Source organism: Streptomyces sp. DSM 120436 (genome assembly GCF_055778765.1).
Genome location: NZ_JBSKBS010000002.1, coordinates 1,362,501 through 1,417,222 on the forward strand (window position 1 = coordinate 1,362,501; position 54,722 = coordinate 1,417,222).

General features: G+C 72.8%; 53 protein-coding genes, 1 rRNA gene and 2 pseudogenes (2 of these 56 cut by a window edge). 25 read left to right on the forward strand and 31 right to left on the reverse strand.

Features of this window, described 5'->3' with window-relative positions:
• A 16S ribosomal RNA gene (locus ACWH4W_RS28240) occupies window positions 1–278 on the reverse strand (it extends 1,252 nt beyond the left edge of the window).
• 919 nt (window positions 279–1,197) lie between these two features.
• A pseudogene (locus tag ACWH4W_RS28245) lies at window positions 1,198–1,889 on the reverse strand (DNA-3-methyladenine glycosylase).
• 188 nt (window positions 1,890–2,077) lie between these two features.
• On the opposite strand from ACWH4W_RS28245, the gene ACWH4W_RS28250 reads away from it, so the two are divergent.
• The 3 genes from ACWH4W_RS28250 (at window position 2,078) to ACWH4W_RS28260 (ending at window position 4,156) form a co-directional block, all read left to right on the forward strand.
• The gene (locus ACWH4W_RS28250; RefSeq protein ID WP_403549258.1) at window positions 2,078–2,860 is read left to right on the forward strand and encodes a sporulation protein; all 783 of its coding nucleotides are present in this window, start codon (window positions 2,078–2,080) and stop codon (window positions 2,858–2,860) included.
• 41 nt (window positions 2,861–2,901) lie between these two features.
• Window positions 2,902–3,441, forward strand: a complete 540-nt coding sequence (locus tag ACWH4W_RS28255; RefSeq protein WP_473078637.1) for a YbhB/YbcL family Raf kinase inhibitor-like protein — start codon at window positions 2,902–2,904, stop codon at window positions 3,439–3,441.
• A gap of 208 nt (window positions 3,442–3,649) precedes the next feature.
• Complete coding sequence (locus ACWH4W_RS28260) at window positions 3,650–4,156, forward strand: HNH endonuclease (protein ID WP_473078638.1); 507 nt, start codon at window positions 3,650–3,652, stop codon at window positions 4,154–4,156.
• A gap of 68 nt (window positions 4,157–4,224) precedes the next feature.
• On the opposite strand, the gene ACWH4W_RS28265 is transcribed toward ACWH4W_RS28260, so the two are convergent.
• From ACWH4W_RS28265 to ACWH4W_RS28275, 3 genes are all read right to left on the reverse strand, one after another.
• Entirely contained in the window at window positions 4,225–5,181 is a 957-nt protein-coding gene (locus ACWH4W_RS28265) for an SPFH domain-containing protein (protein WP_473078639.1), read from the reverse strand.
• Window positions 5,182–5,339: 158 nt separating this feature from the next.
• On the reverse strand, window positions 5,340–5,774 hold the full coding sequence (locus ACWH4W_RS28270; protein WP_473079282.1) for an NfeD family protein: 435 nt from the start codon (window positions 5,772–5,774) through the stop codon (window positions 5,340–5,342).
• Between the two features lie 93 nt (window positions 5,775–5,867).
• Window positions 5,868–6,665, reverse strand: coding sequence for an ABC transporter ATP-binding protein (locus ACWH4W_RS28275; RefSeq protein WP_473078640.1), 798 nt, complete (start codon window positions 6,663–6,665; stop codon window positions 5,868–5,870).
• Between the two features lie 164 nt (window positions 6,666–6,829).
• Between ACWH4W_RS28275 and ACWH4W_RS28280 the strand changes: the two genes are divergently transcribed.
• Window positions 6,830–7,618: a hypothetical protein gene (locus tag ACWH4W_RS28280; RefSeq protein ID WP_473078641.1), complete on the forward strand. Its 789-nt coding sequence runs from the start codon at window positions 6,830–6,832 to the stop codon at window positions 7,616–7,618.
• 104 nt (window positions 7,619–7,722) lie between these two features.
• Here ACWH4W_RS28280 and ACWH4W_RS28285 read toward each other — a convergent pair whose 3' ends face one another.
• From ACWH4W_RS28285 to ACWH4W_RS28295, 3 genes are all read right to left on the reverse strand, one after another.
• Window positions 7,723–7,968 carry a chaplin gene (locus tag ACWH4W_RS28285; protein ID WP_473078642.1) on the reverse strand — a complete coding sequence of 82 codons (246 nt, stop codon included), beginning with the start codon at window positions 7,966–7,968 and terminating at the stop codon, window positions 7,723–7,725.
• A 158-nt stretch (window positions 7,969–8,126) separates the two neighbouring features.
• On the reverse strand, window positions 8,127–8,768 hold the full coding sequence (locus ACWH4W_RS28290) for a response regulator (RefSeq protein WP_473078643.1): 642 nt from the start codon (window positions 8,766–8,768) through the stop codon (window positions 8,127–8,129).
• Window positions 8,761–9,906 (reverse strand): GAF domain-containing sensor histidine kinase, encoded by a 1,146-nt coding sequence (locus ACWH4W_RS28295; RefSeq protein WP_473078644.1) that lies wholly within the window; start codon window positions 9,904–9,906, stop codon window positions 8,761–8,763. The genes ACWH4W_RS28290 and ACWH4W_RS28295 overlap by 8 nt, the downstream gene beginning before the upstream one ends.
• Window positions 9,907–10,190: 284 nt before the next feature.
• Between ACWH4W_RS28295 and ACWH4W_RS28300 the strand changes: the two are divergent.
• Together ACWH4W_RS28300 and ACWH4W_RS28305 are read left to right on the forward strand one after the other, a co-directional pair.
• A pseudogene (locus tag ACWH4W_RS28300) lies at window positions 10,191–10,401 on the forward strand (SDR family NAD(P)-dependent oxidoreductase); the annotation flags it as partial.
• Window positions 10,402–10,992: 591 nt separating this feature from the next.
• Window positions 10,993–11,715, forward strand: coding sequence for a transglycosylase SLT domain-containing protein (locus ACWH4W_RS28305; protein WP_473078645.1), 723 nt, complete (start codon window positions 10,993–10,995; stop codon window positions 11,713–11,715).
• A gap of 91 nt (window positions 11,716–11,806) precedes the next feature.
• On the opposite strand, the gene ACWH4W_RS28310 is transcribed toward ACWH4W_RS28305, so the two are convergent.
• Window positions 11,807–14,380 carry an ABC transporter ATP-binding protein/permease gene (locus ACWH4W_RS28310; RefSeq protein WP_473078646.1) on the reverse strand — a complete coding sequence of 858 codons (2,574 nt, stop codon included), beginning with the start codon at window positions 14,378–14,380 and terminating at the stop codon, window positions 11,807–11,809.
• A gap of 306 nt (window positions 14,381–14,686) precedes the next feature.
• Here ACWH4W_RS28310 and serB point away from each other — a divergent pair, with 306 nt between their 5' ends.
• Window positions 14,687–15,895, forward strand: a complete 1,209-nt coding sequence (serB, locus tag ACWH4W_RS28315) for a phosphoserine phosphatase SerB (protein WP_473078647.1) — start codon at window positions 14,687–14,689, stop codon at window positions 15,893–15,895.
• Between the two features lie 89 nt (window positions 15,896–15,984).
• Here the strand turns inward: serB and ACWH4W_RS28320 are convergent, their stop codons facing one another.
• From ACWH4W_RS28320 to ACWH4W_RS28335, 4 genes are all read right to left on the reverse strand, one after another.
• Entirely contained in the window at window positions 15,985–16,503 is a 519-nt protein-coding gene (locus ACWH4W_RS28320; protein WP_473078648.1) for a SixA phosphatase family protein, read from the reverse strand.
• A gap of 55 nt (window positions 16,504–16,558) precedes the next feature.
• On the reverse strand, window positions 16,559–16,765 hold the full coding sequence (locus ACWH4W_RS28325; RefSeq protein ID WP_473078649.1) for a hypothetical protein: 207 nt from the start codon (window positions 16,763–16,765) through the stop codon (window positions 16,559–16,561).
• 224 nt (window positions 16,766–16,989) lie between these two features.
• On the reverse strand, window positions 16,990–17,106 hold the full coding sequence (locus tag ACWH4W_RS28330; protein ID WP_290007734.1) for an SGM_5486 family transporter-associated protein: 117 nt from the start codon (window positions 17,104–17,106) through the stop codon (window positions 16,990–16,992).
• 152 nt (window positions 17,107–17,258) lie between these two features.
• Entirely contained in the window at window positions 17,259–18,563 is a 1,305-nt protein-coding gene (locus ACWH4W_RS28335; protein ID WP_473079283.1) for a CynX/NimT family MFS transporter, read from the reverse strand.
• A gap of 91 nt (window positions 18,564–18,654) precedes the next feature.
• Here ACWH4W_RS28335 and ACWH4W_RS28340 point away from each other — a divergent pair, with 91 nt between their 5' ends.
• Window positions 18,655–19,347 (forward strand): FadR/GntR family transcriptional regulator, encoded by a 693-nt coding sequence (locus ACWH4W_RS28340; protein WP_473078650.1) that lies wholly within the window; start codon window positions 18,655–18,657, stop codon window positions 19,345–19,347.
• Window positions 19,348–19,471: 124 nt separating this feature from the next.
• Here ACWH4W_RS28340 and fabI read toward each other — a convergent pair whose 3' ends face one another.
• The 3 genes from fabI to ACWH4W_RS28355 form a co-directional block, all read right to left on the reverse strand.
• Window positions 19,472–20,239, reverse strand: coding sequence for an enoyl-ACP reductase FabI (fabI, locus tag ACWH4W_RS28345; protein ID WP_391664054.1), 768 nt, complete (start codon window positions 20,237–20,239; stop codon window positions 19,472–19,474).
• A 5-nt stretch (window positions 20,240–20,244) separates the two neighbouring features.
• Entirely contained in the window at window positions 20,245–20,949 is a 705-nt protein-coding gene (fabG, locus tag ACWH4W_RS28350; protein ID WP_473078651.1) for a 3-oxoacyl-[acyl-carrier-protein] reductase, read from the reverse strand.
• Window positions 20,950–21,119: 170 nt separating this feature from the next.
• Window positions 21,120–21,596 carry an ATP-binding protein gene (locus ACWH4W_RS28355; protein ID WP_473078652.1) on the reverse strand — a complete coding sequence of 159 codons (477 nt, stop codon included), beginning with the start codon at window positions 21,594–21,596 and terminating at the stop codon, window positions 21,120–21,122.
• Between the two features lie 167 nt (window positions 21,597–21,763).
• Between ACWH4W_RS28355 and ACWH4W_RS28360 the strand changes: the two genes are divergently transcribed.
• From ACWH4W_RS28360 to tyrS, 5 genes are all read left to right on the forward strand, one after another.
• Window positions 21,764–22,630, forward strand: a complete 867-nt coding sequence (locus ACWH4W_RS28360; protein WP_473078653.1) for a helix-turn-helix domain-containing protein — start codon at window positions 21,764–21,766, stop codon at window positions 22,628–22,630.
• Window positions 22,627–22,821, forward strand: coding sequence for a DUF397 domain-containing protein (locus ACWH4W_RS28365; RefSeq protein WP_473078654.1), 195 nt, complete (start codon window positions 22,627–22,629; stop codon window positions 22,819–22,821). Before ACWH4W_RS28360 ends, ACWH4W_RS28365 begins: the two co-directional genes overlap by 4 nt.
• Window positions 22,822–23,073: 252 nt before the next feature.
• A complete protein-coding gene (locus ACWH4W_RS28370) occupies window positions 23,074–24,597 on the forward strand; it encodes a TldD/PmbA family protein (protein WP_473078655.1) in 1,524 nt (507 codons plus the stop codon).
• A complete protein-coding gene (locus ACWH4W_RS28375; RefSeq protein ID WP_473078656.1) occupies window positions 24,594–25,988 on the forward strand; it encodes a metallopeptidase TldD-related protein in 1,395 nt (464 codons plus the stop codon). Before ACWH4W_RS28370 ends, ACWH4W_RS28375 begins: the two co-directional genes overlap by 4 nt.
• 66 nt (window positions 25,989–26,054) lie before the next feature.
• Window positions 26,055–27,323: a tyrosine--tRNA ligase gene (gene tyrS, locus ACWH4W_RS28380; RefSeq protein WP_473078657.1), complete on the forward strand. Its 1,269-nt coding sequence runs from the start codon at window positions 26,055–26,057 to the stop codon at window positions 27,321–27,323.
• A gap of 66 nt (window positions 27,324–27,389) precedes the next feature.
• On the opposite strand, the gene ACWH4W_RS28385 is transcribed toward tyrS, so the two are convergent.
• Window positions 27,390–27,674 (reverse strand): GlsB/YeaQ/YmgE family stress response membrane protein, encoded by a 285-nt coding sequence (locus ACWH4W_RS28385; protein WP_106414865.1) that lies wholly within the window; start codon window positions 27,672–27,674, stop codon window positions 27,390–27,392.
• A gap of 246 nt (window positions 27,675–27,920) precedes the next feature.
• On the opposite strand from ACWH4W_RS28385, the gene ACWH4W_RS28390 reads away from it, so the two are divergent.
• Both ACWH4W_RS28390 and ACWH4W_RS28395 read left to right on the forward strand, forming a co-directional pair.
• On the forward strand, window positions 27,921–28,316 hold the full coding sequence (locus ACWH4W_RS28390) for a DUF3099 domain-containing protein (RefSeq protein WP_473078658.1): 396 nt from the start codon (window positions 27,921–27,923) through the stop codon (window positions 28,314–28,316).
• Window positions 28,317–28,557: 241 nt separating this feature from the next.
• A complete protein-coding gene (locus ACWH4W_RS28395; protein WP_473078659.1) occupies window positions 28,558–28,788 on the forward strand; it encodes a hypothetical protein in 231 nt (76 codons plus the stop codon).
• 21 nt (window positions 28,789–28,809) lie between these two features.
• Here ACWH4W_RS28395 and moaA read toward each other — a convergent pair whose 3' ends face one another.
• From moaA to ACWH4W_RS28410, 3 genes are all read right to left on the reverse strand, one after another.
• The gene (gene moaA, locus ACWH4W_RS28400; RefSeq protein ID WP_473078660.1) at window positions 28,810–29,799 is read right to left on the reverse strand and encodes a GTP 3',8-cyclase MoaA; all 990 of its coding nucleotides are present in this window, start codon (window positions 29,797–29,799) and stop codon (window positions 28,810–28,812) included.
• A 161-nt stretch (window positions 29,800–29,960) separates the two neighbouring features.
• Window positions 29,961–31,589, reverse strand: coding sequence for a solute symporter family protein (locus tag ACWH4W_RS28405; protein WP_106414861.1), 1,629 nt, complete (start codon window positions 31,587–31,589; stop codon window positions 29,961–29,963).
• On the reverse strand, window positions 31,586–31,942 hold the full coding sequence (locus tag ACWH4W_RS28410; RefSeq protein WP_106414860.1) for a DUF485 domain-containing protein: 357 nt from the start codon (window positions 31,940–31,942) through the stop codon (window positions 31,586–31,588). The genes ACWH4W_RS28405 and ACWH4W_RS28410 overlap by 4 nt, the downstream gene beginning before the upstream one ends.
• Window positions 31,943–32,208: 266 nt before the next feature.
• Here ACWH4W_RS28410 and ACWH4W_RS28415 point away from each other — a divergent pair, with 266 nt between their 5' ends.
• The 8 genes from ACWH4W_RS28415 to ACWH4W_RS28450 all read left to right on the forward strand — a co-directional run bounded on the left by ACWH4W_RS28415 (window position 32,209) and on the right by ACWH4W_RS28450 (window position 42,864).
• Complete coding sequence (locus tag ACWH4W_RS28415) at window positions 32,209–33,738, forward strand: S8 family peptidase (RefSeq protein ID WP_473078661.1); 1,530 nt, start codon at window positions 32,209–32,211, stop codon at window positions 33,736–33,738.
• A gap of 62 nt (window positions 33,739–33,800) precedes the next feature.
• Complete coding sequence (locus ACWH4W_RS28420) at window positions 33,801–35,327, forward strand: S8 family peptidase (protein WP_473078662.1); 1,527 nt, start codon at window positions 33,801–33,803, stop codon at window positions 35,325–35,327.
• 102 nt (window positions 35,328–35,429) lie between these two features.
• The gene (locus ACWH4W_RS28425) at window positions 35,430–36,794 is read left to right on the forward strand and encodes a CoA transferase (protein ID WP_473078663.1); all 1,365 of its coding nucleotides are present in this window, start codon (window positions 35,430–35,432) and stop codon (window positions 36,792–36,794) included.
• A 466-nt stretch (window positions 36,795–37,260) separates the two neighbouring features.
• A complete protein-coding gene (locus tag ACWH4W_RS28430; RefSeq protein ID WP_473078664.1) occupies window positions 37,261–38,193 on the forward strand; it encodes a CopD family protein in 933 nt (310 codons plus the stop codon).
• Window positions 38,194–38,268: 75 nt separating this feature from the next.
• Window positions 38,269–39,252, forward strand: coding sequence for a DEDDh family exonuclease (locus ACWH4W_RS28435; RefSeq protein WP_473078665.1), 984 nt, complete (start codon window positions 38,269–38,271; stop codon window positions 39,250–39,252).
• A gap of 77 nt (window positions 39,253–39,329) precedes the next feature.
• Window positions 39,330–40,142, forward strand: a complete 813-nt coding sequence (locus ACWH4W_RS28440) for an SURF1 family cytochrome oxidase biogenesis protein (RefSeq protein WP_473078666.1) — start codon at window positions 39,330–39,332, stop codon at window positions 40,140–40,142.
• A 180-nt stretch (window positions 40,143–40,322) separates the two neighbouring features.
• Complete coding sequence (locus tag ACWH4W_RS28445) at window positions 40,323–42,104, forward strand: glycoside hydrolase family 15 protein (protein WP_473078667.1); 1,782 nt, start codon at window positions 40,323–40,325, stop codon at window positions 42,102–42,104.
• Between the two features lie 4 nt (window positions 42,105–42,108).
• Complete coding sequence (locus ACWH4W_RS28450) at window positions 42,109–42,864, forward strand: SDR family oxidoreductase (RefSeq protein WP_473078668.1); 756 nt, start codon at window positions 42,109–42,111, stop codon at window positions 42,862–42,864.
• Window positions 42,865–43,500: 636 nt separating this feature from the next.
• On the opposite strand, the gene amaP is transcribed toward ACWH4W_RS28450, so the two are convergent.
• Genes amaP through ACWH4W_RS28475 form a run of 5 tightly spaced genes read right to left on the reverse strand, consistent with a single transcriptional unit; the run spans window position 43,501 to window position 45,787 of the window.
• Window positions 43,501–44,079, reverse strand: coding sequence for an alkaline shock response membrane anchor protein AmaP (gene amaP, locus ACWH4W_RS28455; RefSeq protein ID WP_473078669.1), 579 nt, complete (start codon window positions 44,077–44,079; stop codon window positions 43,501–43,503).
• Window positions 44,080–44,081: 2 nt separating this feature from the next.
• On the reverse strand, window positions 44,082–44,708 hold the full coding sequence (locus ACWH4W_RS28460) for a DUF6286 domain-containing protein (protein ID WP_473078670.1): 627 nt from the start codon (window positions 44,706–44,708) through the stop codon (window positions 44,082–44,084).
• Window positions 44,705–45,085: a hypothetical protein gene (locus tag ACWH4W_RS28465; RefSeq protein WP_473078671.1), complete on the reverse strand. Its 381-nt coding sequence runs from the start codon at window positions 45,083–45,085 to the stop codon at window positions 44,705–44,707. Before ACWH4W_RS28465 ends, ACWH4W_RS28460 begins: the two co-directional genes overlap by 4 nt.
• A complete protein-coding gene (locus tag ACWH4W_RS28470) occupies window positions 45,082–45,267 on the reverse strand; it encodes a hypothetical protein (protein ID WP_024887172.1) in 186 nt (61 codons plus the stop codon). The genes ACWH4W_RS28465 and ACWH4W_RS28470 overlap by 4 nt, the downstream gene beginning before the upstream one ends.
• Window positions 45,268–45,292: 25 nt before the next feature.
• Window positions 45,293–45,787, reverse strand: a complete 495-nt coding sequence (locus ACWH4W_RS28475) for an Asp23/Gls24 family envelope stress response protein (RefSeq protein ID WP_473078672.1) — start codon at window positions 45,785–45,787, stop codon at window positions 45,293–45,295.
• 85 nt (window positions 45,788–45,872) lie between these two features.
• Here ACWH4W_RS28475 and ACWH4W_RS28480 point away from each other — a divergent pair, with 85 nt between their 5' ends.
• A complete protein-coding gene (locus ACWH4W_RS28480; protein ID WP_473078673.1) occupies window positions 45,873–46,802 on the forward strand; it encodes a hypothetical protein in 930 nt (309 codons plus the stop codon).
• A gap of 47 nt (window positions 46,803–46,849) precedes the next feature.
• On the opposite strand, the gene ACWH4W_RS28485 is transcribed toward ACWH4W_RS28480, so the two are convergent.
• The 3 genes from ACWH4W_RS28485 to ACWH4W_RS28495 form a co-directional block, all read right to left on the reverse strand.
• Window positions 46,850–47,653, reverse strand: a complete 804-nt coding sequence (locus tag ACWH4W_RS28485; RefSeq protein ID WP_473078674.1) for an enoyl-CoA hydratase/isomerase family protein — start codon at window positions 47,651–47,653, stop codon at window positions 46,850–46,852.
• Between the two features lie 103 nt (window positions 47,654–47,756).
• The gene (locus tag ACWH4W_RS28490) at window positions 47,757–47,978 is read right to left on the reverse strand and encodes a helix-turn-helix domain-containing protein (protein WP_198602589.1); all 222 of its coding nucleotides are present in this window, start codon (window positions 47,976–47,978) and stop codon (window positions 47,757–47,759) included.
• Window positions 47,979–48,359: 381 nt separating this feature from the next.
• The gene (locus ACWH4W_RS28495; protein ID WP_106414844.1) at window positions 48,360–49,958 is read right to left on the reverse strand and encodes an ABC-F family ATP-binding cassette domain-containing protein; all 1,599 of its coding nucleotides are present in this window, start codon (window positions 49,956–49,958) and stop codon (window positions 48,360–48,362) included.
• 249 nt (window positions 49,959–50,207) lie between these two features.
• Between ACWH4W_RS28495 and ACWH4W_RS28500 the strand changes: the two genes are divergently transcribed.
• Window positions 50,208–50,621, forward strand: coding sequence for a VOC family protein (locus ACWH4W_RS28500; protein ID WP_473078675.1), 414 nt, complete (start codon window positions 50,208–50,210; stop codon window positions 50,619–50,621).
• A 533-nt stretch (window positions 50,622–51,154) separates the two neighbouring features.
• Here the strand turns inward: ACWH4W_RS28500 and ACWH4W_RS28505 are convergent.
• From ACWH4W_RS28505 to ACWH4W_RS28515, 3 genes are all read right to left on the reverse strand, one after another.
• Window positions 51,155–52,582 carry a hypothetical protein gene (locus ACWH4W_RS28505; RefSeq protein ID WP_473078676.1) on the reverse strand — a complete coding sequence of 476 codons (1,428 nt, stop codon included), beginning with the start codon at window positions 52,580–52,582 and terminating at the stop codon, window positions 51,155–51,157.
• Between the two features lie 201 nt (window positions 52,583–52,783).
• Complete coding sequence (locus ACWH4W_RS28510) at window positions 52,784–53,911, reverse strand: alpha/beta hydrolase (RefSeq protein WP_473078677.1); 1,128 nt, start codon at window positions 53,909–53,911, stop codon at window positions 52,784–52,786.
• 350 nt (window positions 53,912–54,261) lie between these two features.
• Window positions 54,262–54,722: the 3' portion of a class II aldolase/adducin family protein gene (locus tag ACWH4W_RS28515; protein ID WP_473078678.1), read on the reverse strand. It continues 325 nt past the right edge of the window; only the last 461 of its 786 coding nucleotides appear in the window; its start codon lies off the right edge, out of view; its stop codon occupies window positions 54,262–54,264.

Here is a 54,722-nt window from a genome sequence, read left to right on the forward strand (position 1 = left end):
GTCGTCGCCTTGGTGAGCCATTACCTCACCAACAAGCTGATAGGCCGCGGGCTCATCCTGCACCGCCGGAGCTTTCGATCACCAAGGATGCCCAAGATGATCAGTATCCGGTATTAGACCCCGTTTCCAGGGCTTGTCCCAGAGTGCAGGGCAGATTGCCCACGTGTTACTCACCCGTTCGCCACTAATCCCCTCCCGAAGGAGGTTCATCGTTCGACTTGCATGTGTTAAGCACGCCGCCAGCGTTCGTCCTGAGCCAGGATCAAACTCTCCGTGAATGCTTACCCGTGATCGGGTGCACACATCACGAGAGCGGAACATCGGGAGGAATAGTCCCGACATTCACAGCGTCCTCGCTGTGTTTTCTTCAAAGGAACCTCGACCATCCGGCAGGACCGGACGGACGGGGTATCAACATATCTGGCGTTGACTTTTGGCACGCTGTTGAGTTCTCAAGGAACGGACGCTTCCTTCGTACTCACCCTCTCGGGCTTTCCTCCGGGCGCTTCCCTTCGGTGTCTCCGACTCTACCAGACCCTTTCGGTTCCGATTCCCGGTCGGCGGGATGCCGTTGGGCTTTGGGCTTTCACCCTGTCGGCCTTTCGACATTCACTACGTTAACCGATCTCCCCGCCCGATTCATAATCGGGGCCGACGGCTTCGAATTCGGACATGCGGACATGTCGAATCCGACCCCGCTGAAGGGGTGATCGTAGGTAGTGGATTGGCCGCTTCCGGTGCGGACGACTGCCCTGCCCGGCTCAAGCGGCTCGGACTACAGTACGCACCTTCAGCGCGCGAGTCAACTTCGACGTCGGCGCGGCGCGTGGGCCCGGTGCGGGCTGACCGTGTCGGGTCGTCCGCCACCCAGCACCGCCGGGGGTGCACGGCACCCTCCCCGAGACGCCGGTGCGCGGCCCGTTGCGCATCCGGTCCGGGAGGGGACGGGCGTGCCGTGGAGTACCCGCAGCGGCCACCCCGTCCGGCCGTCTCGCTGCTCGCATCGGCGCTGTGGTGGCTCGCAACGAGACCGAGACGCGAGTGGAGCGTCAGGTGGCAGGCGCAAGTCGACGCGCGTCGGCAGCCACCCGACCAGGCAGGAACGCGTCATGCGCCGTGCTCGCGAACGATCAGGCATCCTTTGGTCCCAGCTCGCACCGGCTCATCAGCGGTCCGCGAGCGAGGCATAACAGCGGCTCAGGCTCCGGCCGACGGCTTGGCGCGCGGGCTCAGGCGGTACGCCGAGACCGTCGGATCACCGGCGAGGTAGAACCTGTGGTGCCAGTCGTGGGCCTTACTCACACCTACCCGAGGACCGGCCTGAACGAGTGCGGTAGGTACCGACTCGCCCTCGGACAGCATGACCGAGACACCTGCCAGGAGGTTCGCGCCGTTGTGTTCCGCCGTGATGCCGAGCGCCTGACAGAAGTTCCCCGGGCCTCGGGCCAGGCGTGGACTCTCGACCTTCTCCCCTCGCCGCTTGCGTGCCAGGTCCTCCCCCTCGATGACCCTGCCTGCCCGGATAAGGACGGCCGAGGCCAGGCCGTCCGTCCCCGTGACGACGTTGGCGCACCAATGGAGACCGTGGGACCGGTAGACGTACAGGTGTCCCGCGGGTCCGAACATGACGGCGTTACGGGGTGTCCGGCCTCGGTAGGCATGGGAAGCCGGGTCAGCCGCGCCGGAGTACGCCTCGGTCTCCGTGATGGTGATGCTCACGGTTCCCTCGGGCGTCTCGTGGGTGAGGACAGCACCGAGCAGCTTGGGAGCGACTTCTTCAGCGGGGTGAGCAAGGTCGGCGATGTTCATGCTGGCTGCCTTGTGACCTCGAGGACGGGGCGGTCGAAGAACTCCCTGGGCAGGGGCGTACGGTCGGGGCTCGCGATCATGCCGTCCGAGGGTACTGGAGGCGCGGCGGGCCACGGGCCTGCCAAGCGGCCGCCGGAGTCGCCGGGGCAGGGGCACACGGAACCGGCCGCGGCCGGATCGCGTTGTTAGGGATCGGAGGCCGGCGCGAGGTGCTGCGGTCCGGTGGATCAGGTGTGGCCCGGCTGGGGTCGCCTGGAGAGGGAGAGACATGGCGTTCAAGAAGCTGCTGGCGAGTCTGGGGGCCGGCGGGGCCTCGGTCGAGACGGTGCTGCACGAGGTCAACGTCGTTCCTGGGGGTGTGGTCCAGGGCGAGGTGCGGATCCAGGGCGGGTCCGTGAACCAGCAGATCGAGGGGTTGTCGGTCGGCCTTCAGGCCAAGGTCGAGGTGGAGAGCGGCGACCAGGAGTACAAGCAGGACATCGAGTTCACGAAGCAGCAGCTCGGCGGCGCCTTCGAACTGCAGGCGGGCGCGGTGCACGCCGTGCAGTTCGGGCTGGAGATCCCGTGGGAGACGCCGGTCACGATGATCGACGGGCAGCCGCTGCGCGGGATGGACGTCGGTGTGACCACCGAGCTGGCGATCGCGCGGGCCGTCGACTCCGGTGACCTGGACCCGGTCAACGTGCACCCGCTGCCGGCGCAGAAGGCGATCCTGGACGCGTTCATCCAGCTCGGTTTCCGGTTCAAGAGCGCGGACCTGGAGCGCGGCCACATCCGGGGCACGCGGCAGAAGCTGCCGTTCTACCAGGAGATCGAGTTCTTCCCGCCGTCGCAGTACCGCGGCCTGCACCAGGTGGAGCTGAGCTTCGTCGCCGACGAGCAGGCGATGGACGTCGTGCTGGAGATGGACAAGAAGCCGGGCCTGTTCAGCGAGGGCAGCGACACCTTCCGCTCCTTCCAGGTGGGGCTGAACGACTACCAGGGGACCGACTGGGCGGCGTACCTGAACCAGTGGCTGTCGGAGGTCGGTTCCAAGCGCAACTGGTTCTAGGCTCGTTCGCGACTGAACGTCATCGATCAGGAGGTACCGAGGTGACCGAGCTCAAGCGGCGGCCGCTCCCCCATGACTTCCATCCGCCCGTGCCGTCGTTCACGGTGACGAGCGACGATGTGACGGAGGGGGCGGCGCTCAAGGACGCTCAGGTCCACGCGGCGGGCAACACGTCGCCGCACCTGCGGTGGGAGGGCTTTCCGCCGGAGACCAAGAGCTTCGCCGTGACCTGCTACGACCCGGACGCCCCGACGGGCAGCGGGTTCTGGCACTGGGTGGTGTTCGACATCCCGGCCTCGGTGACCGAGCTGCCGGCCGGTGCCGGCAGCGGCTCGTTCGAGGGTCTTCCGGAGGGGTCCGTCCACGCGCGGAACGACTACGGCGCCAAGGAGTTCGGCGGTGCCGCGCCGCCGCCCGGGGACGGTCCGCACCGGTACGTGTTCACGGTGTACGCCGTGGACCAGGAGAAGCTGGGTCCGGACGCGGACGCCTCTCCTGCCGTGGTCGGTTTCAACCTGCGGTTCCACACGATCGCGCGGGCGCAGCTGATCGGTGAGTACGAGGTGCCCGCGGAGTCCTGAGCCTCCGCGCGACACCGGACGCGTCCGGAACGTTTGCCCGCCCCTGGTCTTGGAATTGATCAGGGGCGGGCATTTTTTTCCGCCGGGGTTCCCGGGGGGTCGTCTCCCGTGGGAGCAGCGGATATTGCGTTGTCCATCTCGGCGTGCCCGGCCAGAGTTGTTCCGGCTCGCCGAGGGGCGGGCCGGTGCGCACGGGAGGTGGGCTGGTATGCGGGACACGCTGGTGCTGAACGCGAGCTTCGAGCCGTTGTCGACGGTGACGCTGAACCGAGCCGTCGTTCTGGTGCTCCAGGACAAGGCCGTCGTCGAGCAGGCCCACCCCGAACTGCGGATGCGGGGAGCCGCGGTCGACATACCGGCGCCCCGGGTGATCAGGCTCTGCCAGTACGTGCGGGTGCCGTTCCGAAGACGTGCGCCGTGGTCGAGGCGGGGTGTGCTGGTGAGGGACCGTCACCGGTGCGCGTACTGCGGGCGCAGGGCGACGACCGTGGACCACGTGGTGCCGCGGTCGCTGGGCGGGCAGGACACCTGGCTGAACACGGTGGCGTCGTGCGCGGAGGACAATCACCGCAAGGCCGACCGGACGCCGGAGCAGGCGGGGATGCCGCTGCTGCGTGAGCCGTACGAGCCGACGCCGGCGGACGCGATGCTGCTGGCGCTCGCCAAGGACGACTTCGAGGCGCTGCCGGACTGGCTGGTGCTGGAGGCTGCCTGAGGGCGGCCGACGTGAGCGGTCCCCGCGCCCCTGAGGGGTGCGGGGACCGTGTGCGTCCGGGGCGGGTCTCAGTCGATGGTGGGCTTCTCGCGGCGCTCCTGGGCGGGGACGTTGGCGGTGGTGCCGTTGCCGCCGCCGGGGGTGCCGCCCATGGCGCCGAAGTTGCCGACCGCGCCGGAGAGGCCCTTGAGGGCGTCGCCGATCTCGCTGGGGACGATCCAGAGCTTGTTGGCGTCGCCCTCGGCGATCTTCGGGAGCATCTGGAGGTACTGGTAGGAGAGCAGTTTCTGGTCCGGGTCGCCGGCGTGGATGGCCTCGAAGACCGTGCGGACGGCCTGGGCCTCGCCCTCGGCGCGCAGCGCGGCGGCCTTGGCCTCGCCTTCGGCGCGCAGGATCTGGGACTGCTTCTCGCCCTCGGCGCGCAGGATCTCGGACTGCCGGACGCCTTCGGCCTGGAGGATGGCGGCGCGCTTGTCGCGGTCGGCGCGCATCTGCTTCTCCATCGAGTCCTGGATGGAGGTGGGCGGTTCGATGGCCTTGAGCTCGACGCGGTTGACGCGGATGCCCCACTTGCCGGTGGCCTCGTCGAGGACGCCGCGCAGGGCCGCGTTGATCTCCTCGCGGGAGGTGAGGGTCCGTTCCAGGTCCATGCCGCCGATGATGTTGCGCAGGGTGGTGACGGTGAGCTGCTCGATGGCCTGGATGTAGCTGGCGACCTCGTAGGTGGCGGCCCGGGCGTCGGTCACCTGGTAGTAGATGACGGTGTCGATGTTGACGACCAGGTTGTCCTGGGTGATCACCGGCTGCGGCGGGAAGGGCACGACCTGCTCGCGGAGGTCGATGCGGTTGCGGATGGTGTCGATGAACGGGACGACGATGTTGAGGCCCGCGTTGAGCGTCCGCGTGTAGCGGCCGAAGCGCTCGACGATGGCGGCGCTGGCCTGTGGGATGACTTGGATCGTCTTGATCAGGGCGATGAAGACCAACACCACCAGGATGATCAGGACGATGATGACCGGTTCCATCGTCGGTTCCCCGAACCCTTCTTAGCCTCGGCGCCTACGGCAGGTCGTTGTGCCTGTGCACGCTCGTGCGGTTGTAGATCTTGCTGGTCGAGTCTGTCAGACCGCGGGACCAACCGGGGGCGTGTTCGCCTCAGTTGTGTCGCACGGGAGGTGCGGGATCAGATGATGACCGCGGTGGCCCCCTCGATGTCCACGACGTCGACCTCCTGGCCGGCCTCGTAGGAGCGGCCCGCGTCGAGCGCGCGGGCGGACCAGACCTCGCCCGCCAGTTTGATGCGGCCGCCGCTGCCGTCGACGCGTTCGAGGACGACGGCCTGTCTCCCCTTCAGGGCATCGACACCGGTGGCGAGTTCGGGCCGTTGGGAGCGGTGTCTGCGGGCGATGGGGCGGACGACGGCGATCAGCGCGGTCGAGACGACGGCGAAGACCGCGACCTGGACGACGGCGCCGCCGCCGAAGATGCCGGAGACCAGTGCCGCGGCGACGGCGCCCACCGCGAGCATGCCGAGTTCGGGCATCGCGGTGATCACGAGCCCGATGCCGAGTGCCGCCGCGCCGATCAGCCACCACAGCCATGCGTCGATGTCCACGATGTCATGGTAGAACCGCGCACCCGGTCACGGACAGGGCGCCGGTCGGCCGAACGGGCCGTGCCGTGCCGGGTGTTGTGCGCGGGGTGGTGCGGTTCAGCCCATCGGGAGGCCCTGGGCGGTCCAGCGGTCGCCGACCTGCTCGACGACGAGCGGGAGACCGAAGCACAGGGACAGGTTGCGGCTGGTGAGTTCGAGCTCGAGCGGGCCGGCGGCGAGGACCTTGCCCTGACGGATCATCAGGACGTGGGTGAAGCCGGGGGCGATCTCCTCCACGTGGTGGGTGACCATGATCATGGAGGGGGCGATCGGGTCGCGTGCGAGGCGGCCGAGACGGCGCACCAGGTCCTCGCGGCCGCCGAGGTCGAGGCCGGCGGCGGGCTCGTCGAGGAGCAGGAGCTCGGGGTCGGTCATCAGGGCGCGCGCGATGAGGGTGCGCTTGCGCTCACCCTCGGAGAGGGTGCCGAACCTGCGGTCCAGGTACTCGGACATGCCGAGGCGGTCGAGGAAGGCGCGGGCGCGCTGCTCGTCGATGTCCTCGTACTCCTCCTGCCAGCCGGCGGTCATGCCGTAGGCGGCGGTGAGCACGGTCTGCAGGACGGTCTGCCTCTTGGGCAGCTTGTCCGCGAGGGCGATGCCCGCCACGCCGATGCGCGGGCGCAGCTCGAAGACGTCGGTGCCGGGGCGGCCGAGCGTCTCGCCGAGGATGGTGGCGGTGCCCTTGCTCGGGTAGAGGTAGCTGGACGCGATGTTCAGCAGGGTGGTCTTGCCGGCGCCGTTGGGGCCGAGGATGACCCAGCGCTCGCCCTCCTTGACCGACCAGGAGACCTGCTCCACCAGAGCCCGGCCCTCGCGGACCACGGATACGTCCTGAAGTTCCAGAACATCGCTCATGAGCGCCTTGTCTCCCCTTGCAGTGTTGCCGGTCTCGGCTGTCGCGTACGCCTTGTGGGTCGGTCCGCCGCACCCGTGGGCGGGAGCCCCTCATGAAATCTACGCCACCGGCCGGCCCGGACATCCCATCGGTCCGGTTTCCGGGTGCTGTCTAGGGTGTACGCATGCTTTCGGAACCACGCTCCGGTCGTCTCGCCGCTTGGGGCAACGCCCTGCTCGCCGGTCTCGTCTCCCCGGACGAGGCGGTGCTCGCCGCCGTCGGGGAGGACGCGGCGCACCGGGTGGAGGGGGTGCCCGGGGAGTCGGCGCCGGTGGGGCTGACGCTGGCCCTGGGGCGGTTGCGGGGGCTCGGGGTGTCGGGGCTGCTGGTGGCGTTGCCGGCGCCGGGGCATCCGCTGGGGCTGAGCGGCCCGCCGGAGTTCAACGCGCGGGCGCTGGAGGCCGGGGAGGCCGTGGTGTGCCGGGGGGCGGCGCTGGGGCTGGTTCCGGAGGTGGCGCAGGCCGGGCCCGAGGGCGATGTGCATGTGGAGGTCCTGTGGCGCTGTCTGCCGGTGCGGGAGGCCCCGCCCGCCGACGTGCCGTCGCTGGGTGAGGCGGAGCGGGAGCTGGCGGAGGCGCTGCGGGAGGCGACGGAGGTGCTGACGCGGCTGGACGTGGCCGGGTCGGGTCCGGTCGCGGAGGCGGCGATCGACGCGTACCGGGCGCGGGCCATGGCGTCACGGGGGCGGGACGTGCTGGCGCCGGGGTATCCGCCGCGCGCGGTGCGGGTGCTGGAGCTGGCGCAGCGGGTGGGCGCGCTGGTGTCGCTGGCGACGGAGCACGGGCACGGCGGCGCGGTGAGCGCGTCGGAGATGTCGGCGCGGGCGCTGGCGCTGCGGCCGGTGGAGCGGACGGCCCGGCGGGCGCTGGTGGCCGCGTACAACGCGTTCGTGGAGGAGCGCGGGGGGCACTGAGCCTGGACGCGGGTCCTGGAGGCCGGTCCTCGGTGCGGTCCCTGGACAGGGACGAGCCCCGGCGCCGGGTGGGGGCGGGCTGCCGGGGCTGTCGGCGGGAGGCGTCAGCCGTTGACGGCGACGTTGCCGAAGGCCGGGTTCAGGACGCCGATGACGTTGATGCTGTTGCCCGACACGTTGACCGGGACGTCGACCGGCACCTGGACGAGGTTGCCGGAGACGACGCCCGGGGAGCCCACGGCCTTGCCGTCCGCGTGGCTGCCCTCGGTGGCGGAGGCCATGCCCGTGCCGGCGGCGAGCAGACCGCCGGCCACCATCGTCACGGCCGCTGCCTTCTTCAGGTTCTTCACTTTCCGAGCCCTCCTTGCGACGACCGCGGCAGGCGCCGCGGTCCGCACTGGGCAACGCGCGGCGCCGGCAGGAGATACGGGCCCCCGCGAGGCATTCCCCCTACGGTATGAATCTCGCACCGGAGGGGAACCTTCCGGGTGATGGCGGACGTCGGCGATCACCCGCTGAGGCCGTGCCGTACGGCCCACAGCGCGGCCTGGGTGCGGTCCGCCAGGTCGAGCTTCATCAGGATGTTCGACACATGCGTCTTCACCGTCTTCTCGGAGAGCACGAGGGCGCGGGCGATCTCCCGGTTGGAGCGGCCGTCCGCGATCAGCCCGAGCACCTCGCGCTCCCGCTCGGTGAGCGAGCCCGCGCGTCCCGTGCCGGGACCGCCCTCCTCCTGGGACAGCAGGGCGCCCGCCACCTCCGGCTGGAGCAGCACGTGCCCGGCGTGCACGGAGCGGATGGCGCCGGCCAGCGCGTCGGGGTCGATGTCCTTGTACACGTAGCCGGCGGCGCCCGCGCGCAGGGCGGGGATCACCGTGCGCTGCTCGGTGAAGCTGGTGACGACCAGCACCCGGGCCCGGTGGTCGAGCTCGCGCAGCCGGCGCAGCGCCTCCACGCCGTCCATGCCGGGCATCTTCACGTCCATGAGGATGACGTCGGGCTGGAGCTCCCCCGCCAGGGCGACCCCCTCCGCGCCGTTCGCGGCCTCGCCGACGACCTCGATGTCGTCCTGCACCTCGAGGAAGGTGCGCAGACCGCGCCGGACCACCTGGTGGTCGTCGACCAGCAGCACCTTGATCGCGTCAGCCACCGGGGACCTCCATCTCGATGGTGGTGCCCTTGCCGGGCGCCGATTCCACGGTCAGCCTGCCGCCGACCCCGCTCGCCCGGTCCCGCATGGAGACCAGGCCCAGATGGCGGCCCGCGCGGCGGACGGCGTGCGGGTCGAAGCCGCTGCCGTCGTCACCGACCCGCAGGACCGCCCCGTTGCCGCGCCGCTCCAGGGTCACGTCGACGTGCTTCCCGCCGGAGTGGCGCAGGGCGTTGTGCAAGGCCTCCTGGGCCACCCGCAGCACCGCCTCCTCCTGGGCCGCGGGCAGGGCGCGCACGCCGTGGCCGGTGAAGGTGACGCGCGCGCTCTGGGCCCGGTCGAGCACCTGCACCTGGGTGCGCAGGGTGGCGACCAGCCCGTCCTCGTCGAGGGCGGCGGGGCGCAGTTCGACGACCGCCGCGCGCAGCTCGTCGGCGGCCTCCGCGGCCAGCTCCGCCACCTGCTGCAGCTCGCCCTTGGCGCGGGCCGGGTCACGGTCCACGAGACGGGCGGCGGCCTGGGCGGTGAGCCTCAGGGAGAACAGCTTCTGGCTCACGGCGTCGTGCAGCTCGTGGGCGAGCCGGGAGCGCTCCTCGGCGATGGTCAGCTCGCGGCTGCGCTCGTAGAGGCGGGCGTTGGTGAGGGCGATGGCGGCGTGCTGGGCGAGGATGCCGAGGAGTTCCTCGTCGTCCTCGGTGAAACCACAGCCGCCGTCCGGCCTGGGGCACCTCTTGTTGGCGAGGAACAGGGCGCCGAGCACCTCGTCGCCGTCGCGCACGGGCAGGCCGAGGAAGTCGACCAGGTCGGGGTGGGCGCTGGGCCAGCCCCCGAAGCGGGGATCGCGGCGCACGTCGGCGAGGCGCTGCGGGGCCGCGTCGTCGAGCATCGCGGCGAGGATGCCGTGCCGGCGCGGGAGGGGGCCGATGGCCTTCCACTGCTCGTCGCTGACACCGTCCACCACGAACTGGGCGAAGCCGCCGTGGTCGTCGGGCACGCCGAGCGCGGCGTACCGGGCGTCGAGGAGCTCGCGCGCCGAGGCGACGATCGTCTTGAGGACGTCGCGCACCTCGAGGTGCCTGCTCATGGCCAGCAACGCGGAGCTCACCGCGGCGAGGCCGGACCGGGGGCCGTGGCTCATGCCCTCACGGTACCGGCGGCGCCCGGCCCGGCGGATCGGACCGGTGTCCGCCCCTCTCCCCGTCGCCGGTCCTAGGTCCCGGGTCCGGGGCCGCCGTCGCGCCCTGGGGTGCGGGACCGGGGCACGCCGTCGCGCCCTGGGGCGCGGGACCGGGGCACGCCGTCATAGGGCGGAGGGACCCGGGCGGCTGCGTCCCTCGGCCGAGGCGGCCGTACGGCTCCGCTTCCTCCGTTGATCGCACACCGACAGGGCGGAACGGCACGACGGACGAGGGGACGCTCGTCATGCCGGTTGCGGTCATCACGGGGGCCTCGAAGGGGCTCGGACGGGCGCCGGCCATGGGGCCGGCGGAGCGGGACCGGGACCTGGCGCCCGACGCGCGGGGCGAGGACCGCCTGGCGGGAGACGACGGTGCCGGCCTCGGCGCACGGCACGCGGGTGACGGCGGTGCCGGGGGACGTCACGGATCCCGCGCACCGGGTGGAGCTGGTGGCGACCGGTCCCGGCGGGGAGCGGCCCGCGCGGGGTGGACGGATCCGGTGGTCATCCCGGAGCGGGGGGTGCGGGTGGCGGACGGGCTGCTGACGGGGGTGCGCGAGCCGGAGGCGCCGCACCTGCTGATGCTGGAGGCGGTGGCGGGGCAGGGGCGGTCGGACGGGGCTACGAGGAGGCGCTGCGCGGGCGCCGCCCGTGGCACGAGTCCGGGGACGCGCACCTGTTGCTTCCGCCCTGGACGGAGGCCACGGAGCGCCTTACACAGTGCATTGCGGCAGCAACACGCGGTAAGGGGCGAGGGGGGCGGGTGTGAGGCCGCGCATAGGGCGCACATCACGTACGAAGTGGATTAGGAGAGACATAACGCCCACATGAACGGGGCGAACAGTCCGTTCTGCACCGTTTCACACCCCCCCGATCTACTATCCGGCTTCGTAGGTCACATCTTTGCCGAGCGATTTTGCCACCGCTAAGAATGGCTGCGTCGCTCAGCGCCGTGGGTTCTTCGCCCGCGGCGTTCGTGTGCCGAAGAAGCACCGTCCGCACCGGACATCGAGCGACCTCCGCGCTATTCGAAGAGGTCCGTTCCGCATGCCCAAGCACATCCTCACCCGCGGTCACAGTCGTGCCCTGACCCGCCACCACAAGATCGCCGCCGCGGGCGTCGCCGCCTTCGGCGCCGCCGCCATCGGCTTCTCCGCGGTCCCGAGCAGCGCGTCCACGACGACCACGGCCGAGGCCCCCGCCCACACGGCGACGGTGACCTACAGCACCGAGCGGATCCAGGGCGTCAAGGCCGGCGTCACCGACCAGCTCGCCGGCGCCAGCGTGAAGACCGAGCAGATCGCGGCGAAGAAGCAGGCCGCCGCCGAGGCCGTCGCGAAGAAGAAGGCCGCCGCCGAGGCCAAGGCCGCGAAGGCCCGCCAGGCGACGGAGGCGGCGAGCCGTTCGGCCGAGCGCGCCGAGGTGAAGAAGGCCGCTCCGAAGAAGTACGGGAACAACCTCGACGGCTGGATCCGCGAGGCCATGTCCATCATGAAGAAGAACGGCATCCCCGGCTCCTACGAGGGCATCCACCGCAACGTCATGCGGGAGTCCTCGGGCAACCCGCAGGCGATCAACCTCTGGGACATCAACGCCCGGAACGGCATCCCCTCCAAGGGACTGCTGCAGGTGATCCCGCCGACCTTCGAGGCGTACCACGTCAAGGGCACCCCGAAGGACATCTACGACCCGGTCGCCAACATCGTCGCCGCCTGCAACTACGCGGCGGACAGGTACGGCACCATGGACAACGTCGACAGCGCGTACTGAGAGGTCGGCGCGGGCCTCTCCTTGCGCACCCGGACGCCGAAGGGCGGCACCCTCCTGACGGGGTGCCGCCCTTCGGGGCCGTACGGCGGGACTACTTGCGCATGACCTCGGGCTCGTGGCGGCGCAGGAAGCGCGCCACGAAGAAGCCGCAGATCACGCCGAGGGCGAGCAGCGCGCCCATGTCCATCGCCCAGGCGGCGGCCGTGTGCTCCCACAGCGGGTCGGTGTCGCCCGCGCTCTCCGGCGGGCTGATCCGGTTGAAGTCCAGCGTGGCGCCCGCCGCGGCCACCGCCCAGCGCGACGGCATCAGGAACGAGAACTGGTTGACGCCGATCGAGCCGTGCAGGGCGAACAGACAGCCGGTGAAGACGACCTGGATGATCGCGAACATCACCAGCAGCGGCATGGTCTTCTCGGCGGTCTTCACCAGCGAGGAGATGATCAGGCCGAACATCATCGAGGTGAAGCCGAGCGCCATGATCGGCAGCGACAGCTCCAGCAGCGTGAAGCCCCCGAGGATCAGCCCCTCCTCCGGGATCTCCCGGTTGGCGAAGCCGATCACGCCGACCAGCAGCCCCTGGAGCACGGTGATCAGGCCGAGCACGAACACCTTGGACATCAGGTACGCCGAGCGGGACAGGCCCGTGGCGCGCTCCCGCTCGTAGATGACCCGTTCCTTGATCAGCTCGCGCACGGAGTTCGCGGCGCCCGCGAAACAGGCGCCGACCGCGAGGATCAGCAGCACCGTGGTGGCCGTGCCGTTCGGGGCGATCCTGCCGGTCTGCGGGTGGGCCGGGTTGGGCAGCAGGCCCTTGTCCGGGTTGATGAGCAGGCTGACCGCGCCGAGGACGGCCGGCAGGATCACCATCAGGGCGAGGAAGCCCTTGTCGGAGACGATCACCGACACGTACCGGCGCACCAGGGTGGAGAACTGCGACAGCCAGCCCTGCGGCTTCGGCGGCTTCATCGCCTGCATCGGGGGGACCTGTACGGACTGCGGGGCGACCGCGTCGATGTCCGCCGCGTACATCTGGTAGTGCTGCGAGCCCTTCCAGCGGCCCGCCCAGTCGTAGTCGCGGTAGTTCTCGAAGGCGGAGAACACGTCGGCCCAGGTGTCGTAGCCGAAGAAGTTCAGCGCCTCCTCGGGCGGGCCGAAGTAGGCGACGGAACCGCCCGGCGCCATCACCAGAAGCTTGTCGCAGATGGCGAGCTCGGCCACCGAGTGGGTCACCACCAGGACCGTGCGGCCGTCGTCGGCCAGTCCGCGCAGCAGCTGCATGACGTCACGGTCCATGCCCGGGTCGAGGCCGGAGGTCGGCTCGTCCAGGAAGATCAGCGACGGCTTGGTGAGCAGCTCCAGTGCCACGGACACGCGCTTGCGCTGGCCGCCGGACAGGGACGTGACCTTCTTGTCCTTGTGGATGTCCAGCTTCAGCTCGCGCAGCACCTCGTCGATGCGGGCCTCGCGTTCGGCCGCCGTGGTGTCGGCGGGGAAGCGCAGCTTGGCCGCGTACTTCAGGGCGCGCTTGACGGTCAGCTCCTTGTGCAGGATGTCGTCCTGCGGGACCAGACCGATGCGCTGCCGCAGCTCGGCGAACTGCTTGTAGAGGTTGCGGTTGTCGTACAGCACCTCGCCCTCGTTGGCGGGCCGGTAGCCGGTGAGCGCCTTGAGCAGCGTCGACTTGCCGGAGCCGGACGGGCCGATGACCGCGATCAGCGACTTCTCCGGGACGCCGAAGGAGACGTCCTTCAGGATCTGCTTGCCGCCGTCGACCGTGACGGTCAGGTGGCGGGCGGAGAAGGACACCTCACCGGTGTCGACGAACTCCTCGAGCCGGTCGCCGACGATCCGGAACGTCGAGTGACCGACGCCCACGACGTCGGTGGGGCCGAGCAGCTGCGAGCCGCCCTTGGGGATCGGCTGGCCGTTGACGTACGTGCCGTTGTGCGAGCCCAGGTCGCGGATCTCCATGCGCCCGTCGGGCGTGGAGTGGAACTCCGCGTGGTTGCGGGACACCTGAAGGTCGGAGACGACCAGGTCGTTCTCCAGGGCACGGCCGATGCGCATCACGCGGCCGAGCGAGAACTGGTGGAACGTCGTGGGACTGCGGTCGCCGTAGACCGGCGGCGCCCCCGCGCCACCACCGGGGCCCTGCTGCTGCGGGATGTGCGGCGCGGCCTGCTGCGGCACGCCCTGCTGCGGCTGCCTCCAGCCCTGCTGGGCGGGCGGCTGCTGCTGGGCGGGCGGCTGCTGCTGGGCGGACGGCTGCTGCTGGGCGGACGGCTGCTGTGCCTGCTGCGCCCAGCCGGCGCCCGCGCCCTGGGCGGCGTACGGCTGCTGCGGCTGGGCCTGCGGCACGGCGGCACCGGCACCGGCACCGGACAGCGTCACGCACGGCCCGTCGGTCGCGTTGCCCAGGTGCAGCACCGTGTCGGCGCTGAACTCCAGGTGCTGGACCCGCTGACCCTGCACGAACGTGCCGTTGGTGCTGCCGTGGTCCTCGATCACCCAACTGCGGCCGTTGAAGCTGATCGTGGCGTGACGCCAGGACACCCTGGCGTCGTCCAGCACGACGTCGCCCTGCGGGTCACGTCCCAGGGTGTAGGACCTGGACGGATCGAGCGTCCAGGTGCGTCCGTTTGATTCCAGTACGAGTTCCGGCACTCCACGCCCCACTGAGTTGTCCCCCGGATGTCCCCCGTCGCAGGGAGTCTAGGGATGTCGAACATCGGGGGAACTATTTCAGGCCCGGTCCTCCGACCGGAAGTCGGCCCTGTCACGACCCCGCGACAAGGCGTCGACGGTCCTGTCCTGACGAGGGTTGAACCCGGACGGAGAGTGGCGAACCACGCGAGGGGGACATGTGCGGTCCGCCGGGCCGGGACGCGGCCCGGAGAGGGCCGGCGGGGGTGTCCGGCTGGCGGACCTCGCGGGCGCGGGGCACTGCGTGCCGGATACGGTGGGACCACCATGAGCGCATCGCAGACCTCCGACGTTCCCACCCTCCTGGTCAAGATCTTCGGCAAGGACAGGCCCGGCATCACGGCCGGTCTCTTCGACACCCTCGCCGCCTACTCCGTCGACGTGGTCGACATCGAGCAGGTCGTCACCCGCGGTCGCATCGTGCTCTGCGCGCTCGTGACCCAGCCCCCGGCGGGGATGGAGGGTGACCTGCGGGCGACCGTCCACAGCTGGGCGGAGTCGATGAAGATGCAGGCGGAGATCATCTCCGGCAGGGGCGACAACCGCCCCCGCGGTCTGGGCAGGTCCCTGGTGACCGTGCTGGGCCACCCCCTCACCTCGGAGGCGACGGCGACGATAGCCGCCCGGATCACCAAGGCCGGCGGCAACATCGACCGTATCTTCCGGCTCGCCAAGTACCCGGTGACCGCCGTGGAGTTCGCGGTGTCCGGCGTGGAGACGGAGGCGCTGCGCACGGCGCTGGTGACGGACGCGGCCCGGTTCCGGGTGGACATCGCGGTGGTCGCGGCGGGTCTGTACCGCAGGGCGCAGCGTCTGGTGGTCATGGACGTGGACTCCACACTCATCCAGGACGAGGTGATCGAGCTCTTCGCCGCGCACGCCGGCTGTGAGGACCGGGTCGCCGAGGTGACGGCGGCGGCGATGCGCGGGGAGCTGGACTTCGAGCAGTCCCTGCACGCCCGGGTGGCGCTGCTGGAGGGGCTGGACGCCTCCGTGATCGACAAGGTCCGCAGCGAGGTGCGTCTGACGCCGGGCGCCCGCACCCTGATCCGTACGCTCAAGCGGCTCGGCTACCAGGTGGGGGTGGTGTCGGGCGGCTTCACCCAGGTCACCGACGACCTGAAGGAGCGCCTCGGCCTGGACTTCGCCCAGGCGAACACGCTGGAGATCGTCGACGGCAAGCTCACCGGCCGGGTGACCGGCGAGATCGTGGACCGGGCGGGCAAGGCCCGGCTGCTGCGCCGCTTCGCGGCCGAGGCGGGTGTGCCGCTGTCGCAGACGGTGGCGATCGGCGACGGCGCGAACGACCTGGACATGCTGAACGCGGCCGGTCTGGGCGTCGCCTTCAACGCCAAGCCGGTGGTGCGCGAGGCGGCCCACACGGCCGTGAACGTCCCCTTCCTCGACACCGTCCTGTACCTGCTGGGCATCACGCGCGAAGAGGTCGAGGCCGCGGACACGCTCGCGGGCGACTGATCCGCGCGGACCGGCCGTGACGACGGACGGGCCCGGCGCCGACGTGGTCGGTGCCGGGCCCCTGTCGTGCCGGGCGGGTCAGCGGGGGGTCACTCGGTGGGCGCCCAGTAGTCGACCAGCGTGGCGGTACCGGGCTCCAGGGACTTCCAGGGGCCGGTGAAGGTGAGGATCGAGAAGGCGGCGGCCGGGTAGCCGCGGCGCGTCATGCGCTCGCGGGCGTCGCCCTCGGACGCGCCGGCCAGGATGTCGGCCAGCCCCTGCACGCCCGGGTTGTGGCCGATCAGCAGGACGTTCCGCGCGTCGTCGGGGGTCTCGTTGAGCAGGGCGATCAGCTCGCCGGGCGAGGCCTCGTAGATCCGCTCCTCGTAGACGGTCTTCGGCCGCTTCGGGAACTCGTGGACCGCGAGCTTCCAGGTCTCGCGGGTGCGGACCGCCGTGGAGCACAGGGCCAGGTCGAAGGCGACGCCGGTGTCGGCCAGCTTGCGGCCGGCGGCCGGGGCGTCCAGGCGGCCTCGCTCGGCGAGGGGGCGCTCGTGGTCGGCCACCGGAGGCCAGTCGGCTTTCGCATGCCGGAAAAGGACAATCCTGCGGGGTTCTGCGACGCTCATGGCACCCAGCTTCGCATGAAACAGGCCATAGGGCGCAGGGAGTTGACCGGCGCGTTCAGCGGGCTATGAGCTGCTGCGCCCGCTCGACGAGGAGGGTGAGCGCGGGCTCACCGGCGGTCGCGTGCGCGTCGGCGGGGTCGAGGACGAGGGCGAGCAGGGCCACGAAGGCGAGGGCCGGGAGAGCCAGGGCCCACCACGGCAGCCGGGTGGCGGCACCTGCCCGGGGGGCCTGGGCGGGCCGGGAGTGCGTACGCGCCGACATGGGGGCCTCCGGTCTTCGAGTGTTCCGTGGCGCGCCGGTCGCGGCCACATCTCGAAGGTACGGATCAGCGGGACGCCGCCCCATCCGGTGATCCACCCACTCGACCCTGAGCCTGGCCCCCTAGGGGACGGGGGTGCCAGCACCACCATGGGGCGCGGAAACAGTCACCGCGCCCCGGGCGCGGGGAAGGCCTCCCGCCCAGGGCATGGGGAGGACCGCCGTGCTCAGGGCGCGAGCACCGTCGCGACGACGCCGATGACGATGAAGATCGCGAAGAACAGGCCGAAGACGAGCAGCATCTTCTTCTGGCCGTTCTGCGGGTTGGGGTCGAGGACTGGCATGGGGCAAGTGTCGCACCCTGCCCGCCCGGCACCGGCCACGGGGTGCCCCGGCGGGCGCGGCGGTCCGGCCCGGCGGACGGTCCGCCGGACGGACAGCCCGGCGGACGGGCAGGCAGGCAGGCAGGCAGTGGCCGGGTACCCCGCGCGGCGCCTCAGGCCGTCGCCTCGTCCTCCACCGTGCGGTCCCGTCCGGCCAGCACCCCGACGATCACCTGCGGGACCATCAGCCCCGCCATGAGCGCGATCGGCAGTCCCCAGCCGCCGCTGTGCTGGTACAGCACGCCCACCAGCAGCGGTCCGGGGATGGAGATCAGATAGCCGGTGCTCTGCGCGAAGGCCGACAGCTGGGCCACGCCCGCGCCCGTCCGCGCCCGCATGCCGACCATGGTGAGCGCGAGCGGGAAGGCGCAGTTGGCGACGCCCAGCAGCACCGCCCAGGCCCAGGCTCCCGCGGCCGGGGCGAAGTAGAGGCCCGCGTAGCCGATCAGGCCGCTGACGCCCAGCGCGAGCACGATCGGGCCCTGGTGGGGCAGCCGGGCGGCGAGGCGCGGTATGACGAACGCCAGGGGGACGCCCATCACCATGGTGACCGCGAGCAGCAGACCGGCCCGGCCCGCGGGGACGCCCGCGTCACGGAAGATCTGCGCCATCCACCCCATGGTGATGTAGGCGGCGGTGGCCTGGAGCCCGAAGAACACGGCCAGCGCCCAGGCGGTACGGCTGCGGGTGATGCGCAGCGCCGGCGCCTGCCCGGCGGGCCGTCCCGCCGGCCGCCCGCCCCGCCGCGGCGGCTCCTCCCCCAGAGCCCCGCCCCGTCCCCGTACGAACGGGAGCCAGGGCAGCACGGCGGCCGCCGCGAGGGCCGCCCAGACGGCGAGCCCCGTCCGCCAGCTGCCGCCGAGCGCGTCGGCCACCGGGACGGTCACGGCCGCCGCGGTGGCGGTCCCCAGGGCGAGGGCCATCGAGTACAGGCCGGTCATGGAACCGACCCGGTCGGGGAACCAGCGTTTGACGATGACCGGCATCAGCACGTTGCTCACCGCTATCCCGGCGAGCGCGAGGCCGCTGGCGAGCAGGAAGCCGGCCGTGTCGCCGGTGAAGGGGCGGACCAGCAGGCCGGTGGCGATGGCGGCCATGCCGGCGCACACCACCGCGCCGGGGCCGAAGCGCCGGGCCAGCCGGGGCGCGGTGACGCCGAACACGGCGAAGCACAGCGCGGGCAGGGAGGTGAGCAGCCCGGCCACGCTGCCGCTCATGCCGAGCCCGTCGCGCACCTCTTCGAGCAGCGCGCCGAAGCTGGTGATGGCGGGGCGCAGGTTCAGGGCGGCCAGCACGATGCCGACGACGAGCAGCCGTGTCCGCCACGCGCGCGTGGTGTCACCGGGACGTCGGTCCGGGGACGGAGCGGGCGTACGGGCGGCAGCGGACGCGACGGTCCGGGTCTCGTCACCAGGCATACGAGTCATGCGACTCATCATAGAATCATAGGATGATTGGTTGTCCATGTCGTGGGCGCCGTCCGACGCTCCTGCCGTGCGAAGGTGAGTCATGCCTCTGAGTCATCCGCGCCGTTCCGCGCTGTCCGAACAGGTCATCGCCGCCCTGCGGGCTCAGATCACCTCCGGCGAGTGGCCGGTCGGCTCACGCATCCCCACCGAGCCGGAGCTGGTGGAGCAGCTGGGGGTGGCCCGCAACACCGTCCGGGAGGCGGTGCGCGCGCTGGCGCACAACGGACTGCTCGACATCCGCCAGGGCTCGGGCACCTACGTGGTCGCCACCAGCGAGCTGGCCGGCGTGATGCACCGCCGCTTCGCCGGCGCCGATCCCCGGCACATCGCCGAGCTGCGCTCCACGCTGGAGTCCTCGGCGGCCCGGCTGGCCGCGCGGCGGCGCACGGAGAAGGACCTCAAGCAGCTCGACACGCTGCTGCTGCGCCGCGAGGAGGCCTGGGAGTCGGGCGACGCGGAGGCGTTCGTGACGGCGGACGCGACCTTCCACATGGCCGTCGTGGCGGCCTCGCACAACGACGTGATGACCGCGCTGTACGCGGACCTGGTCGAGGTGCTGCGGGACTGGCTGCGCGACGACGTGGGCGGCGGCATGACGCCGGAGACGTACATGGAGCACAGTCGGCTGGTGGACGCGATCCGCGCGGGCGACGCGGCGACGGCGGCCGAGGAGGCCGCCGCCTATCCCCTGGCGTGCAAGCCCGGGCGGTTCACCGCCCCCGCGGGCGACTGAACCGTTCGAGCACCTCCCCGAAGCCGTTCGAGCACATCCCCGGCGGCGTTCGCGCACGTCCTCGGCGACACGCGCGAGGGCCCGCGCCCCCAGGGGACGCGGGCCCTCGCGCTGGGGCGTCCGGTCAGGCGCCGACGGCGTGCAGACCGCCGTCCACGTGGACGATCTCGCCCGTGGTCTTCGGGAACCAGTCGCTCAGCAGGGCGACGACACCGCGGCCGGCCGGCTCGGGGTCCTTCAGGTCCCACTCCAGCGGGGCGCGGGTGTCCCAGACGGAGGCCAGCTCGGCGAAGCCGGGGATGGACTTGGCGGCCATCGAGCCGAGCGGTCCGGCGGAGACGAGGTTGCAGCGGATGTTCTGCTTGCCCAGGTCGCGCGCCATGTAGCGGCTGGTCGCCTCCAGGGCGGCCTTCGCCGGGCCCATCCAGTCGTACTGCGGCCAGGCGTACTGCGCGTCGAAGGTGAGGCCGACGACGGAGCCGCCGTTCTGCATCAGCGGCAGGCAGGCCATGGTGAGCGACTTCAGGGAGAACGCCGAGACGTGCATGGCCGTGGAGACCGACTCGAACGGCGTGTTGAGGAAGTTGCCGCCGAGGGCGTCCTGCGGCGCGAAGCCGATGGAGTGCACGACACCGTCCAGGCCGCCGAGCTCCTCGCCGACGACGTCGGCCAGGCGGCCCAGGTGCTCGTCGTTGGTGACGTCGAGCTCGATGACCTTGGTGGGCTTGGGCAGCTTCTTGGCCACGCGCTCGGTCAGCGTCGGCCGCGGGAAGGCGGTCAGGATGACCTCGGCGCCCTGCTCCTGGGCCAGCTTCGCGGTGTGGAAGGCGATGGACGCCTCCGTCAGCACACCGGTGATCAGGACGCGCTTGCCCTCGAGAATTCCGCTCATGTGTGTCAGTGACCCATTCCCAGTCCGCCGTCAACGGGAATGACGGCTCCAGTGATGTACGAGGCCTCGTCCGAGGCGAGGAAGCGCACCGCGGCGGCGATCTCCTCGGTCTTCGCGTACCGGGCGAGCGGCACCTGGGCGAGGATCTTCGCCTGCTGCTCCTCGGTGAGCTCCCGGGTCATGTCGGTGTCGACGAAGCCGGGCGCGACGACGTTGAAGGTGATGTTGCGCGAGCCCAGCTCACGGGCGAGGGAGCGCGCGAAGCCCACCAGGCCCGCCTTGGAGGCGGCGTAGTTGGCCTGCCCCGCGGAGCCGAGCAGCCCGACGACCGACGAGATCAGCACGACGCGGCCCTTGCGGGCGCGCAGCATGCCGCGGTTGGCGCGCTTGACGACCCGGAAGGTGCCGGTGAGGTTGGTCTCGAGGACGGAGGTGAAGTCATCCTCGGACATGCGCATCAGGAGCTGGTCCCGGGTGATCCCGGCGTTGGCGACGAGCACCTCGACGGCGCCGTGCGCCTCCTCGATCTCCTTGTAGGCCTGCTCCACCTGCTCGGGGTCGGTGATGTCGCACCGGACGGCGAGGAAACCGGTCGGCGGCTCCCCCGAGCGGTACGTGATGGCGACCTTGTCGCCGGCGTCGGCGAACGCGCGGGCGATGGCGAGGCCGATGCCCCGGTTGCCTCCGGTGACGAGAACCGAGCGGCTCAACGGATCACCCCTTCGATAGCGGTTCTTTCCCCGCCCGAACGCCCGGACGACGGGCGGCGATGGCAGGCGGCTTCCCCGAAAACCTATCGGTCCCGGTCCGCCGCTCGGCACTGGGGCATCGACAGTGGCTCTCGCGGCCTCCTGTCGGGTTCCTACAGTCGGACCCCCGGTCAGTCCGCCCTGCCAGGTGCGTGAGCGCGCAGCCCTTCCGGCGCGCGGACCCCGCACTCGGCCCACACGGTCTTGCCCGGTCCTGTCCGTCCCTCCACGCCCCAGCGGGCGGCGACGGCTTCCACGAGGAGCAGGCCGCGCCCGCCGTCGGCGTCCGCGGAGGGCCGGCCCGTCGGCTCGGGGAGTTCCGGGTGGGTGTCGGACACCTCTACGCGGACGAGGCCCGCGGACCTGTCGTACGTGAGCCGCAGCTCGAAGTCACGTCCCGCCACGCGGCCGTGGAGGACCGCATTGGAGGCGAGTTCGGCCACGACGAGGGTGACGGTGTCGGAGGCCGGGCTGCCGTAGGGCAGGTCCCACAGGTCGAGGCGGTGCGTGGCGAGTCTGCGGGCGAGCCGTGCGCCGCGGCGGGTGGCGGAGAAGCGCTGGACGAACACACTTACGGTTACGGCCTCTCGGGCCCGTGGTGCTGGCATGCGGCCAGCGTTCCGGGCCGCTCCCGGCCCCCGACAGGGACGACACCCATACACGCGCGACTGTATCGGCGCACACTCTGGACCGGGTGGGTAACTCCCCGTGACTCCGAGCGGGTCGCGCGGGGTTGAGCGGGGCGTGGAGACGTGGACACGGGAGGCACGCGGCGATGAGGGCGGACCACGGCGGAGGCGGGAACGGCGGCGCGATCGCGAACGGCACGGAGGCGGAGCTCTCCGACAGTCTGAAGACCTTCGGCGCGGTCCTCAAGGCCCTGCGCGAGGAGTCCCGCCTGACGCAGGAGGAGTTCGCGGTGCGGGTGCGGTACTCGGCCGCGTACGTCGCCAAGATCGAGCAGGGGAAGCGGTTCCCGCCGGCGGACCTGCCGGGGCGGGCGGAGGAGGTGCTGGGGCCGGTCGCGGTCAAGGTACTCACAGCGGCGGCGAAGAGTCTGACACGGAGGGCGGGGCTCGCTTCGTGGTTCCGGCAGTGGGCGGGGATCGAGGAGGAGGCGGTCTCCTTGTACGCGTATGAGTGCCGGGCGGTCCCTGGGTTGTTGCAGCCGGAGGGGTACATCCGCGCGATCTTCGACCGGCAGATTCCTCCGCTGTCGGAGGAGCAGTTCGAAAGGCAAGTCGCTGCCCGGCGGGAACGGCAGCGGCTCTTGGACGAGCGGCCGAACACAGCGTTCTCGTTCCTCATCGAACAGGCGGTTCTCGAACGTCACCTCGGGGGCGTCGAGGTGGCGCGGGCGGTCGTCAGCAACCTCTTGGAACAGGGCAGCCGACGGAACGTCGAGATCCTCGTCATGCCCCTCCGGCAGGAGGATCACTCCGGCGTCGACGGCCAGATGTATCTCGCTGAACGCGACAATCACCAGTGGGTCGGCTACGTCGAGGGACACGACAGCAGCACTCTTCCGACCGAGCCGAAATTGGTGAGTTCCATGCTCCAGCGCTATGGGAAGATGCGGTCACAGGCCCTGAGTCGTATGGCCACTGTGGACCTGCTGAGGGAGATGCAAGGAGCGCTATGAGCAGCGAACTGGCCTGGTTCAAGAGCAGCTACAGCGGCAGTGGCGGCGGCAACTGCGTCGAGGTCGCCATGCGCCCCGAGGCCGTCCACATCCGCGACTCCAAGGACACGGGCATCCGCCCACTCGCCGTCACGCCGGCCACTTGGACGGTGTTCACGGCACTCGCGGCGACCTTGTCACCGGACGACTGAGGTCGCGTCGTACGAGACGTTCACGGACGGGCGCGGGAGTTGATCCCGCGCCCGCCCGTTGGTCTGTACCCGCCTCTCCCACTCCTGCTCGTCCTCACCGAACAGGTCGAGCTGGATGCCGCTGCCCTCGACCTCGGCCGAAGCCGGTGGTCCCCATGCCAGGAGATCTGGTGGTGGACACCGAAAACGTCCACGGGATGGTTCACTGCCTCCGACGGTCACCACAGACAAGCCCCGAAGGGATGTCCACCCGTGCCCCATGAAGTCGATCAGTCGTTCCTCGCGCTCCCGCTACGCGCTCTCGCCGACGCCGCGCTCGCCCGCGCGCGGGCGCTCGGGGCGGAGCACGCGGACTTCCGTCTGGAGCGGGTGCGCAGTGCCTCCTGGCGGCTGAGGGATGCCAGGCCCGCCGGGTCGTCGGACACCACCGACCTGGGGTACGCGGTGCGGGTGGTGCACGGCGGCACCTGGGGCTTCGCGTCCGGGGTGGACCTCACCCTCGACGCCGCCGCGAAGGTCGCCTCCCAGGCGGTGGCCATGGCGCAGCTGTCCGCGCGGGTGATCCGGGCGGCCGGGTCCGACGAGCACGTGGAGCTGGCCGACGAGCCGGTGCACGCCGGGAAGACCTGGGTGTCGTCGTACGAGATCGACCCGTTCACCGTGCCCGACGAGGAGAAGGCGGGGCTGCTGGCCGAGTGGAGCGGGCGGCTGCTCGCGGCGAGCGGTGTCGACCACGTGGACGCCTCGTTGCTCACCGTGCACGAGAACAAGTTCTACGCGGACACCGCCGGGACCGTGACCACGCAGCAGCGCGTCCGGCTGCACCCGGTGCTGACGGCGGTGTCCGTCGACGCGTCGAGCGGCGAGTTCGACTCGATGCGCACGCTCGCCCCGCCGGCCGGGCGCGGCTGGGAGTACCTGACGGGCACCGGCTGGGACTGGGACGACGAGCTGGCGCGGATCCCCGAGCTGCTGGCCGAGAAGATGCGCGCGCCGAGCGTCGAGCCGGGCCTGTACGACCTGGTGGTGGACCCGTCCAACCTGTGGCTGACCATCCACGAGTCGATCGGGCACGCCACCGAGCTGGACCGCGCCCTCGGCTACGAGGCCGCCTACGCGGGCACCTCGTTCGCCACCTTCGACCAGCTGGGCACGTTGAAGTACGGCTCCGAGCTGATGAACGTCACCGGTGACCGCACCGCCGAGCACGGTCTCGCCACCGTCGGTTACGACGACGAGGGCGTCGAGGCGCAGTCCTGGGACCTGGTGAAGGACGGCACGCTGGTCGGCTACCAGCTGGACCGGAGAATCGCGAAGCTCACCGGGTTCGAGCGGTCCAACGGGTGCGCCTTCGCCGACTCCCCCGGGCACGTGCCGGTGCAGCGCATGGCCAACGTGTCGCTGCGGCCCGATCCCGCCGGAATGTCCACGGAGGACCTCATCGGGGGCGTCGACCGGGGCATCTACGTGGTCGGCGACCGGTCGTGGAGCATCGACATGCAGCGCTACAACTTCCAGTTCACCGGGCAGCGCTTCTACCGGATCGAGAACGGGCGTCTCGCCGGGCAGCTCCGGGACGTCGCCTACCAGGCCACGACCACCGACTTCTGGGGTTCCATGGCCGCCGTCGGCGGTCCGCAGACGTACGTCCTGGGCGGGGCCTTCAACTGCGGCAAGGCCCAGCCGGGCCAGGTCGCGGCGGTCTCCCACGGCTGCCCGTCGGCCCTGTTCAAGGGAGTCAACATCCTTAACACCACGCAGGAGGCCGGGCGATGAGCGCGCGCACCACCAAGCCGCACGAGATCGTCGAGCGGACGCTGGAGCTGTCCCGGTCCGACGGCTGTGTCGTGATCGCCGACGAGGAGTCGACCGCCAACCTCCGCTGGGCGGGCAACGCGCTCACCACGAACGGGGTCACCCGCGGGCGCACCCTCACCGTGATCGCCACGGTGGACGGGGCCCAGGGCACGGCCTCCGGGGTGGTGTCCCGGTCGGCGGTGACCGTGGACGAGCTGGAGCCGCTGGTGCGGGCCGCCGAGGCCGCCGCGCGCGGCGCCGGTCCGGCCGAGGACGCCCAGCCGCTGGTCACCGGGGTGGACCCGTCCCCGGAGTTCACCGAGGCGCCCGCCGAGACGAGCTCCGCGGTGTTCGCCGACTTCGCCCCGGCGCTGGGCGAGGCGTTCGCCCGGGCGCGGGCCGGCGGCCGGGAGCTGTACGGCTTCGCCAACCACGAGATGGTCTCCACCTACCTCGGCACGTCGACGGGGCTGCGGCTGCGGCACGACCAGCCGAACGGCACGCTGGAGCTGAACGCCAAGTCCCCGGACCGCACCCGGTCGGCGTGGGCGGGCCGCGCCACCCGCGACTTCAAGGACGTCGACCCGGCGGCCATGGACGCCGAGCTGGCCGTACGGCTGGGCTGGGCGCAGCGGCGGCACGAGCTGCCGGCGGGCCGGTACGAGACGCTGCTGCCGCCGAGCGCGGTGGCGGACCTGCTGGTCTACCAGTTCTGGTCGGGGTCGGGGCGGGACGCGGCGGAGGGCCGCACGGTGTTCTCCAGGCCGGGCGGCGGCACCCGCGTCGGCGAGCGGCTGACCGAGCTGCCGCTGACGCTGCGCAGCGACCCGGACGAGCCGGGCCTGGAGTCGGCGCCGTTCGTGATCGCGCACTCCTCCGGCGGCGACCGGTCGGTGTTCGACAACGGGCTGCCGCTGACGGCGACGGACTGGGTGCGCGAGGGCGCGCTGCACCGGCTGACCACCAGCCGCCACAGCGCGGGCCTGACCGGCCTGCCGACCGCGCCCGGCATCGACAACCTGATCCTGGACGGCGGCGAGGACCGCTCGCTGGAGGAGATGGTCGCGGCCACCGAGCGGGGGCTGCTGCTGACCTGCCTGTGGTACATCCGCGAGGTGGACCCGGCGACGCTGCTGCTCACCGGGCTGACCCGGGACGGCGTCTACCTGGTGGAGAACGGCGAGGTGACCGGTGAGGTGAACAATTTCCGGTTCAACGAGTCGCCGGTGGACCTGCTGGGCCGGGCGGCCGAGGCGGGCCGTACGGAGAGGACGCTGCCCCGGGAGTGGGGCGACTGGTTCACCCGGGCCGCGATGCCCGCGCTGCGCGTCCCCGATTTCCATATGAGCTCGGTCAGCCGGGGCGTATAACCTCGTAGGCGTTCGCAGCAGGCCGTCGCCCGTACGGCCGCAGATCACCGAGGAGACACGAGAACCGTGACGGACATCGTCGACGAGCTGAAGTGGCGCGGGCTGTTCGCCCAGTCCACTGACGAGGACGCTTTGCGCAAGGCGCTCGCGGACGGTCCCGTCACGTTCTATTGCGGCTTCGACCCGACCGCGCCGTCGCTGCACGTGGGGCACCTGGTGCAGGTGCTCACCCTGCGCCGGCTCCAGCAGGCCGGGCACCGGCCGCTGGCGCTGGTCGGCGGCGCGACCGGGCAGATCGGCGACCCGCGGCCGACGGCCGAGCGCACGCTGAATTCGCCGGAGACGGTCGCGGGCTGGGTGGAGCGGCTGCGTGGCCAGATCGAGCCGTTCCTGTCCTTCGAGGGCGAGAACGCGGCCACCCTGGTCAACAACCTCGACTGGACCGCGAACCTGTCCGCGATCGAGTTCCTGCGGGACGTCGGCAAGCACTTCCGGGTCAACAAGATGCTGACGAAGGACTCGGTCGCCCGGCGTCTGGAGTCCTCGGAGGGCATCAGCTACACCGAGTTCAGCTACCAGTTGCTCCAGGCGATGGACTTCCTCCAGCTCTACCGGCGCTACGGCTGCACGCTGCAGCAGGGCGGCAGCGACCAGTGGGGCAACCTCACGGCCGGGCTCGACCTGATCCACCGGCTGGAGCCGGACGCCGAGGTCCACGCCTACGCGACGCCGCTGATGACGAAGGCGGACGGCACCAAGTTCGGCAAGACCGAGAGCGGCGCCGTCTGGCTGGACCCGGAGATGACGACGCCGTACGCGTTCTACCAGTTCTGGCTGAACGTGGACGACCGGGACATCTCGGGCTACATGCGGATCCTGTCCTTCAAGTCCCGCGAGGAGCTGGAGGAGCTGGAGCGGCAGACGGCGGAGCGTCCGCAGGCCCGTGCCGCGCAGCGCGCGCTGGCGGAGGAGCTGACGACGCTGGTGCACGGCGCCGACCAGACGGCCGCCGTGATCGCCGCGTCCAGGGCCCTGTTCGGCCAGGGCGAGCTGGGTGAGCTGGACGAGCGCACGCTGGCGGCGGCGCTCTCCGAGGTGCCGCACGTGAAGGTGGCCGGGCTGGGCCCGGTGGTGGACCTGTTCGCCGAGGTCGGCCTGGTGCCCAGCAAGTCCGCCGCGCGCCGCACGGTGAAGGAGGGCGGCGCCTACGTGAACAACGCCAAGGTCACCGCCGAGGACGCGGTCCCCGCCGAGGAGGACCTGCTGCACGGGCGCTGGCTGGTGCTGCGCCGCGGCAAGAAGAACCTCGCGGCCGTGGAGGTCGCGGCCGGCTGAGCCGGTGGTGTGCGTGAGGGGCGGGTTCCTTCCGGGGCCCGCCCCTGCGCCGGTCCGGAGGGGCGGTCAGGCCCGTTGCCGCCCGTGCTTCCTGCGCTGCATGGCGTTGTAGATCATCTCCGCGAGCAGCACGACGACGATCGCCGCGCCGAGCTGGAAGATGTGCCGTCCCCAGTCGATGCCGCGGGTCTCCTCGATGCCGAAACCGCGCGCGATCGCGTTGCCGACGACCGCGCCGATCATGCCGCAGATGGTGGCCAGCCAGAGCGGGATGTGCTGCTTGCCGGGGATCACCGCCTTGGCCAGCAGACCGAGCACGAATCCCACGATGATCGCCCACAACCAGCCCATGACTGCCTCCTCGTACGACTTGACGCGAGCATCACGGCAAGTGTCGGCCCAGTCGTGGTACGCCGCATGTCGGACATGCCGTACGCGGTACGGCGCGGCCGGGGTGGCGCGGGACCGGACGACCCGCTCTCGTGATCGGGTGGGGTGCGGCGTACCGTTGACCCTGTCCGGACCAGGCAGCACAGACCGGGACTCCGGACGGCCGGGTACGCAAGAGGGTCCGATACGGGCGGATGGTGGAGTGTGATGCGGAAGCAGCGTGGCGACGACGCTCAGGTGTTCCGGATCACGGGCGCCCGGGCGGGTCTGCAGGAGGATGTGCGGGGGCGGCAGCGCCGGTACGTGATCTCGATGACCGTTCGCACGATCTCGGTCATCCTGGCGGCCACCCTGTGGAACGTGGAGCGGCATGTCGCGATCGTGGCGCTGGTGCTCGGGGCGGTCCTGCCGTACGTCGCGGTGGTGATCGCCAACGCGGGGCGGGAGAACGCGCCGTCCCTGCCGTCGACCTTCGTGACGACGCCGATGAGGCAGATGATCGTGCCGCCGCGGACGAACGACGGCCCGGCGGAAGCCGATGCGGAAGAAGTGCCGTCACCGACGGCGCCGGGCGCACGATCCGAGGATCCGGGACGCTCCTGAGCGGCGGCGTGTGAGTGCGGGCCGCGGCGAGCGGAAGTCGCTTCCCGGCCAAGCTCAAAGAAACCTCAGATCAATCATGCTCTTCCGGTGCCGGGGGCGGGGGGACCCGTGACATACTTCGTACGCGCTCCGCATCCCCCGTCGGAGCGACGGACCGACGCCGGGCAGCTCCCCCCGTGGCTGCTCGGCGTCGCCTTTTCCCGGGCGGATTCCTCTGCGGCGAACGGGTTAGGGTCGGACGGTGATCACTCCTGACCCCGAGACGCCCATCTGCTCCGCCAAGGGCTGCCGCGCCCCTGCCGTGTGGGTGCTGGCCTGGAACAACCCGAAGGTCCACACGCCGGAGCGGCGCAAGACGTGGCTGGCCTGCGAGGAGCACCGGGAGCACCTGGCGCAGTTCCTCGGGGTGCGCGGCTTCCTGAAGGACGTCGTGCGGTTCGAGGAGTGGGAGGCCCCGGAGGGGGCCTCCTGAGCCGGCGGCCGGGGCGGCCGCTCAGCCGCCGATGGCGGACATCGGACGGTCCGGCTGGACGAAGGACGGGTCGTCCAGGCCCGCGCCCGCCTTCTTGCCCCACATGGCGAGCTTCCAGAGGCGGGCGATCTCCTCGTCGTCGGCGCCCGAGCGCAGGGCCGCGCGCAGGTCGGTCTCCTCGGTGGCGAACAGACAGGTGCGGACCTGCCCGTCGGCGGTGAGGCGGGTGCGGTCGCAGGCGGCGCAGAAGGGGCGGGTGACGGAGGCGATGACGCCCACCCGGTGCGGGCCGCCGTCGACCAGCCAGCGCTCGGCGGGGGCGGAGCCGCGCTTCTCCTCGCCCTCGGGGGTGAGCTCGAAGCGGGTGCGCAGGGAGGCGAGGATGTCCCCGGCGGTGATCATGCCGTCGCGCTTCCAGCCGTGCTGGGCGTCCAGCGGCATCTGCTCGATGAAGCGCAGCTCGTAGTCGTGCTCCACGGCCCAGGCGAGCAGGTCGGGGGCCTCGTCGTCGTTGAGCCCCGGCATCAGGACCGCGTTCACCTTCACGGGCGTCAGACCGGCCTCACGGGCCGCGTGCAGGCCGTCCAGGACGTCCCGGTGGCGGTCGCGGCGGGTGAGGGTCCTGAAGACGTCGGGCCGGAGCGTGTCGAGGGAGACGTTGACCCGGTCCAGGCCGGCCGCCTTGAGCGCGCCGGCGGTGCGGCGCAGCCCGATGCCGTTGGTGGTGAGGGACGTCTGCGGGCGGGGGGCGAGGGCGGCGACCCGCTCGACGATGCCGGTCAGGCCGGGGCGGAGCAGGGGCTCGCCGCCGGTGAAGCGCACCTCCTCGACGCCCAGGGAGGCGACCGCGATGCCGATGAGCCGGACGATCTCGTCGTCGGTGAGCAGATCGGGCTTGGCGAGCCACTGCAGCCCTTCCTCGGGCATGCAGTACGTGCAGCGCAGGTTGCACCGGTCGGTCAGCGAGACCCGCAGGTCGGTGGCCACCCGGCCGTAGGTGTCGATGAGCACGTGGGGCCCCTCCCTCGACGCCGATCACTCATGTCCGGTATCTGCGAGCGTACGTGACGCCGCCGACATCACCCAGCGGCGTGAGGGGGCGATACGCCGACGGCCGCGTCGCGGGGGCCTGCGAGGGTCCCCGCGACGCGGCCGTCGCGTGCGGTGTTCCGTCAGTGGGCGCCGGTGCCGGTGAGCGACCGGACCTCCAGCTCCGCGTACTTCTTGGCGTCGGGCTCCTCCTTGGACAGGACGGTGCCCAGCCAGCCCATCAGGAAGCCGAACGGGATGGAGATGATGCCCGGGTTCTTCAGCGGGAACCACGCGAAGTCGACGTCCGGGAACATCGCCTTCGGGTCGCCGGAGACGACCGGCGAGAACAGCACCAGGCCGACGGCGACGATCAGACCGCCGTAGATCGACCACAGCGCGCCCTGGGTGGTGAACCGCTTCCAGAACAGGCTGTAGAGGATGGTCGGCAGGTTGGCGGACGCGGCGACCGCGAAGGCCAGGGCGACCAGGCCGGCGACGTTCAGGTCGCGGGCGAGGGCGCCGAGCGCGATGGAGACGACGCCGATGAGGACGGTCGACCAGCGGGCCGCCCTCATCTCCTCCTTCTCGGTGGCCTTCCCCTTGCGGATGACGTTGGCGTAGATGTCGTGCGCGAAGGAGGAGGACGAGGCCAGGGTGAGTCCGGCGACCACGGCGAGGATGGTCGCGAACGCCACCGCCGAGATGGTGGCGAGCAGGATCGCGCCCCAGGCCGAGTCGACGCCGCCGATGTGCAGGGCGAGCAGCGGGGCCGCCGTGTTGCCGGACGGGTTGGACTCGATGATCTCGTCCTGCGAGATGAGTGCCGCCGCGCCGAAGCCCAGCGCGATGGTCATCAGGTAGAAGCCGCCGATGATGCCGATGGCCCAGTTCACGGACTTACGGGCGGCCTTGGCGTTCGGCACCGTGTAGAAGCGGATCAGGATGTGCGGCAGGCCGGCGGTGCCGAGCACCAGGGCGATGCCCAGGGAGAGGAAGTCCAGCTTGGTGAGGTTGTCGGCGCCGTACTGGAGGCCGGGCTCCAGGAAGGCGTCGCCCTTGCCGCTGTTCTCGGCGGCCTTGCCCAGCAGGTCGGAGATGTTGAAGTTGAACTTCAGCAGCACCAGGAAGGTGATGAGGAGCGTGCCGCCGATGAGCAGCACGGCCTTGACCATCTGGACCCAGGTGGTGCCCTTCATGCCGCCGATGGAGACGTACACGATCATCAGGACGCCGACGAGGGCGACGATGAGGATCTTGCCGGCGTCGGAGGTGATGCCGAGCAGCAGCGACACCAGGACGCCCGCGCCGGCCATCTGGGCCAGCAGGTAGAAGATCGAGACGACGATCGTGGAGGTGCCGGCCGCGGTGCGGACCGGGCGCTGGCGCATGCGGTAGGCGAGGACGTCGCCCATCGTGTAGCGGCCGGAGTTGCGCAGCGGCTCCGCGACGAGCAGCAGGGCGACGAGCCAGGCGACCAGGAAGCCGATGGAGTAGAGGAAACCGTCGTAGCCGAAGAGGGCGATGGCGCCGGCGATGCCGAGGAAGGACGCGGCGGACATGTAGTCGCCGGAGACGGCGAGTCCGTTCTGGAAGGCGCTGAACTGCCGTCCGCCCGCGTAGAAGTCGGCGGCGTCCTTGGTCTGCCGGCCGGCCCAGACGGTGATGCCGAGAGTGGCGACCACGAACAGCGCGAACAGGGTGATGATCAGGGGGCGGTGTTCGCTGGCCTCGTTCGCGGCGAGGGTGACATGGGTGATCGCGGGGCTCATGCGCCGCCCTCCATACGGGTCTTGATGGCCTCGGCCTTGGGGTCGAGCTTGGTGGCGGCGTGCCTGGAGTACCACCAGGCGATGAGGAAGGTGCTGACGAACTGCAGCACGCCGAAGACGAAGGCGACGTTGATGTGGCCGACCAGCTTGGCGCCCATGAAGCCGCCCGCGTAGTTGGAGAGCAGCACGTACAGCAGGTACCAGGCGATGAAGGCGATGGTCAGCGGGAAGGCGAACGAACGGTGGGAGCGGCGCAGTTCACCGAACTCAGCGCTCTCCTGAACCTCGGTGAACTCCTCCGGCGTGGGGAGTTTGGATTGCTCTGTCGAGGGGGGCGGTGCTTCGGCGGCCACGGAGTCTCCTCGCGGTGCGGGTCGGTTCTTGCGTCGGCGGAAGGCGAGTGTCCTCGCGCTTCCTGTCCAAGGGCACGGCGCCACGCGAGGACCGGTTCAACTCGGCACGGTTCTTTTCCGTGGACGTTTTCCGAAGACGTTGCACGCAAATCATTGCTGGCCAGCGACGGGCGGGATAGCTTCACCCTGCACCACCCGTCATGTACCTGCCCGGGCAGCCACACCTGTCTCGGGCCGGTTTCGTTTCCGGATGATGTGGAGACCCCATGGCTCATCTGCGTTCCAGGCGCCGGCTCGCCCTCGCCGTTCCCGTCGTGCTGTCGCTGACCGCCTCGCTTGGCTTCCTGCCCGCGGCGGCCTCGGCCGCCCCGGCGACGGTGTCGGCGGAGCGGGCGGCGGACGCGCCCGCCCTGGCGTACGTCGTCAACACCAGGGCGGACCACCGCACGATCGCCTCGGTGAAGCGGGCGATCGCCGCGGCGGACGGCGAGGTCGTCACCGCGTACGAGAAGATCGGCGTGATCGTCGCGCGCTCCTCGAACGCCGGCTTCGCGCAGACCCTCCGCGAGGTGCCGGGCGTGCGGTCGGCCGGCGCCACCCGCACCGCGCCGCTGGCCCCGGCCGCGACCACGGACGCCGGCTCCGCCGAGTACCTCACGGCCGCCGACGCCGCGAAGCTGAAGGCCGCCTCCGCGAAGACCCCGGGCAGCGAACCGCTCGAGGCCGACCAGTGGGACCTGCGCGCCATCGGCGCCGACAAGGCGGCGAAGATCAACCCGGGCAGCAGGAACGTCACGGTCGCCGTCATCGACACCGGCGTCGACGACACCCACCCCGACATCGCGCCGAACTTCTCGGCGTCCCAGTCCGCCAACTGCTTCGGCGGCGCCCCGGACACCTCCCCGGGCGCCTGGCGGCCGTACACCGCGGGCGACTACCACGGCACGCACGTGGCCGGTGAGATCGCCGCCGCCCGCAACGGGATCGGCGTCGCCGGCGTCGCGCCCGGGGTGAAGGTCTCGTCGATCAACGTCACCGACCCCGACAACGGGCTGTTCTACGCGGAGGCCGTCGTCTGCGCGTTCGTGTTCGCCGCCGACCACGGCGTGGAGATCACGAACAACAGCTACTACGTCGACCCGTGGATGTACAACTGCATGGACGACCCGGACCAGCGGGCGATCGTCGACGCGGTCAACCGGGCCCAGCTGTACGCCCAGCGCAAGGGCACCCTGCACTTCGCCTCGGCCGGCAACTCCAACCACGACCTGGCCTCGGACGCGATCGACGACGCGTCCAGCCCCAACGACACCACGCCGGTGCCGCGCACCATCGACCCGAGCGAGTGCCTGGACCTGCCCACGCAGCTCCCGGGCGTCGTCACGGTCAGCGCGACCGGCTCCGAGAACCTCAAGTCGTACTACTCCTCGTACGGCAAGGGCGTCGTCGACGTGGCCGCGCCGGGCGGTGACGGCCGCTACCAGCTGCCGGACACCCCGTCGAAGAACGGCCGCATCCTGTCCACCATGCCGAACGGCGAGTACGCCTGGCTGCAGGGCACCTCGATGGCCTCGCCGCACGCGGCCGGCGTGGCGGCGCTGCTGAAGTCCAAGCACCCGTGGCTGCCCCCGGCGGCGCTGCAGGCCCTGCTCAAGGCGCAGGCGGACAATCCGGGCTGCCCCGCCTCGTACGACCAGGACGGTGACGGAACGCAGGACGCGACGTGTGAGGGCGGCCGGCTGGTCAACGGCTTCTACGGTCACGGCATCGTCGACGCGCTGCGCGCCGTCAAGTGAGCCACGGCCCCGCACACCCGCCTCGCCCGTCCGCACGTCGAAGTGAACGAACTGGAGACTTCATGACAGCGTCCCACCCGCGCCGTCGCCGGGCGCTGGTCGTCCCGGCCGGCATGGCCCTGGCGACCACGCTCGCGTTCCTGCCGAACACGGCGGCCACGGCCGCCCCCGCCCACCAGGAGACCGCCTCCGCGGACACCGCCTCGCTGAGCTACGTGGTCAACGTGCGGGGCGGGCACGGCGCTCCGGCGCACGTGAGGAAGGCGATCGCCAGGGCCGGCGGGACGATCGTGACGGCGTACGAGAAGATCGGCGTGATCGTCGTCCACTCCTCGAACGCCGACTTCGCGCAGACGATCCGCACGGTGCCGGGGGTGCAGTCGGCCGGCGCCACCCGCAACGCGCCGCTGCCGTCGGCGGCCACCACGGACACGGGCTCCCCGAAGGTGCTCAGCGCCGCCGAGGTCGCCGAGGCGGCGGAGCAGGCCGCCGCGGACCAGGATCCGCTGCAGAACCTCCAGTGGGACCTGCCCGCCATCAAGGCGGACAAGGCGCACGAGAAGTCGCTGGGCAGCCCGGAGGTCACCGTCGCCGTCATCGACACCGGCGTCGACGACACCCACCCCGACATCGCGCCCAACTTCGACCGGGCCGCGTCGGTGAACTGCGTGGCGGGCAAGCCCGACACCAGCGAGGGCGCCTGGCGCCCGGGCGCGGCCGAGAGCCCGCACGGCACGCACGTCGCCGGTGAGATCGCCGCCGCGAAGAACGGCGTCGGCATGACCGGTGTCGCCCCGGGGGTGAAGGTCTCCGGCATCAAGGTGTCCAACCCGGACGGCTACTTCTACACCGAGGCCGTCGTCTGCGGCTTCATGTGGGCCGCCGAGCACGGGGTCGACGTCACCAACAACAGCTATTACACCGACCCCTGGTACTTCAACTGCACGAACGACCCGGACCAGAAGGCGCTCGTCGAGGCCCTCGGCCGGGCCACGCGGTACGCGGAGCGCAAGGGCGCGGTCAACGTCGCCGCGGCGGGCAACGAGAACTACGACCTCGCGGCCGACGAGATCACCGACCCGTCCTCGCCGAACGACGGCACCCCGTCGGACCGCGTGATCGACCCGTCGAAGTGCCTGGACATCCCCACGCAGCTGCCGGGCGTGGTGACGGTCGCGTCGACCGGCGCGAAGGGGCTGAAGTCGTCGTTCTCCAACTACGGCCGGGGCGTCATCGACATCGCCGCGCCCGGCGGTGACTCGACGGCCCTGCAGACCCCCGAGCCGCCCGCCACCAGCGGCCTGATCCTCGGCCCGCTGCCCGGCGGCCGCTGGGGTTACATGGCCGGTACGTCGATGGCGTCCCCGCACGTCGCGGGCGTCGCCGCGCTGATCAAGTCGAAGCACCCGTACGCGCCGCCGGCGCTGGTGAAGGCCCTGCTGTACGCGCAGGCCGACGCCACCGCCTGCACCAAGCCGTACGACATCGACAACGACGGCAAGGCCGACGCGGTGTGCGAGGGCCCGAAGAACCGCAACGGCTTCTACGGCTGGGGCATGGCCGACGCGCTGGACGCGGTGACGCGGTAGTCGTCGCCGGATCGCGGGGAGGGGCCGGGCGGGTGCGCCCGGCCCCTTTCCGCCGTCCGGGCCGGCGCCCTTCCCGGCCCGGACGTGCTGCACAGTGAGGGCATGAACCGTCTCGCGTCCTTCTGGTCCGGCCTGGGCGGGGATCCCGCTCTCCTCTCGCGGGTGTCCGCCGTCGAGCGGCCGGGTGTCCTGCCCTCACGGCTGCCGGTACGGGAGTTCGCGGGGGCGTGCGTCGGCGTGTGCGCGCTGGCCGCCGCCGAGCTCGCGGCGCGGCGCGCGGGCGGCGAGGTCCCGGCGGTGCGGGTGGACGACGGGGCGGTCGCCACGGCGTTCGTGAGCGAGCGTCACCTGCGGATCGACGGGCGGGCCCCGGAGACCTTCGCCCCGCTGTCGCGGTTCTGGCGCACGGCGGACGGGTGGGTGCGCACGCACGCCAACTATCCGCACCACCGGTCGCGGTTGCTCGCCGCGCTCGGCGCGCCCGAGGACCCTGACGCGGTGGCCGCCGTGCTCGCGCGGAGGTCCGCGCGGGAGGTCGAGGAGAGGGTCACCGCGGCCGGCGGGCTGGCCGTCGCCCTGCGCACGCCCGAGGAGTGGGCGGCGCACGCACAGGCTGCGGCGGTCGCACGGCTGCCGCTGGTGGAGCGGGTGCGGATGGACGCCGCGCCCGCGCGGGAGTTCGCGGCGGCCGGCGGGGACCTCCTGCTGCCCGCCGCCGGACTGCGGGTGCTGGACCTCACCCGGGTCATCGCCGGTCCGGTCGCCACCCGCACGCTCGCCCTGCTCGGCGCGGACGTCCTGCGGCTGGACCCGCCGGGGCTGCCCGAACTGCCCGACCAGCACGCCGACACCGGCTTCGGGAAGCGGTCGGCGCGGGTGGACCTGACCTCCGGCCGGGAGGTGTTCGAGGGGCTGCTGGCACGGGCGGACGTGGTGGTCACGGGGTACCGGCCGGGCGCCCTGGACCGTTTCGGGGCGAGCGCGGAGGCCCTGGCCGAGCGGCGGCCGGGGGTGGTCGTGGCCCAGCTGTCGGCGTGGGGCGCCACGGGGCCGTGGGCGGGCCGGCGCGGCTTCGACAGCCTGGTCCAGGTGGGCACGGGCATCGCCCACGTCGAGGGCGGGAGGGACCGTCCGGGCGCGCTGCCCGCGCAGGCCCTGGACCACGGCACGGGGTACCTGCTGGCGGCGGGCGTGCTGCGGTCCCTGTCGGAGCAGACGGAGGCGGGCGGCAGCAGGCTGGTGCGGGTGGCTCTGGCCCGCACGGCGGGCGAACTCCTGGCGGGGGCGTCCGGTGCCGGGACCGAGGGGGGTGGGGCCGGGCTCTCCGCCACCCCGTGGCTGACGGAACGGGACAGCGCGCTGGGGCGGTTGCGGTACGCCGTGCCGCCGGTCGCGTTCGCGGGCGGGCCGCGCGACTGGGCGCGGGCGCCGGGGGTGTGGGGGGCGGACGCGGCGCGGTGGCGGTGAGCGCGGGCGCGGCAGTGGCGCCCAGGGCGCACGTCCCGCGCATCGGCGGTGAGAGCGCCGGGCCTCGCGTGAGGGGGCTCCGCACGTCGGCGGCCGGCGGCCGAGCACCGGGCGACGGGGACGGACCGGGAGCGCCGGCAGCACATGCCCGGTACCTTGCGGGCGAACACGGACAGGCGCTGCCGGGAGTTCGGCCGCGGGTGACTCCGAACGGCGGACGGTCCCCCCGCACGCCGGAGGGCGGAAAGCAGGCTCGTTGTGGATGAGCGCCGGGCGCGCAGAACGCGTGACCGGCGCTCACCAGCGGTCCGCCCGCGCTGGAACGGGCGGACAGAGCCCGCGTATCTCCCCGCGCTTGCCCCGCTCTGTGTGATCTTGTGAAGATCCTGGGGTGACTCTGACGAAATCCAGGTCCCGGACGACCGGTGCGCACAGTGGTCCGCGGCGGCCCGGGGCCGGGCGCGCCGTGGCCGTGCTCGTCCTGGTGACGCTCGGCGCGCTGATACCCCTGCTCGGTCCGTCGCCCGCGCTGCACGGCACGGGGGAGGCGGACGCGCCCGGCACCGGCGGCATAGCCCTGCTGCGCACGGTGCTGTTCGCCGCGCTGGCCGTCCCCGTGGGCGAGGTGTTCGCCGTCCGGCTGGCGCGTTCGACGCCCGGCGCGCCTCCCGCCCTGCCCCCCAGCTGGTCCACCGTCGCCAACAGCGTCGGCTTCGTGGCCGCCCTCGGACTCGCCTCCGTGGTGGCGACCGGCAACCTCGTCCCCGCCAGTCCCGCCGACATCGACGTGGGCGGCCTCTACGAGACCCGGGACGGCATGCTCGCCCTGCTGGAGGTCAACGGCTTCCTCGCGGCGGCCCTGTGCTCCGCCTCCCGCCGCCGCGCCGCCCAGGCGCTGCCGCTGGCCGCGGTGATCGTCGCGGAGGCGCTGCGCGCCCACCCGACGACGGAGCACAGCCCGCTCATCGGCTCCGCCCTGACACTGGTGCACCTGACGTGCGCCTCCCTGTGGGTGGGCGGCCTGCCGCACGTGCTGCGCACGCTGCGGCTGTGGGGGCGCGCGGAGGCGGGCGTGGCGCTGCTGAGCCGCTACGCGCGCGTGGCGCTCGTCCTGCTCGTCGCCATCACCGCGACAGGAGTGTGCAGCACGCTGCGCCGGATGCCGCCCGAGACCGTCCTGGAGCAGCTCACGGACACCGCGTACGGGCGGGTGCTGCTCGCCAAGCTGATCCTCATGGCCGGTGTCGCCGCGCTCGCCCTGTGGGCGCGCGTGCGGCTGGCCCGCGCGGCCGACCCGCTGACCGCGAGTTCACCCGCGCGGACGGAGGTGTACGTACTCGCCCTGGTGGTCGCGGTGTCGGGACTGCTGACCGCGCTGCCGGTGCCCATCCGCTGGTGACCGCCGCGCGCGGGCGCCCCGCGCGCGGCACCTGTGGGACAGTCCTGTCAGTAGCGGGCCGTATCCTCGTGAACCATGCTCGAAGACCTCACCGCCGCAGCCTCCTCCCCCACCGCGTGGCCGGCCGCGTACCCGCGGGGATACGCGGTCGTCGACGTGGAGACGACGGGACTGGCCCGGGACGACCGCATCATCTCCGCGGCCGTCTACCGGCTGGACGCGCGCGGCGAGGTCGAGGACCACTGGTACACGGTGGTCAACCCGGAGCGCGACCCGGGCCCGGTGTGGATACACGGGCTGACGAGCGAGATGCTCGAAGGGGCGCCCCTCTTCCAGGACATCGCGGCGGAGTTCGCGGCGCGCCTGGAGGGCCGCGTGCTGGTCGCGCACAACGCGGTGTTCGACTGGCAGATGATCGCCCGCGAGTACGCCCGCGCGCGCGGCGAGGCCCCGGTGAAACAGCGGCTGTGCACCATCGCCCTGTCCAAGGAGCTGGGGCTGCCGCTGCCCAACCACAAGCTGGAGTCCCTGGCCGCGCACTTCGGCGTGGTGCAGCGGCGGGCCCACCACGCCCTCGACGACGCGCGCGTGCTGGCGGAGGCGTTCCGGCCCAGCCTGCGGGCCGCGGCGGCGGGCGGCGTACGGCTGCCGCTGCACGAGTGCCGGCCGCTCACCGAGTGGTCGGACCGTCCCCGCACCGGACAGCAGGCGGGTTACGGCGGACGGCAGCCCGCCGGTTGGCGTCCCTCCCGCAAGAGGCCCGCGTGCCCCTATCCCAACCCGGGCCGGTACGAACCGGGCAGGCGTCTCAAGCAGGGCATGCGGGTGGCGTTCTCCGGGGACACCTCCGTCGAGCGGGACCTGCTGGAGGACCGGGCGACCGAGGCCGGACTGCACGTGGCGTCGAGCCTGTCCCGGCTCACCAGCCTCCTGGTCACCAACGACCCCGACTCGGGCACGTCGAAGGCGGTCAAGGCACGCCAGTACGGCACCCCGGTGGTCGACGAGGCCGCCTTCGGCCAGCTCCTCGCCGACGTCGAGCCGGCCTCGGAGACCTGACCGCCCTCCCGGGCGCGGGCGGGCGGGGGCGCACACCCGGCTCACCGCGCCCCGCGCCCGGGTTGTACGGTCGTGGGGTGTACCGCTTCCTGCTGTCCCGGCAATGGGTGACCCTCACGCTGGTCGCCCTGCTTCTCGTCCCCACGATGATCGCGCTGGGCATATGGCAGATGAACCGCTACGAGGAGCGGGCCGCCCGTAACCAGCTCGTGACCGACGCACTGGCCGCCGACCCGGTGCCGGTGGAGGAGCTGGCGGCCCCGGGCCACGCGGTGACCCGCGCCGAGCGCTACCGCACGGTGACCGCCACGGGCCGCTTCGACACCGACTCCGAGGTCGTGGTGCGCCGCCGCACCAACGCCGACGAGGAGATCGGCTTCCACGTCCTGACCCCGTTCGTCCTGGACGCCGGCACGGTGCTGCTGGTCAACCGCGGCTGGATCCCCGCCGACGGCCCCAGCCAGACCGAGTTCCCGAAGGTGCCCGCGCCGCCGCGCGGCGAGACCACGATCACCGGCCGGCTGATGCCGGACGAGACGACCGAGGCGAGCGGCATCAAGGACCTCGAGGGCCTGCCGGACCGGCAGATCATGCTGATCAGCAGCGAGCGGGAGGCGGAGCGGCTGGACGCCGAGGTGCTCGGCGGGTACGTGGCGCAGACCGCGCCCGAGCCCCGGGGCGGCCTCCCCCAGCAGCTCGGCGACCCCGGCAAGGAGAACGCGGCGCTGAACTACGCGTACGCGGTCCAGTGGTGGCTGTTCGCCGCCGCCGTCCCGGTCGGCTGGGTCGTGCTGGCCCGCCGCGAGGCGCGCGAGCGGGCGGCGAAGGCGGGCGGGGAGACGGACGCCGGGGCGTCCGGCGCCGCCCGCACCGAGTCCGCGGCCGTCTGACCGCCCTGCCCGTTCCCTCCTCGCTGCGACGGGCGTCTCCCGCGGCATCGCCGAGCCGGCCCGGGCGAGGGAGGCCCGGCGATGAGCGACACCGGCCAGGACCGCACCGGCCGCGAGCGGTCCGGGCCGCCCCGGCCGCCGCGCTGATTGCCGCACCCGGCGGCCGGGAACCCGCACCCTGTGCACCGCATCGAGGACTACGCGCTCATCGGCGACGAGCAGACCGCTGCCCTGGTGGGCACCGACGGCTCGATCGACTGGCTCTGCCTGCCCCGCTTCGACTCGGCGGCCTGCTTCGCACGGCTGCTCGGCGACGAGGACAACGGGCACTGGCGCATCGCCCCACGGGGCCAGGAGCGGTGTGCGCGCCGCGCCTACCGGAACGACTCGCTGGTCCTGGACACCGTGTGGGAGACCCCCGACGGCGCCGTGCAGGTCACCGACCTGATGCCGCAGCGCCACCAGGCGCCCGACGTGGTGCGGATCGTGCAGGGGCTCAGCGGTGAGGTGACCGTGCACAGCACCCTGCGGCTGCGGTTCGACTACGGCTCGGTCGTGCCGTGGGTGCGCAAGGCCGACGGGCACCGGGTCGCGGTGGCCGGGCCCGACTCGGCGTGGCTGCGCAGCGAGCCGGAGGTGCGCACCTGGGGCGAAGACCTGGGCACCCACTCGGAGTTCACGGTGCGGGAGGGCGAGCGGGTCGCCTTCGTGCTCACCTGGCACCCCTCGCACGAGCCGCGGCCTCCGCTGGTCGACCCGTACGCCTCGCTGCGGCACAGCCTGAAGGACTGGCAGGCCTGGGCGTCCCGGTGCCGCTACCGGGGGCCGCACCGGGACATGGTGGTGCGGTCCCTGATCACGCTGAAGGCGCTCACCTACCGTCCCACCGGCGGCATCGTCGCGGCCGCCACCACCTCCCTGCCGGAGGAGCCGGGCGGCGTACGGAACTGGGACTACCGCTTCTGCTGGCTGCGCGACTCCACGCTCACCCTGAGCGCGCTGCTCTCCGCCGGCTACCAGGAGGAGGCCGAGGCCTGGCGCGACTGGCTGCTGCGCGCGGTCGCCGGGGAACCGGCGGACCTGCAGATCATGTACGGGCTGGCGGGCGAGCGGCGGCTGCCGGAGTTCGAACTGCCGTGGCTGTCCGGCTTCAACGGCGCCACCCCCGTACGGATCGGCAACGACGCCGTGAACCAGCTCCAGCTCGACGTGTACGGCGAGGTGGTGGACTCGCTGGCGCTGGCCCGGCGTTCGGGGCTGCCCGGGAGGCCGGACGTGTGGGCGTTGCAGTCGGTGATGCTGGACTTCCTGCGCACGGCCTGGCGGCAGCCCGACGAGGGGCTGTGGGAGGTGCGCGGCGGCCGGCGCCATTTCGTGCACTCCAAGGTGATGGTGTGGGTGGCCGCGGACCGCGCGGTGCGCGCGCTGGAGGACTTCCCGGACCTGGGGGGCGACCTGGACGGGTGGCGCGCGCTGCGCGACGAGGTGCACCGGGAGGTGTGCGAGAAGGGCTACGACCCGGTGCGCAACACGTTCACCCAGTCCTACGGGTCGCGCGAGCTGGACGCGGCGCTGCTGCTGATCCCCCGGGTCGGTTTCCTGCCGCCGGACGACCCGCGCGTGCTCGGCACCATCGACGCGATCCGGGCCGAGCTGGGTCAGGACGGTCTCGTCCGCCGCTACACCCCGGACGCCACCGGCGTGGACGGGCTGCCCGGGCAGGAGGGCGCGTTCCTGGCGTGCGCGTTCTGGCTCGTGGACGCCCTGCACATGACCGGCAGGACCGAGGAGGCCCGCGCGCTGTTCGAACGGCTGCTGGGGCTGGCCAACGACGTGGGGCTGCTGGCGGAGGAGTACGACACGGTGAACGGGCAGCTGCTGGGCAACTTCCCGCAGGCGTTCAGCCACATCGGTCTGGTGAACAGCGCCCTCGCCCTGTTCGGCGACGAGCGGGCAGGATAGGGCCATGGATCTTGGGCTGAAGGACCGGGTGTACGTCGTCACCGGGGCCACCCGCGGGCTGGGCCGCGCCTCCGCGCGGGCGCTCGTCGCCGAGGGCGCGAAGGTGGTCGTCACGGGGCGGAAGGAGGACGCGGTCGCCGAGGCCGTCTCCGCGCTGGGGCCGGACGCGGCCGGCATGGCCGTGGACAACGCCGACCCCGTGGCCGCCGAGCGGCTGATCGCCACCGCGCGGGAGCGGTTCGGCCGCTTCGACGGCGTCCTCGTCAGCGTGGGCGGGCCGCCGCCGGGGTTCGTCGCCGACACCACCGACGAGCAGTGGCAGGCGGCGTTCGAGTCGGTGTTCCTCGGCGCGGTGCGGCTGGCCCGCGCGGCCGCCGCGGAGCTGGGCGAGGGGGGCGTCATCGGTTTCGTGCTGTCCGGCTCGGTGCACGAGCCGATCCCCGGGCTGACCATCTCCAACGGGCTGCGCCCGGGGCTGGCCGGCTTCGCCAAGTCCCTCGCCGACGAACTGGGCCCGCGCGGCATCCGCGTGGTGGGCCTGCTGCCCGGGCGCATCGACACCGACCGGGTGCGCGAGCTGGACTCCCTGTCCGCCGACCCGGAGGCCACCCGCCAGGCCTCCGAGTCCCGCATCCCGCTCCGCCGCTACGGCACCCCGGAGGAGTTCGGCCGCACGGCGGCGTTCCTCCTGTCGCCGGCGGCGTCGTACCTCACGGGCGTGATGCTCCCGGTGGACGGCGGGTCACGGCACGGGTTCTGAGCCCGGCCGCACCAGGTCTCCGGCCGCCCCGGTCCGCTGCGGGGCTCCGCCGTGCCGCACCGGGACGGGCGGCAGCCGCCCGGCGCGGCGCGGGGGTCCCCAGCCCGGAGGCAGGGGGCCCGGCCCGGCACGGCACGGGAGAGGCGGCGCCCCCCACCCGCCGCGGGACCCTGGCTCGGCACGGCCGACAGCGGTCCGACCCGGTCTCGACGGCATCCCGCCCGGCTCCGGAACGGTGGTTCCCGCCCGGCTCGGGAGCCCGGCCCGGCACGGGAGAGGCAGCGACCCCACCCGCCGCGGGACCCTGGCTCGGCACGGCCGACAGCGGTCCGACCCGGTCTCGACGGCATCCCGCCCGGCTCCGGAACGGTGGTTCCCGCCCGGCTCGGGAGCCCGGCCCGGCACGGGAGAGGCAGCGACCCCCCGCCTGCCCGGGGACAGCGGCTGGTCGGCACGGCAGGCAGCGATCAGGCACTCCCCCCGGGCACGGGGCGGTGGTCCCCGCCGCCCGGAACCGGGGCAGCGGCCCCGGTCCGGCGAGGGCAGACCGGGAAGGGCGTACGTCCCCGCCGGCTCGATCGTCCGCACGCACGGTGCGCGGTGGGTCCGGTGACGCGGGCCGGAGCGGCCCCGGCGTCAGACGACCCGCTCCGGGCGGTGTTTCACCGCCCGGAGTCGCACCTCCGCCGGGAGGGCCGGCAGACCCGTGGCCTCGCGGGCGTGGGTGAGGGGGCCGGTGGTGAGGGCGTCGAGGGCCGTGCCGGGGTCCACGTGGGGTTCCAGGAGCAGGACGACGCGGGCCCGTGGCGTGCCGTGGCGGCCGGTGAGGAGGACGCTGGCCCGGGCCACGCCGTCCTGCCGGTTCGCCTCCTCGGCGAGCGCGTGCTCCAGGGCACGCCCCCGCAGCGCCGCCCCCTCGCCGTCGCCGGAGTCGACGAAGACCTCGGACATCCGTCGACGGCGGAGCACCGAGACCAGCCACCACAGGCAGAGCAGGACCACCACGGCGAGCGCGGCGATCACCACCGGCCACCACCAGCCCTCGTCCCGCCACCGGGTCCGTTCGGAGTCGTCGAGCAGCACGTCGTGCCGGCCGTCGTGCAGCCACCAGGAGGGCGCGGGCGCGCCGAGACCGATCGCCAGCACCGATCCGCCGAGCACGCACAGCACCAGTCCCGCCAGCGCGAGCAGCACACGGTTGACGGTCGTGTTCACGGCTACCGCCCCTTCCGGCCGGGCCGCCGCACGTGCAGCGACAGCGTGGACGGCCGGGCCAGGCCCAGCCCCCGGAGCGCCTCGTCCAGCACCGCGGTCAGGTCGTCCCGTACGTCGTCCAGGTCGCGGAAGTGCGACACCGCCCGCACGTTCGTCCTCCTCCGCTTCACGGCGACCCGGGCCGACTGCACACCGGCCACCTCCATCGCCCGGTCCCGCAGCACCGTCGCGGCGGCGTCCCGGTCGAGGCCCGCGCGGACGTCGGGGTGGACGCTGCGCATCGTCAGCAGCGAGCGCAGTCCCGGTGTGAGGGCCAGCATCAGCAGCCACAGGCCGAGCGCGGCGGCGACGGCCGCACCGGTCAGCACCCACACGTCGTCCAGCGGGCGTTCCGCCAGTTGGCGGGCGAGGTCGCGGCGCCAGCTCATCCCGGGCCGGCCGGCCCGTACCGCGGCGATGTCGTACAGGAACACGCCCGCGATCGCCAGGACCGCCAGCGCCAGCAGACCCGCCGGGACGCGGCGGGCGGACCAGAAGCGCCGGCGCCCGCCGCCCGCGCCGCCCGTGGCGGCGTCGCTCTCCGTGGGCGGCGGCGCCGGGCCGGCCGTCGTGCCCGGGGGTCCGCTCATGGCGTCCTCCCGGCCGTGTCGGGCCGGGCGGCCAGGTGCAGCCGCTCCACCTGCACGACGACCTCCGGCACGGCCATGCCCGCGAGTTCACGCACCCGGTCGACGATCCGCCGCCGCACCCGCGCGCAACGGCCGCCGATGTCGCCGGGGTAGCCGAGCTCGACGTGCACCCGCACGCGGGCGCTGCCGTGCCGGACGACGACGCTCGCGTGCGGCGGCCCGGCGTCCGGCGGCAGCGCGCCGACGGCCTCACGCGCCGCCTGGGAGGCGATCTTCGCGACCACCCGGTCGGCGATCGTGGTCTGCCCGCGTTCGCCCGGAGGGACGGTTCGCGGGTCTCCGGTGAGCTCCACGGCCCCCGCGCCCACCCCCGTCACCGCCGCCGTTCGTCACGGGAACGGAAGAAGTCGCCGAGCTCCAGGTCGCCCTCGAGCAGCCGTCCGACCACGAAACCCACCGCGCCCAGGGCCGCCACCAGCAGGAAAGCCCCGAATCCGCCGAAGTATCCGGCGAAGCCCAACGCCATGCCGGCGATCATGCCGACGACGGCCATTCTCATGCCTCGCTCCTCCGCTCAGCGCGTCTCACTGCAGTCGGGACTCGGACTCGTCGTCCTCCTCGTCGGGCAGCTTCACGTCGCTCACCGCGATGTTGACCTCGACCACCTCGAGGCCGGCCATCCGCTCGACAGCCGCGATGACGTTCTCCCGCACGTCCTTGGCGACGTCGGCGATGGACACGCCGTAGTCGACGACGATCTCCAGGTCCAGCGCGGTCTGCACCTCGCCGACCTCGGCCTTCACTCCGCGTGTCACCGACTTCGACCCGCCCGGCACCCGGTCGCGCACGGCGCCGAAGGTCCGCGAGATCCCGCTGCCCATGGCGTGCACGCCCGGGACGTCCCGGGCGGCCAGCCCGGCGATCTTCTCCACCACGCCGTCGGCGATGGTGGTCCGGCCCCGGTCCGCTGGGGCGCCACCGCCGCGCCGTGTGCCCTGTCCCCGGCGCGTGTCGGAGTCGCCCAGCGTCTTGCCGGTCTCAGGAGCCCGTACCGAGCCGCCTTCGGTCATGTCGGTCATCGCCCTACGTCCCTTCGGTCGTCCTCCTTCACCACCGTATGCACGGTTGCCCCGATTCGCCCCAGGGATACGGCAGGCTGGAGGAATGACGGCGGACCGGTGGACGCGGATGGTGCGACAGCAGGTGGGGCTCGGCAGGTTCCTGCCGCTGGGAGGACCGCGTGAGGGAGCGTGGATCGCGGAACGGGCGGTCGGCACGGCCCTGCGCCGCGCGGCGGAACGGGACGTGCCGGAGGTACGCCTGGACGGGGTCCGGCTCGGGCTCGCCGACCCGGACGCGGCACCCGACCCGGTCGTCCCGGCCCCGCCGAGCGCCCTGCCGCCGGGCCCGCTGCGGCTCACCGCGGAGTTCGCGGCCACGGCGGCAGGGCCCCTCCCGGAGACGGCGTCCCGCCTGCGCACGGCCTTGGCGTCCGCCGCGACGGAACGGATCGGCCTGGAACTGACGGAGGTGGACCTGCGGGTCACGGATCTGCTGGACACGGAGCCGGCCGCGGACGGGCCGGAGGTGCCGGAGGCAGCGGGGGCGACGGGGACGCGCGAGGTGGCGAAGACGCCTGGGGTGACGGGGACGCCTGGGGTGACGGGGACGCCGGAAGCGGGGGAAGCGTTCGCGGCGGCGCGGACGACCGAGGGCACGGAGGCGTCTGGGGCCGCGACGGCGTACCGGCACGGGGAAGCGTCCGGGAGGGCGGAGGCTTTCGGCGCGGCGACGCCTGCTCCCGCGGCGGGTGCCGCCGGCGGAGGCGGCGGCCCGGAGGCCGAGCGGGTCGCGGATGTGGTGCTCGGGGTGCCGGGGGTGAGCCGGCTGACAGGCGTGTGGGGGCGCGGGGTGCGGCTCGGCGCGGAGCAGCCGGCCACCGGGGCCGCCCTGCCCCGCCGCCATGCGCACGTGGATCTCGCCGTCGCGGTGGGGTTCCGGCCGCTGGAGGTGGCGCGGGCCGTGCGGGCGGCCGTGGCGGCCGCGTTGCCGGACCGGCCGACGGTGGCCGTCCTGGTCACCGACCTGGACTGACATCCACAGGAGCATCCCGCCGCCGTCGGCCGGTCACGGCCGTCCGCTCACTCGCCGAGGCCGGCCAGGTCACGCAGGCGACGGGCCTGGGCGGCGCGCTCGGCGCCCCGCTGCTCGTCGTAGGTGCGGTCCTGCGCACCGCGCAGCAGCGTCTTGGTCTCGATCACGGCGTCGCGCGGCGCGGCCAGCAGCGCCGCGGCGAGGTCCCGGACCGCCGCGTCCAGCTCGGCGGCGGGCACGGCGAGATTGGCCAGGCCGGTGTTCACCGACTCCTCGGCCGTGACGAAACGGCCCGTCGCGCAGATCTCCAGCGCGCGGGCGTAGCCGACGAGGCCGACGAGGGGGTGCGTGCCGGTCAGGTCGGGCACCAGGCCGAGGCTGGTCTCGCGCATGGCGAACTGCACGTCGTCCGCGACGACGCGCAGGTCACAGGCGAGGGCCAGCTGGAACCCGGCCCCGATGGCGTGCCCCTGCACGGCGGCGATGGACACGATGTCGTTGCGCCGCCACCAGGTGAACGCGTCCTGGTAGCCGGCGATGGCGGCGTCCAGCGCGGCGTCGTCACTGCGTGCGAGGTCGACGAACGACGGCTCGCCCGGGATTCCCTCGGGCGTGAACATCTGCCGGTCGAGCCCGGCGGAGAACGACTTGCCCTCCCCGCGCAGCACCACGACCCGGACGGAACCGGGCAGCAGCCGGCCGGCCTCGGTCAGCGCACGCCACAGAGCGGGGCTCTGCGCGTTGCGCTTGGCCGGGTTGGTCAGCGTCACCGTGGCGATCGCGTCGTCGACGGTGAGCCGTACGCCGTCCTTGTCGAGTACCGGACGGGGGTCCTGGGGGGACGAAGCCATGGGGCGCCTCCGATGGGTGCGGTCGTCTAAGTGACTGCACAGTAACCACCCGGTCGGCCGGACGGCCGGCCGGGTGGCCACCATCGGGTCCGCGGGCGCCGGGTCAGGGCGTCGGAGACTTCTTGCCCCGTGTCGCCCCGCCACGCCCTCGGAGCGTGACGCCCGACTCGCTCAGCATGCGGTGCACGAATCCGTACGAGCGGCCGGTCTCCTCGGCCAACGCCCGGATGCTCGCACCGGCGTCGTACTTCTTCTTCAGGTCTGCCGCGAGCTTGTCGCGCGCGGCGCCGGTCACCCGGCTGCCCTTCTTCAGAGTCTCGGCCACCCGTGCCTCCTCATGGGAAGTGCGCTCTGGTCTCCTCATGATCACCCCTCGCGGGCCCGATGGCCACCCATTCGGCAAGGTCGATGAGACAACCTCGTGACGACGGGAGCGTGTCCCCACATCCGGAATGAAGGATTCCAAGCGGCGTGCGCGCGACCGCCGAACGGGTTCCTCCGGAAAACCGCAGGTCAGAAAGGTACGACGGCCGGACCCCGGTTCTCGGAGGGTCCGGCCGCGAAATCCGTGTAGGACACACCTCAGGATGAGGAGATCTCACACGATTGATGGATCACCGATGGGCCGAATGATCCATACCCAGTGGATCACGCATTCGATCACACGCGGGTGACCGCGATCGGTGACCGTGCCGTCGGGCCGCGGTCAGGCGAGCGCGACCAGATCCGCGTAGTCGGAGCCCCACAGGTCCTCGACGCCGTCCGGCAGCAGGATGATCCGCTCCGGCTGGAGCGCCTCGACGGCGCCCTCGTCGTGGGTGACGAGGACGACCGCGCCCTTGTAGGTGCGCAGCGCGCCGAGGATCTCCTCGCGGCTGGCCGGGTCGAGGTTGTTGGTGGGCTCGTCGAGCAGCAGGACGTTCGCCGAGGAGACGACGAGGGTCGCCAGGGCGAGACGGGTCTTCTCGCCGCCGGAGAGGACGCCGGCCGGCTTGTCGACGTCATCGCCGGAGAACAGGAACGAGCCGAGCACCTTGCGGACCTCCACGAGGTCCATGTCGGGCGCGGCGGAGCGCATGTTCTCCAGGACCGTGCGGTCCGGGTCGAGGGTCTCGTGCTCCTGCGCGTAGTAGCCGAGCTTGAGGCCGTGACCGGGGACGACGGCGCCCGTGTCGGGCTGCTCGACGCCCGCGAGGAGCCGCAGCAGGGTGGTCTTGCCGGCGCCGTTCAGCCCGAGGATGACGACCCGGGAGCCTTTGTCGATGGCCAGGTCGACGTCGGTGAAGATCTCCAGCGAGCCGTACGACTTCGACAGGCCCTCGGCCATCAGCGGGGTCTTGCCGCAGGGCGCGGGCTCGGGGAAGCGCAGCTTGGCGACCTTGTCGGACTGGCGCACCTCCTCCAGGCCGGCGAGCAGCCTCTCCGCGCGGCGGGCCATGTTCTGCGCGGCGACGGTCTTCGTGGCCTTGGCGCGCATCTTGTCGGCCTGGGCGTTGAGCGCGGCGGCCTTCTTCTCGGCGTTCTGCCGCTCGCGGCGGCGGCGCTTCTCGTCGGCCTCGCGCTGCTGCTGGTAGAGCTTCCAGCCCATGTTGTAGATGTCGATCGTGGCGCGGTTGGCGTCCAGGTAGAACACCTTGTTGACGACCGTCTCGACCAGGTCGACGTCGTGGGAGATGACGATGAAGCCGCCGCGGTAGGTCTTGAGGTAGTCGCGCAGCCAGACGATCGAGTCGGCGTCGAGGTGGTTGGTCGGCTCGTCCAGCAGCAGGGTGTCCGCGTCGGAGAACAGGATGCGGGCGAGCTCCACGCGGCGGCGCTGACCGCCGGAGAGGGTGTGCAGCGGCTGGCCGAGCACCCGGTCGGGGAGGTTCAGCGCGGCGGCGATGGTGGCGGCCTCGGCCTCGGCGGCGTACCCGCCCTTGGTGAGGAACTCGGTCTCCTGGCGCTCGTACTGCTTCAGCGCCTTCTCGCGCGTGGCGCCCTGGCCGTTGGCGATGCGCTGCTCGTTCTCCCGCATCTTGCGGATCAGCACGTCGAGGCCGCGGGCGGAGAGGATGCGGTCGCGGGCGAGGACGTCGAGGTCGCCGGTGCGGGGGTCCTGGGGCAGGTAGCCGACGTCGCCGGAGCGGGTGACCGTGCCGGCGGCGGGCAGGCCCTGGCCGGCGAGGACCTTGGTGAGGGTGGTCTTCCCCGCGCCGTTGCGGCCGACCAGGCCGATGCGGTCGCCCTTGGCGACGCGGAAGGTGGCGCTCTCGATGAGGACGCGGGCACCGGCGCGCAGCTCGATGCCGGAGGCGGAGATCACGGACAGACTCCAGGGCGGTCGGGGATCCCCCCGCTCGAGCGAAGCCGGGAGCGGGGGAGGGTGGCGGTGGGCGGCTGAGGGCGTTCCCGCCGTCTAATGCGCGAGGAGAATGGCCATGCGAGCCATTCTAACGGGGCGGTGCAACCGCTTTTCCCGTGCGGTTTCCTCCCTGCGGCTGTCGGTGGCCGGTGCCACACTGAGCCGTGACGAGACATCCCGGTGCACTCCGGACACGAGGAAGTGGTCACCATGGCAGGCACGGGCAGCTCGCGTCCGAGCGTCGTCCCGACGTTGTTGTACGGGGACGCGAAGGCGGCGATCCGACAGCTCACGGAGGCCCTCGGCTTCACGGAGGTGTCGGTGTACGAGGGCGAGGACGGCACGGTGATGCACGCGGAACTGGCCCAGGGCAACGGGGTGGTGATGCTGGGCTCCAAGGGGCGCGGGGGTGTGTTCGACACGGCGATGAAGGACGCGGGGCCGGCGGGGGTGTACGTCGTCGTGGACGACGTGGACGCACATCACCGGCGGGCGGTGGAGCAGGGCGTGGAGATCCTGATGCCGCCGGCCGACCAGGACTACGGGTCGCGGGACTACATGGCCCGCGATCTGGAGGGCAACATCTGGGGTTTCGGGACGTACGCGCCGGACGCGGACGCTTGATCCGGCGGGGCGGCCCCGTCGCCCCGGCCCCGCCCGCCGTTGCCCGCGTGAGCCGGTACCGGCGCGGTACGAGTGCCGGCGCGGGTGCCGCGTCGCGCGGGTGCCGTTGCGCCCACCCGTGCCGCTGGGTCCCCCAGGCCGTTCAGGCACTGGGGGGAGCACGACGGCCCGCAGCGGCCGGAGGGCTGCGTGCCGGTCCCGGACTCGGCGCCCCCATGCCCGGCTCCCGCCCATGAGGCGCCCGCGCGCGGGTCCGGGGCCCGTGCCCACGGCCCCTCGTCTCGCCGCCGCGGCTCGCGGGCACCTGAGGCGAGCCGTCGCGTGGACGGGGTCCGGCCGGCCGTGGAGCCCCGCGCAGGGGGCCGGGCCGGACGGCCGTGAAACCCGCGCAAGGAGTCAGGGCGCCACCTCGCACGCCCCCCCCAAGAACCCGCCCCGCGCAGGCCGGGCCGGACGGCCGTGAAGCCCTGCGCAAGCTGCCAGGACGCCACCTCGCGCGCGCTCCCGGGAGTCCGGGCCCCGCGCAGGCGTCGTCAGCCTCCCGTGTGGACCTGGAAGGCCGCTCTTCGGACCGCCTTGGCGAGGGCGGGGTCCGGGTGGGCGGCTGCCAGGGCCACCAGGACCTGGACGGTGCGGGGGTGGCCGACCGCGCGGACCTCGTCGAGGAGGGCCGGGACCGTCGGCTGGACCGCGGTCTCCAGGTGGCGGACCAGCAGCGGCGCCTCCCCGTGGTCGGCGACCGCGGCGGCCGTGTCCACCCACAGCCAGGTCGCCTCCTCGCGGGTGAGGACCTCGTGCGCGTCCTCGGGGTCCATCCCGTCGTGCTCGGCCAGCCACAGCAGGGCGTACGGCCGCAGCGCGGGCTCGTCGAGGGCCGCGCGCACCTCCGGCTCGGCGGGGGCGCCGACCACCCGCAGCGCCTCGAAGGCGAGGCCGCGCAGCAGGGCGTCCTCGCCGCGGGCGGCGGCGACCAGCTCGGTGACGGCGCTGCCGACCGGCCGGGCGGCGAGCCAGGCGCGGTACTCGGCGCGGGCCGCGGCCGGGCGGAGCCGCGCACACCCGCGCAGCATGTCCTCGGCGCCCTGTTCGATGTTGCCCGCGGGGCTCTGCGCGGCGACGCAGATCTGCTCCAGCTTGACCCACACCGCCCAGCTGCCGAGCGGGGTGAGGGTGGCCTGTCCGTCGCCGTAGGTCAGCGCGCCGACGGAGGCGAGGGCGCGCAGCGCCCAGTCGAGGAGCGGTTCCAGCGGGGCGTCCGCTGCGGACGGCCCGGCGGGCGCGGGGCGGGGCTCGGGGGCGACTGCGGGCGTGCCGGGCCCCGCCCCGTAGTCCACCTCGCAGCGCTCGGTGCGCAGTTCGGTGACCCGCTGCTCCAGCAGGTCGAGCAGTTGGGGCACGGGCACCGGCCCGGCGGACAGCTGGAGGAAGGACAGCACCTGCGGCATCGCCGTCACGACCTCGGCGACGGCGGCCGGCTCGTAGGTCTCGGGCTCGGGGCAGGCGAGCGACCAGGCGTCGCAGAGGGCGACCCAGCCGCGCAGCACGGCGCCGTCGTCGCGGTCCCAGGCGCGCAGCCGCCAGCCGGGGCGGGCGCTGTCGCCGTGCACCTCGATGAGGCCGGCCAGCCGGGCGGTGTCCCAGTCGGCACAGACCTGTTCGGCGGTCAGGCCGAGGGCCTCGGCGGCCCGGCGGGCGGTGGCGTCGGACAGGGTGGCCTTGCCGTCGGCGGTGGCGCTGTCCCCGCCGGGGCCGAGGGCGCGGTCGGCCCAGCGGGCCACACGGGCGGCCGCGGCCAGCACGGAGCGTGCCATTCCGGCCAGCTCGGCCGGTGCGGGCGTGCCCTCCGGAGGGCGTGGCGCGGGGCGGCGCACACGCCGCTGCTCGATCGCGGCGGGGGCGGCGGCCAGGGGGCGCGGGCGGACGAGTCGAAGCCTGGAGTCGCGCGGGATACGGGACGTCACGGGTGCAGTCTTCCTGTTGACGGTCCGAAATCCCAAACGGAATGCCGGGGGCGCCTCGGCGGCCGTCGTCCTCCGGGCTCGGACCGTGCTGTAGGGACCTGATCAGGCCACCGGTGCGACGCTAAACGGAATCCCCGCACCGCCCGCCGCGGCACCCTTCGCAGGGGGTCCGCGCGGGTGGCCGGCGCGCCGCGTGCCGGCTCACATCAGCGGCACCAGGAACCTCCGCAGCGACTCCTCGTACGCTTCCGGGTCGGCGTTCCACATCGCGGCGTGCGGGGCGCCCCTGACGGTCTGCAGGGTGACCGTGCCGGGGTGGGCGGCGGCGAGGCGGCGGGAGAACCGCCAGGGGGCCACCGTGTCGTCGGGGCCGTGGAAGATCTGCGTCGGAACGTCGATGCCGTCCAGGCGGACCGCGCCGGGCCGGTGGTCGCCGTACAGGCCGGTGCGGCCCTGGGCGGCGCGGACGGCGAGCGGCAGCAGCACGCCGGGGGTGCGGCGGGCGCAGGCGAGGGCGCGCAGGGTGGACTCCCAGTCGAGCACCGGGGAGTCCAGCAGCAGCCCGGCGACGCGCTCGCGCAGTTCCGAGCGGGCGGCGGCGCGCAGCGCCATGGTCGCGCCGGTGGAGAAGCCGTAGAGCACCACCTTGCGGGCGCCGGAGTCCACCGCGTGCCGCAGCACGGCGTCGAGATCGCGCCACTCGGTCTCGCCGAGGTGGTTGAGCCCGTCCGGGGAGCGGGGCGCCTCCGGGTCGCCCCGGTAGGCGGGGACGAGCACCGGGACATGGTTGCGGCGCAGGGCCGGGAGGACGTTGAGGACGTGTTCCCGGGTGGCGCCGAGGCCGTGCACGGCGATCACCCAGGTGTGCCGGACGCCGGGCACGAACCACGTGGGCAGCGGCCCGAGTTCGCCCGGCACGTCGAGGACGGTGTGGTCGACGTCGAGCGCGGTGCCCGGGTCGCCGACGTGCACGTTGGGGGTGAAGCGGACCCGGTCGCCGGGTTCCGGCGTGCCGTAGGTGACGCGTTCGAGGCGGCGCACGACGCTGTCGGCGGAGTTCGGGGCGCCGGGCAGCACGGGTCCCACCACCGCGTGGAAGCCGTCGCCGACGAGGCCGTGGCGGCCGGGCCGCAGGGCGGCGAGGTCGCGGGTGAGGGTGATCTGGCCGGCGGCGGTGGCGTGGACGGTGAGTACGGGCTCGGTGGGCAGGGGCCGGCCCGAGGGGACCCTCAGGGCGGCGTCGCTGGCGAACCGGCCGGCGGCCACCGCGGCGGCGCCGGCCCCTATCACGGCGGTAACGGCTGCGGCCGTCGCTGTCACAGTGCGCACGCCTCCCAGTGTCGGGTCAGGACGCGGACCCGGCCAGTGGGCGCGTCACCCGGGGGCCGGCCCGGACGCGGGCCGGCCCCCGGCCGCGTCCCCGGCCCTGCCGGGCGCGTCATCCGGCTCCCGGACGCGTTCCCCGTAGGCCGGACGCCACACCCGCGGGCCGGACTCGGCGGTCGCCGCCCGCACACGCCCCCGGCCGACGGGCATCCGCCCCTGGAGCCGCCGCACACGCCCCCGGCCGGCGGACATCCGCCCCTGGAGCCGCCGCACACGCCCCCGGCCGGCGGACATCCGCCCCCGGGGCCGCCGACGCCGCCCGTACGCCTGCGGCGCCCGGGGATTCTCTGACGTCATGTCGACTTGTCGGTTTCGCCTCCGGGCGGTTCGGGGGCCGCCCGTCCACCGGCCGGGGACTGCCCGTACCCCCTCAGCCGCTCGCCCGCCTCCGCGAGCTGTTCGGGACCGAGCAGGCTGGGGGTCATGCCCGGGACGGAGGAGGCGGTGAGCCACACCCGGCACATCCACTCGAGCTGGGCGGTGCGGTCGTACGCCTGGTCGAGGTCGGCGCCGTGGGTCAGGGTGCCGTGGTTCCGCATCAGGCAGCCGGTGCGGCCGTCGAGGGCGCGCAGGGTGTTCTCGGCGAGTTCCGGGGTGCCGTAGGCGGCGTAGCGGGCCACGCGGACGGGGCCGCCGAGGGCGGCGGCCATGTAGTGGATCGCCGGCAGTTCGTCGACGAGGGTGGAGACGGCGGTGGCGTGCACGGCGTGGGTGTGCACGACGGCACGCGCGTCGGTCGTGCGGTGGACGGCCA

Excerpts from the sequence above, each read along its gene's own strand:
- ACWH4W_RS28500 (WP_473078675.1), top strand. The coding sequence starts at position 50,208 with ATGGCAGGCACGGGCAGCTCGCGTCCGAGCGTCGTCCCGACGTTGTTG.
- ACWH4W_RS28390 (WP_473078658.1), top strand. The coding sequence starts at position 27,921 with ATGCGGAAGCAGCGTGGCGACGACGCTCAGGTGTTCCGGATCACGGGC.
- ACWH4W_RS28340 (WP_473078650.1), top strand. The coding sequence starts at position 18,655 with ATGCCTCTGAGTCATCCGCGCCGTTCCGCGCTGTCCGAACAGGTCATC.
- ACWH4W_RS28450 (WP_473078668.1), top strand. The coding sequence starts at position 42,109 with ATGGATCTTGGGCTGAAGGACCGGGTGTACGTCGTCACCGGGGCCACC.
- ACWH4W_RS28355 (WP_473078652.1), bottom strand. The coding sequence starts at position 21,596 with ATGCCAGCACCACGGGCCCGAGAGGCCGTAACCGTAAGTGTGTTCGTC.
- ACWH4W_RS28480 (WP_473078673.1), top strand. The coding sequence starts at position 45,873 with ATGACGGCGGACCGGTGGACGCGGATGGTGCGACAGCAGGTGGGGCTC.
- ACWH4W_RS28305 (WP_473078645.1), top strand. The coding sequence starts at position 10,993 with ATGCCCAAGCACATCCTCACCCGCGGTCACAGTCGTGCCCTGACCCGC.
- ACWH4W_RS28295 (WP_473078644.1), bottom strand. The coding sequence starts at position 9,906 with ATGAGCCACGGCCCCCGGTCCGGCCTCGCCGCGGTGAGCTCCGCGTTG.
- ACWH4W_RS28335 (WP_473079283.1), bottom strand. The coding sequence starts at position 18,563 with ATGCCTGGTGACGAGACCCGGACCGTCGCGTCCGCTGCCGCCCGTACG.
- fabI (WP_391664054.1), bottom strand. The coding sequence starts at position 20,239 with ATGAGCGGAATTCTCGAGGGCAAGCGCGTCCTGATCACCGGTGTGCTG.
- ACWH4W_RS28250 (WP_403549258.1), top strand. The coding sequence starts at position 2,078 with ATGGCGTTCAAGAAGCTGCTGGCGAGTCTGGGGGCCGGCGGGGCCTCG.
- serB (WP_473078647.1), top strand. The coding sequence starts at position 14,687 with ATGAGCGCATCGCAGACCTCCGACGTTCCCACCCTCCTGGTCAAGATC.
- ACWH4W_RS28375 (WP_473078656.1), top strand. The coding sequence starts at position 24,594 with ATGAGCGCGCGCACCACCAAGCCGCACGAGATCGTCGAGCGGACGCTG.
- ACWH4W_RS28265 (WP_473078639.1), bottom strand. The coding sequence starts at position 5,181 with ATGGAACCGGTCATCATCGTCCTGATCATCCTGGTGGTGTTGGTCTTC.
- ACWH4W_RS28460 (WP_473078670.1), bottom strand. The coding sequence starts at position 44,708 with ATGAGCGGACCCCCGGGCACGACGGCCGGCCCGGCGCCGCCGCCCACG.
- ACWH4W_RS28485 (WP_473078674.1), bottom strand. The coding sequence starts at position 47,653 with ATGGCTTCGTCCCCCCAGGACCCCCGTCCGGTACTCGACAAGGACGGC.
- ACWH4W_RS28260 (WP_473078638.1), top strand. The coding sequence starts at position 3,650 with ATGCGGGACACGCTGGTGCTGAACGCGAGCTTCGAGCCGTTGTCGACG.
- ACWH4W_RS28365 (WP_473078654.1), top strand. The coding sequence starts at position 22,627 with ATGAGCAGCGAACTGGCCTGGTTCAAGAGCAGCTACAGCGGCAGTGGC.
- ACWH4W_RS28415 (WP_473078661.1), top strand. The coding sequence starts at position 32,209 with ATGGCTCATCTGCGTTCCAGGCGCCGGCTCGCCCTCGCCGTTCCCGTC.
- ACWH4W_RS28425 (WP_473078663.1), top strand. The coding sequence starts at position 35,430 with ATGAACCGTCTCGCGTCCTTCTGGTCCGGCCTGGGCGGGGATCCCGCT.
- ACWH4W_RS28320 (WP_473078648.1), bottom strand. The coding sequence starts at position 16,503 with ATGAGCGTCGCAGAACCCCGCAGGATTGTCCTTTTCCGGCATGCGAAA.
- ACWH4W_RS28275 (WP_473078640.1), bottom strand. The coding sequence starts at position 6,665 with ATGAGCGATGTTCTGGAACTTCAGGACGTATCCGTGGTCCGCGAGGGC.
- ACWH4W_RS28405 (WP_106414861.1), bottom strand. The coding sequence starts at position 31,589 with ATGAGCCCCGCGATCACCCATGTCACCCTCGCCGCGAACGAGGCCAGC.
- ACWH4W_RS28325 (WP_473078649.1), bottom strand. The coding sequence starts at position 16,765 with ATGTCGGCGCGTACGCACTCCCGGCCCGCCCAGGCCCCCCGGGCAGGT.
- ACWH4W_RS28330 (WP_290007734.1), bottom strand. The coding sequence starts at position 17,106 with ATGCCAGTCCTCGACCCCAACCCGCAGAACGGCCAGAAGAAGATGCTG.
- ACWH4W_RS28470 (WP_024887172.1), bottom strand. The coding sequence starts at position 45,267 with ATGAGAATGGCCGTCGTCGGCATGATCGCCGGCATGGCGTTGGGCTTC.
- ACWH4W_RS28475 (WP_473078672.1), bottom strand. The coding sequence starts at position 45,787 with ATGACCGACATGACCGAAGGCGGCTCGGTACGGGCTCCTGAGACCGGC.
- ACWH4W_RS28360 (WP_473078653.1), top strand. The coding sequence starts at position 21,764 with ATGAGGGCGGACCACGGCGGAGGCGGGAACGGCGGCGCGATCGCGAAC.
- ACWH4W_RS28420 (WP_473078662.1), top strand. The coding sequence starts at position 33,801 with ATGACAGCGTCCCACCCGCGCCGTCGCCGGGCGCTGGTCGTCCCGGCC.
- ACWH4W_RS28280 (WP_473078641.1), top strand. The coding sequence starts at position 6,830 with ATGCTTTCGGAACCACGCTCCGGTCGTCTCGCCGCTTGGGGCAACGCC.
- ACWH4W_RS28385 (WP_106414865.1), bottom strand. The coding sequence starts at position 27,674 with ATGGGCTGGTTGTGGGCGATCATCGTGGGATTCGTGCTCGGTCTGCTG.
- ACWH4W_RS28435 (WP_473078665.1), top strand. The coding sequence starts at position 38,269 with ATGCTCGAAGACCTCACCGCCGCAGCCTCCTCCCCCACCGCGTGGCCG.